Source organism: Klebsiella variicola (assembly GCF_000828055.2).
GTDB lineage: Bacteria > Pseudomonadota > Gammaproteobacteria > Enterobacterales > Enterobacteriaceae > Klebsiella > Klebsiella variicola.
The window spans coordinates 340,466-398,136 of the sequence record NZ_CP010523.2; the positions used below are offsets into that span (position 1 = coordinate 340,466).

General features: G+C 58.0%; 48 protein-coding genes and 1 pseudogene (1 of these 49 cut by a window edge). 32 read left to right on the forward strand and 17 right to left on the reverse strand.

Annotated features, from left to right (window positions below):
• The first annotated feature begins 99 nt into the window (after nt 1-99).
• The 3 genes from gntR to gntU all read left to right on the forward strand — a co-directional run bounded on the left by gntR (nt 100) and on the right by gntU (nt 3,146).
• On the forward strand, nt 100-1,095 hold the full coding sequence (gene gntR / locus SP68_RS01540; protein WP_002920777.1) for a gluconate operon transcriptional repressor GntR: 996 nt from the start codon (nt 100-102) through the stop codon (nt 1,093-1,095).
• Nucleotides 1,096-1,275: 180 nt separating this feature from the next.
• The gene (gene gntK, locus SP68_RS01545) at nt 1,276-1,806 is read left to right on the forward strand and encodes a gluconokinase (protein ID WP_012540395.1); all 531 of its coding nucleotides are present in this window, start codon (nt 1,276-1,278) and stop codon (nt 1,804-1,806) included.
• Nucleotides 1,806-3,146, forward strand: coding sequence for a gluconate transporter (gene gntU / locus SP68_RS01550; RefSeq protein WP_008806984.1), 1,341 nt, complete (start codon nt 1,806-1,808; stop codon nt 3,144-3,146). The genes gntK and gntU overlap by 1 nt, the downstream gene beginning before the upstream one ends.
• Here gntU and SP68_RS28785 read toward each other — a convergent pair.
• Nucleotides 3,143-3,505: pseudogene (locus SP68_RS28785) on the reverse strand (hypothetical protein). The gene gntU and the pseudogene SP68_RS28785 overlap by 4 nt on opposite strands.
• A gap of 103 nt (nt 3,506-3,608) precedes the next feature.
• Here SP68_RS28785 and asd point away from each other — a divergent pair.
• The 8 genes from asd (at nt 3,609) to SP68_RS01590 (ending at nt 15,247) form a co-directional block, all read left to right on the forward strand.
• A complete protein-coding gene (gene asd / locus SP68_RS01555) occupies nt 3,609-4,715 on the forward strand; it encodes an aspartate-semialdehyde dehydrogenase (protein WP_012967126.1) in 1,107 nt (368 codons plus the stop codon).
• A gap of 238 nt (nt 4,716-4,953) precedes the next feature.
• Entirely contained in the window at nt 4,954-7,140 is a 2,187-nt protein-coding gene (gene glgB / locus SP68_RS01560) for a 1,4-alpha-glucan branching enzyme (RefSeq protein ID WP_008806987.1), read from the forward strand.
• Entirely contained in the window at nt 7,137-9,113 is a 1,977-nt protein-coding gene (gene glgX, locus SP68_RS01565; RefSeq protein WP_040968928.1) for a glycogen debranching protein GlgX, read from the forward strand. Before glgB ends, glgX begins: the two co-directional genes overlap by 4 nt.
• An 80-nt stretch (nt 9,114-9,193) precedes the next feature.
• On the forward strand, nt 9,194-10,489 hold the full coding sequence (glgC, locus tag SP68_RS01570) for a glucose-1-phosphate adenylyltransferase (RefSeq protein WP_008806989.1): 1,296 nt from the start codon (nt 9,194-9,196) through the stop codon (nt 10,487-10,489).
• On the forward strand, nt 10,489-11,922 hold the full coding sequence (gene glgA / locus SP68_RS01575) for a glycogen synthase GlgA (RefSeq protein WP_004202133.1): 1,434 nt from the start codon (nt 10,489-10,491) through the stop codon (nt 11,920-11,922). Before glgC ends, glgA begins: the two co-directional genes overlap by 1 nt.
• A 17-nt stretch (nt 11,923-11,939) precedes the next feature.
• Nucleotides 11,940-14,387, forward strand: a complete 2,448-nt coding sequence (gene glgP, locus SP68_RS01580) for a glycogen phosphorylase (RefSeq protein ID WP_008806990.1) — start codon at nt 11,940-11,942, stop codon at nt 14,385-14,387.
• Nucleotides 14,388-14,600: 213 nt separating this feature from the next.
• Nucleotides 14,601-14,948: a type II toxin-antitoxin system RelE/ParE family toxin gene (locus SP68_RS01585; RefSeq protein ID WP_008806991.1), complete on the forward strand. Its 348-nt coding sequence runs from the start codon at nt 14,601-14,603 to the stop codon at nt 14,946-14,948.
• A complete protein-coding gene (locus SP68_RS01590; protein ID WP_008806992.1) occupies nt 14,948-15,247 on the forward strand; it encodes a helix-turn-helix domain-containing protein in 300 nt (99 codons plus the stop codon). Before SP68_RS01585 ends, SP68_RS01590 begins: the two co-directional genes overlap by 1 nt.
• 62 nt (nt 15,248-15,309) lie before the next feature.
• Here SP68_RS01590 and glpD read toward each other — a convergent pair whose 3' ends face one another.
• Nucleotides 15,310-16,818, reverse strand: a complete 1,509-nt coding sequence (gene glpD, locus SP68_RS01595) for a glycerol-3-phosphate dehydrogenase (RefSeq protein ID WP_032740278.1) — start codon at nt 16,816-16,818, stop codon at nt 15,310-15,312.
• 204 nt (nt 16,819-17,022) lie between these two features.
• Here glpD and glpE point away from each other — a divergent pair, with 204 nt between their 5' ends.
• Genes glpE through SP68_RS01610 form a run of 3 tightly spaced genes read left to right on the forward strand, consistent with a single transcriptional unit; the run spans nt 17,023 to nt 19,041 of the window.
• Nucleotides 17,023-17,352: a thiosulfate sulfurtransferase GlpE gene (glpE, locus tag SP68_RS01600; RefSeq protein WP_004202138.1), complete on the forward strand. Its 330-nt coding sequence runs from the start codon at nt 17,023-17,025 to the stop codon at nt 17,350-17,352.
• A gap of 50 nt (nt 17,353-17,402) precedes the next feature.
• The gene (gene glpG / locus SP68_RS01605) at nt 17,403-18,233 is read left to right on the forward strand and encodes a rhomboid family intramembrane serine protease GlpG (RefSeq protein ID WP_008806994.1); all 831 of its coding nucleotides are present in this window, start codon (nt 17,403-17,405) and stop codon (nt 18,231-18,233) included.
• Nucleotides 18,234-18,282: 49 nt separating this feature from the next.
• Entirely contained in the window at nt 18,283-19,041 is a 759-nt protein-coding gene (locus tag SP68_RS01610) for a DeoR/GlpR family transcriptional regulator (protein ID WP_008806995.1), read from the forward strand.
• Between the two features lie 15 nt (nt 19,042-19,056).
• On the opposite strand, the gene malT is transcribed toward SP68_RS01610, so the two are convergent.
• Nucleotides 19,057-21,762, reverse strand: a complete 2,706-nt coding sequence (malT, locus tag SP68_RS01615) for an HTH-type transcriptional regulator MalT (protein ID WP_008806996.1) — start codon at nt 21,760-21,762, stop codon at nt 19,057-19,059.
• A 131-nt stretch (nt 21,763-21,893) separates the two neighbouring features.
• Here malT and SP68_RS28060 point away from each other — a divergent pair, with 131 nt between their 5' ends.
• The 3 genes from SP68_RS28060 to malQ all read left to right on the forward strand — a co-directional run bounded on the left by SP68_RS28060 (nt 21,894) and on the right by malQ (nt 26,884).
• The gene (locus SP68_RS28060; protein ID WP_012540400.1) at nt 21,894-22,043 is read left to right on the forward strand and encodes a hypothetical protein; all 150 of its coding nucleotides are present in this window, start codon (nt 21,894-21,896) and stop codon (nt 22,041-22,043) included.
• A 343-nt stretch (nt 22,044-22,386) separates the two neighbouring features.
• Nucleotides 22,387-24,777, forward strand: coding sequence for a maltodextrin phosphorylase (malP, locus tag SP68_RS01620; protein WP_016161908.1), 2,391 nt, complete (start codon nt 22,387-22,389; stop codon nt 24,775-24,777).
• A 10-nt stretch (nt 24,778-24,787) separates the two neighbouring features.
• Complete coding sequence (malQ, locus tag SP68_RS01625) at nt 24,788-26,884, forward strand: 4-alpha-glucanotransferase (protein ID WP_008806998.1); 2,097 nt, start codon at nt 24,788-24,790, stop codon at nt 26,882-26,884.
• 98 nt (nt 26,885-26,982) lie between these two features.
• Here the strand turns inward: malQ and gntT are convergent, their stop codons facing one another.
• The 3 genes from gntT to gntX form a co-directional block, all read right to left on the reverse strand.
• The gene (gene gntT, locus SP68_RS01630) at nt 26,983-28,299 is read right to left on the reverse strand and encodes a gluconate transporter (RefSeq protein WP_008806999.1); all 1,317 of its coding nucleotides are present in this window, start codon (nt 28,297-28,299) and stop codon (nt 26,983-26,985) included.
• Between the two features lie 336 nt (nt 28,300-28,635).
• Entirely contained in the window at nt 28,636-29,211 is a 576-nt protein-coding gene (nfuA, locus tag SP68_RS01635; protein ID WP_002920540.1) for a Fe-S biogenesis protein NfuA, read from the reverse strand.
• A gap of 58 nt (nt 29,212-29,269) precedes the next feature.
• On the reverse strand, nt 29,270-29,944 hold the full coding sequence (gene gntX, locus SP68_RS01640) for a DNA utilization protein GntX (protein WP_012967132.1): 675 nt from the start codon (nt 29,942-29,944) through the stop codon (nt 29,270-29,272).
• A gap of 39 nt (nt 29,945-29,983) precedes the next feature.
• Here gntX and bioH point away from each other — a divergent pair, with 39 nt between their 5' ends.
• Nucleotides 29,984-30,757 carry a pimeloyl-ACP methyl ester esterase BioH gene (gene bioH, locus SP68_RS01645; protein WP_032733884.1) on the forward strand — a complete coding sequence of 258 codons (774 nt, stop codon included), beginning with the start codon at nt 29,984-29,986 and terminating at the stop codon, nt 30,755-30,757.
• A gap of 120 nt (nt 30,758-30,877) precedes the next feature.
• Complete coding sequence (locus tag SP68_RS01650; protein ID WP_002920510.1) at nt 30,878-31,147, forward strand: YdgH/BhsA/McbA-like domain containing protein; 270 nt, start codon at nt 30,878-30,880, stop codon at nt 31,145-31,147.
• 86 nt (nt 31,148-31,233) lie between these two features.
• On the opposite strand, the gene feoC is transcribed toward SP68_RS01650, so the two are convergent.
• The 5 genes from feoC to greB form a co-directional block, all read right to left on the reverse strand.
• Nucleotides 31,234-31,473, reverse strand: coding sequence for a [Fe-S]-dependent transcriptional repressor FeoC (gene feoC / locus SP68_RS01655; protein ID WP_004202151.1), 240 nt, complete (start codon nt 31,471-31,473; stop codon nt 31,234-31,236).
• A 9-nt stretch (nt 31,474-31,482) separates the two neighbouring features.
• Nucleotides 31,483-33,801, reverse strand: a complete 2,319-nt coding sequence (gene feoB / locus SP68_RS01660) for a Fe(2+) transporter permease subunit FeoB (protein WP_040968927.1) — start codon at nt 33,799-33,801, stop codon at nt 31,483-31,485.
• 28 nt (nt 33,802-33,829) lie between these two features.
• On the reverse strand, nt 33,830-34,057 hold the full coding sequence (gene feoA, locus SP68_RS01665) for a ferrous iron transporter A (protein ID WP_002920506.1): 228 nt from the start codon (nt 34,055-34,057) through the stop codon (nt 33,830-33,832).
• A 419-nt stretch (nt 34,058-34,476) separates the two neighbouring features.
• The gene (locus SP68_RS01670; RefSeq protein WP_040968926.1) at nt 34,477-36,807 is read right to left on the reverse strand and encodes a Tex family protein; all 2,331 of its coding nucleotides are present in this window, start codon (nt 36,805-36,807) and stop codon (nt 34,477-34,479) included.
• Between the two features lie 100 nt (nt 36,808-36,907).
• On the reverse strand, nt 36,908-37,381 hold the full coding sequence (greB, locus tag SP68_RS01675) for a transcription elongation factor GreB (RefSeq protein ID WP_008807004.1): 474 nt from the start codon (nt 37,379-37,381) through the stop codon (nt 36,908-36,910).
• A gap of 227 nt (nt 37,382-37,608) precedes the next feature.
• Between greB and ompR the strand changes: the two genes are divergently transcribed.
• Entirely contained in the window at nt 37,609-38,328 is a 720-nt protein-coding gene (gene ompR, locus SP68_RS01680) for an osmolarity response regulator transcription factor OmpR (protein ID WP_001157751.1), read from the forward strand.
• Nucleotides 38,325-39,680 carry a two-component system sensor histidine kinase EnvZ gene (gene envZ / locus SP68_RS01685; protein WP_008807005.1) on the forward strand — a complete coding sequence of 452 codons (1,356 nt, stop codon included), beginning with the start codon at nt 38,325-38,327 and terminating at the stop codon, nt 39,678-39,680. Before ompR ends, envZ begins: the two co-directional genes overlap by 4 nt.
• 77 nt (nt 39,681-39,757) lie before the next feature.
• Here envZ and pckA read toward each other — a convergent pair whose 3' ends face one another.
• From pckA to SP68_RS01710, 5 genes are all read right to left on the reverse strand, one after another.
• Nucleotides 39,758-41,380: a phosphoenolpyruvate carboxykinase (ATP) gene (pckA, locus tag SP68_RS01690; protein ID WP_016161903.1), complete on the reverse strand. Its 1,623-nt coding sequence runs from the start codon at nt 41,378-41,380 to the stop codon at nt 39,758-39,760.
• Nucleotides 41,381-41,739: 359 nt separating this feature from the next.
• Nucleotides 41,740-42,624 carry an Hsp33 family molecular chaperone HslO gene (hslO, locus tag SP68_RS01695; protein WP_008807007.1) on the reverse strand — a complete coding sequence of 295 codons (885 nt, stop codon included), beginning with the start codon at nt 42,622-42,624 and terminating at the stop codon, nt 41,740-41,742.
• An 18-nt stretch (nt 42,625-42,642) separates the two neighbouring features.
• A complete protein-coding gene (gene hslR, locus SP68_RS01700; RefSeq protein WP_008807008.1) occupies nt 42,643-43,044 on the reverse strand; it encodes a ribosome-associated heat shock protein Hsp15 in 402 nt (133 codons plus the stop codon).
• Nucleotides 43,041-43,724, reverse strand: a complete 684-nt coding sequence (gene yrfG, locus SP68_RS01705) for a GMP/IMP nucleotidase (RefSeq protein ID WP_004181456.1) — start codon at nt 43,722-43,724, stop codon at nt 43,041-43,043. The genes hslR and yrfG overlap by 4 nt, the downstream gene beginning before the upstream one ends.
• 60 nt (nt 43,725-43,784) lie before the next feature.
• Nucleotides 43,785-45,914 (reverse strand): intracellular growth attenuator family protein, encoded by a 2,130-nt coding sequence (locus SP68_RS01710; protein ID WP_016161902.1) that lies wholly within the window; start codon nt 45,912-45,914, stop codon nt 43,785-43,787.
• Nucleotides 45,915-46,233: 319 nt separating this feature from the next.
• Between SP68_RS01710 and nudE the strand changes: the two genes are divergently transcribed.
• Nucleotides 46,234-46,794 (forward strand): ADP compounds hydrolase NudE, encoded by a 561-nt coding sequence (gene nudE / locus SP68_RS01715; protein ID WP_012967138.1) that lies wholly within the window; start codon nt 46,234-46,236, stop codon nt 46,792-46,794.
• Nucleotides 46,795-46,847: 53 nt separating this feature from the next.
• Here the strand turns inward: nudE and mrcA are convergent, their stop codons facing one another.
• Nucleotides 46,848-49,406, reverse strand: a complete 2,559-nt coding sequence (mrcA, locus tag SP68_RS01720) for a peptidoglycan glycosyltransferase/peptidoglycan DD-transpeptidase MrcA (protein ID WP_008807011.1) — start codon at nt 49,404-49,406, stop codon at nt 46,848-46,850.
• Between the two features lie 118 nt (nt 49,407-49,524).
• Between mrcA and SP68_RS01725 the strand changes: the two genes are divergently transcribed.
• The 10 genes from SP68_RS01725 to rpe form a co-directional block, all read left to right on the forward strand.
• Nucleotides 49,525-50,325 (forward strand): type IV pilus biogenesis protein PilM, encoded by an 801-nt coding sequence (locus SP68_RS01725; protein WP_012967139.1) that lies wholly within the window; start codon nt 49,525-49,527, stop codon nt 50,323-50,325.
• Entirely contained in the window at nt 50,309-50,842 is a 534-nt protein-coding gene (locus SP68_RS01730; protein WP_040968925.1) for a PilN domain-containing protein, read from the forward strand. The genes SP68_RS01725 and SP68_RS01730 overlap by 17 nt, the downstream gene beginning before the upstream one ends.
• Complete coding sequence (locus SP68_RS01735) at nt 50,832-51,260, forward strand: HofO family protein (protein ID WP_040968924.1); 429 nt, start codon at nt 50,832-50,834, stop codon at nt 51,258-51,260. The genes SP68_RS01730 and SP68_RS01735 overlap by 11 nt, the downstream gene beginning before the upstream one ends.
• Nucleotides 51,250-51,630, forward strand: coding sequence for a HofP DNA utilization family protein (locus SP68_RS01740; protein ID WP_040968923.1), 381 nt, complete (start codon nt 51,250-51,252; stop codon nt 51,628-51,630). Before SP68_RS01735 ends, SP68_RS01740 begins: the two co-directional genes overlap by 11 nt.
• On the forward strand, nt 51,566-52,807 hold the full coding sequence (hofQ, locus tag SP68_RS01745; RefSeq protein ID WP_040968922.1) for a DNA uptake porin HofQ: 1,242 nt from the start codon (nt 51,566-51,568) through the stop codon (nt 52,805-52,807). The genes SP68_RS01740 and hofQ overlap by 65 nt, the downstream gene beginning before the upstream one ends.
• A 270-nt stretch (nt 52,808-53,077) precedes the next feature.
• Nucleotides 53,078-53,599 carry a shikimate kinase AroK gene (gene aroK / locus SP68_RS01750; RefSeq protein ID WP_002920267.1) on the forward strand — a complete coding sequence of 174 codons (522 nt, stop codon included), beginning with the start codon at nt 53,078-53,080 and terminating at the stop codon, nt 53,597-53,599.
• A gap of 55 nt (nt 53,600-53,654) precedes the next feature.
• Entirely contained in the window at nt 53,655-54,749 is a 1,095-nt protein-coding gene (gene aroB / locus SP68_RS01755; protein WP_008807017.1) for a 3-dehydroquinate synthase, read from the forward strand.
• An 84-nt stretch (nt 54,750-54,833) separates the two neighbouring features.
• Nucleotides 54,834-56,123: a cell division protein DamX gene (gene damX, locus SP68_RS01760; protein ID WP_012967143.1), complete on the forward strand. Its 1,290-nt coding sequence runs from the start codon at nt 54,834-54,836 to the stop codon at nt 56,121-56,123.
• 78 nt (nt 56,124-56,201) lie between these two features.
• Nucleotides 56,202-57,029, forward strand: a complete 828-nt coding sequence (dam, locus tag SP68_RS01765) for an adenine-specific DNA-methyltransferase (protein ID WP_008807019.1) — start codon at nt 56,202-56,204, stop codon at nt 57,027-57,029.
• Nucleotides 57,030-57,046: 17 nt separating this feature from the next.
• Nucleotides 57,047-57,671 carry the 5' portion of a ribulose-phosphate 3-epimerase gene (rpe, locus tag SP68_RS01770; RefSeq protein ID WP_004202179.1) on the forward strand. 53 nt of this gene lie beyond the right edge of the window, so only the first 625 of its 678 coding nucleotides appear in the window; the start codon lies at nt 57,047-57,049; its stop codon lies off the right edge, out of view.

Below are 57,671 nucleotides of genomic sequence, written 5' to 3' on the forward strand. Positions count from 1 at the left end.
GGTTAAATAAATTGCGCAACCTTCTCCAACATCGGCGAAGGTTGCGCTTTGTCCGTGATAAACTGAGAAAATGTTTCCCCGTTGATCACAGTCAGGACGATGAAAAAGAAAAGACCCGTACTTCAGGATGTAGCCGATCTTGTCGGCGTGACCAAAATGACGGTCAGTCGCTATTTACGCAACCCGGAGCAGGTCTCCGAAGCGCTGCGTGGCAAGATTGCCGTTGCCCTCGATGAACTGGGTTATATTCCCAATCGCGCCCCTGACATTCTCTCCAACGCGACCAGCCGCGCCATCGGCGTGCTGCTGCCGTCGTTAACTAACCAGGTCTTCTCGGAAGTGCTGCGCGGTATCGAAAGCGTCACCGACGCTTTCGGCTATCAAACCATGCTGGCGCACTACGGCTATAAGCCGGAAATGGAAGAGAAACGCCTCGAATCGATGCTCTCCTGGAACATTGACGGCCTGATCCTCACCGAACGAACTCATACGCCTCGCACCCTGAAGATGATTGAAGTCGCCGGCATTCCGGTGGTGGAGCTGATGGACAGCCGGTCGCCGTGCCTCGATATCGCCGTCGGGTTTGATAACTTTGAAGCCGCCCGGCAGATGACCGCAGCGATTATCGCCCGCGGCCACCGCCACGTCGCCTATCTGGGGGCGCGTCTCGATGAACGAACTATCATCAAACAGAAGGGGTATGAGCAGGCGATGCTCGACGCCGGGATGACGCCCTATAGCGTGATGGTGGAGCAGTCTTCGTCCTACTCGTCGGGTATTGAGCTGATGCGTCAGGCGCGCCGCGAATATCCGCAGCTTGACGGTATCTTCTGTACCAACGATGACCTTGCGGTCGGCGCGGCGTTTGAATGCCAGCGTCTGGGGCTGAAGATCCCCGATGATATGGCGATCGCCGGGTTCCACGGCCATGATATCGGCCAGGTGATGGAGCCGCGTCTCGCCAGCGTCCTGACCCCGCGCGAGCGGATGGGACGCATCGGCGCCGAACGGCTGCTGGCGCGCATTCGTGGTGAAGCGATTACCCCTAAGATGTTAGATTTAGGTTTCACATTGTCACCGGGCGGATCAATTTAAACTGACAAGTTTGAAGTAGATCACACATATTCACATCTGGCACGAATGGATATTGCTTCTCCACAGGTCCGGCATGACAATGTTACCGATAACAGTTACCCGTAACAATTAACCGATACGCCGCCTTCGCGCTGGATGAGTCAGCCATGGCGCGGCGTACCTGTCCGGTGGGAGGATGCTTTGAGCACGACTAATCATGATCACCACGTCTATGTTCTGATGGGCGTTTCCGGCAGCGGGAAATCCGCTGTCGCCAGCGAAGTGGCGCATCAACTGCATGCCGCGTTTCTCGACGGCGACTTTTTGCATCCGCGCAGCAACATCACCAAGATGGCCTCCGGTGAGCCGCTGAACGATGATGACCGCACGCCGTGGCTGCAGGCGCTGAATGACGCCGCGTTTGCTATGCAGCGTACCAACAAGGTGTCGCTGATCGTCTGCTCGGCGCTGAAGAAGAGCTATCGCGACATTCTGCGCAAGGGCAACCCGAACCTCTCCTTCATCTATCTGAAAGGCGATTTCGACGTGATCGAAAACCGTCTGAAGGCACGCAAAGGACACTTCTTCAAAACCCAAATGTTGGTGACGCAGTTTGAAACGCTGCAGGAACCAGGCGCCGACGAGAGCGATGTGCTTATCGTCGATATCGACCAGCCGCTGGAAGGCGTGGTGGCCAGCACCATCGAGGTGATCAACAAAGGCAGTCACTAGTGAGTACTTTAACGCTTGTTTTAACAGCAGTCGGCTCGGTATTGCTGCTGCTGTTTTTAGTCATGAAAGCGCGGATGCACGCCTTCGTGGCTTTGATGGTGGTTTCTATTGGTGCAGGTCTTTTCTCCGGCATGCCGCTGGATAAAATCGCGGCGACGATGGAGAAAGGGATGGGCGGTACGCTGGGCTTCCTGGCGATCGTCGTCGCGCTCGGCGCGATGTTCGGTAAGATCCTGCATGAAACGGGGGCGGTCGATCAGATTGCCGTCAAGATGCTCAAATCCTTCGGCCACAACCGCGCGCACTATGCGATTGGTCTTGCCGGTCTTATCTGCGCGCTGCCGCTGTTCTTCGAAGTGGCCATTGTCCTGCTGATCAGCGTCGCTTTCTCGATGGCGCGCCATACCGGCACTAACCTCGTGAAGCTGGTGATCCCGCTGTTTGCCGGGGTGGCCGCCGCCGCCGCGTTCCTGCTTCCCGGGCCGGCGCCGATGCTGCTGGCGTCGCAAATGCACGCCGACTTTGGCTGGATGATCCTGATTGGCCTGTGCGCCGCGATCCCGGGGATGATTATCGCCGGTCCGTTGTGGGGTAACTTCATTAGCCGCTACGTTGAGCTGCATATTCCTGACGATATCAGCGAACCGCATCTCGGCGAAGGAAAAATGCCCTCCTTCGGCTTTAGCCTGTCGCTGATCCTGCTGCCGCTGGTGCTGGTGGGTCTAAAAACCATCGCCGCGCGCTTTGTGCCGGTGGGTTCCACTGCCTACGAATGGTTCGAGTTTATCGGCCATCCGTTCACCGCGATCCTGGTTGCCTGCCTGGTCGCGATCTACGGCCTGGCGATGCGCCAGGGGATGGCGAAAGACCGCGTGATGGAGATCTGTGGCCACGCGCTGCAGCCGGCGGGGATTATCCTGCTGGTGATCGGCGCCGGCGGCGTCTTCAAGCAGGTGCTGGTTGACTCCGGCGTCGGCCCGGCGCTCGGCGAAGCGCTGACAGGCCTGGGTCTGCCGATTGCGATTACCTGCTTCGTGTTGGCGGCTGCCGTCCGTATCATTCAGGGCTCTGCCACCGTTGCTTGTCTGACGGCGGTTGGCCTGGTGATGCCGGTCATTGAGCAACTGAACTACAGCGGCGCGCAGATGGCAGCGTTGTCTATCTGTATCGCCGGCGGCTCGATTGTGGTGAGCCACGTGAACGATGCCGGCTTCTGGCTGTTCGGTAAATTTACCGGTGCGACGGAAGCCCAGACGCTGAAAACCTGGACCATGATGGAAACCATCCTGGGTACCACCGGGGCGATTGTCGGTATGATCGCTTTCCAGCTGCTGAGCTAAGCCCGCTCACCTCCCGCTCGCGGGGTATAAAAAGCCAGGGTAACGCTGCTTACCCTGGCTTCTTTGTAATAAGCCGCCCTTTTTCCCCCTTTTCCTTGCCTGCTATTCGCCCTTATTAGCGCTACGACGATACTCGTATCCCTCGTCAGCCCTTGCTGTGCCTGGGTTTGATGCGTTTATTTGGCAAGCGGTAAATCACCTGATTTCGCGCTCAATCCATAATCAGGATCAATAAAATAGCAACGGAAAATATTCCATTGCGCAGGGGATTTCCCCGATAATCGTTGCGTTTTTGACGACGACCAGCGACGGTGGACAATGTGCAGGATAAGTTGCTTTTCTGATTGTTCAGCAATCATTGATTAATTTCACTTGCGACTTTAGCTGCATTTTGTAAGGTGAGGGATAATCCAGTTGGAAACTGGCCAGGCACAAACAGCACACACCTCGCAGGAATACGTTATGAAAAATGTTGGTTTTATCGGCTGGCGCGGAATGGTCGGCTCTGTTCTCATGCAACGCATGGTTGAAGAGCGCGATTTCGACGCCATTCGCCCGGTGTTCTTCTCTACCTCCCAGCTGGGACAGCCAGCGCCGTCATTCGGCGGTAGCACCGGTGGCACGCTTCAGGATGCGTTCGATCTGGACGCGCTGAAGGCACTGGACATTATTGTCACGTGCCAGGGCGGCGATTACACCAACGAGATTTACCCGAAGCTGCGCGAAAGCGGCTGGCAGGGTTACTGGATTGACGCCGCCTCTTCGCTGCGCATGAAGGACGATGCGATCATTATCCTCGACCCGGTTAACCAGGACGTGATCACCGCCGGCCTGAATAATGGCGTCAAAACCTTTGTCGGCGGCAACTGTACCGTTAGCCTGATGCTGATGTCCCTCGGCGGCCTGTTTGCCCAGGATCTGGTGGAGTGGGTCAGCGTGGCAACGTACCAGGCGGCTTCCGGCGGCGGCGCGCGTCATATGCGCGAGCTGCTGAGCCAGATGGGTCAGCTGCACAACCATGTTGCGGCAGAGCTGGCGGATCCGGCTTCCGCCATTCTGGATATCGAGCGCAAAGTGACGTCGCTGACCCGCAGCGGCGAGCTGCCGGTGGATAACTTCGGCGTACCGCTGGCGGGCAGCCTGATCCCGTGGATCGACAAACAGCTGGATAACGGCCAGAGCCGCGAAGAGTGGAAAGGCCAGGCGGAGACCAACAAGATCCTCGCCACCTCGTCCGTTATCCCGGTAGACGGCCTGTGCGTCCGCGTTGGCGCGCTGCGCTGCCACAGCCAGGCGTTCACCATCAAGCTGAAGAAAGATGTGTCTATCCCGACCGTTGAGGAGCTGCTGGCCGCGCACAACCCGTGGGCCAAAGTGGTACCGAACGATCGTGAGATTACCATGCGCGAGCTGACCCCAGCCGCGGTGACGGGCACCCTGACCACCCCGGTCGGGCGCCTGCGTAAACTGAATATGGGGCCGGAGTATCTGTCGGCCTTTACCGTTGGCGACCAGCTGTTGTGGGGCGCTGCGGAGCCGCTGCGCCGGATGCTTCGCCAGCTGGCGTAAGCGCAGGATGAACATAAAGGGGGTCTTCAAGCCCCCTTTTTTTTTGCGTAATACAAGGAGTAAACGCGGATGTTAGATTTTTCCCCACGGAGGTAACTCAGCCTTGGCTATGCTTTAAGTAAGGAATTCCTTACCTGAAGGTGGGACGGAGCAGGAGGATGCTGAGAGCACTGCGCCGTTCAGGTCAAAAAAAGTCGCCAGTTACAGGAATGAGCGACACTTACAACAGGATGAAAGCATGTCTAATCATATTGATAGAGACGTGATTAATGCGCTAATCGCCGGTCATTTCGCGGATCCCTTTTCCGTGCTCGGCATGCACCGAACTGACGCCGGGCTGGAAGTGCGCGCATTATTACCCGATGCCACCGACGTGTGGGTTATTGAACCGAAAACCGGACGCAAAGTCGGCAAGCTCGAATGCCTCGACTCGCGTGGTTTCTTCAGCGGCGTCCTGCCACGTCGCAAAAACGCCTTTCGCTATCAGCTGGCCGTCACCTGGCACGGGCAGCAGAATCTGATTGATGACCCTTATCGCTTTGGTCCGCTGTTGCAGGATCTTGATGTCTGGCTGCTGTCCGAAGGGACCCACCTGCGCCCTTACGAAACGCTGGGCGCGCACGCTGCCACCATGGACGGCGTCACCGGTACCCGTTTCTCGGTGTGGGCGCCGAATGCCCGCCGCGTGTCGGTGGTGGGGCAGTTTAACTACTGGGATGGCAGACGCCACCCGATGCGATTCCGCAAAGAGTCCGGGATCTGGGAGCTGTTCGTTCCCGGCGCGCATAATGGCCAGCTGTATAAATTCGAACTGATTGACGCCCACGGCCATCTGCGGGTCAAAGCCGACCCTTACGCCTTTGAGTCGCAAATGCGTCCGGAAAGCGCCTCGCTTATCTGCGACCTGCCGCCCAAAGTGGAACAGCCGGCGGACCGCAAAGCGGCGAACCAGTTTGATGCCCCGATCTCTATCTATGAAGTGCATCTCGGCTCCTGGCGCCGTCATACCGATAATAATTTCTGGCTGAGCTACCGCGAGCTGGCCGACCAGCTGGTGCCCTACGCGAAATGGATGGGCTTCACCCATCTCGAACTGCTGCCGGTTAACGAGCACCCGTTCGACGGCAGCTGGGGCTATCAACCCACCGGGCTCTATGCGCCGACCCGCCGTTTCGGCACCCGCGACGATTTCCGTTACTTTATCAACGCCGCGCACGCCGCCGGGCTGAACGTCATTCTTGACTGGGTGCCCGGCCACTTCCCGGCGGATGATTTTGCCCTTGCCTCGTTTGACGGTACTTCGCTGTATGAGCACAGCGATCCACGCGAGGGATATCACCAGGACTGGAATACCCTGATCTACAACTATGGTCGCCGCGAAGTCAGCAACTTCCTCGTCGGTAACGCGCTGTACTGGATCGAGCGCTTCGGTATTGATGCCCTGCGGGTCGACGCGGTGGCCTCAATGATCTATCGCGATTACAGCCGCAAGGCAGGTGAGTGGATCCCCAACGAATACGGCGGCCGGGAAAATCTGGAAGCTATTGAGTTTCTGCGCAGCACCAACCGCATCCTCGGCGAACAGACGCCGGGCGCGGTGACGATGGCGGAAGAGTCCACCGATTTTGCCGGGGTGACCCGTCCGCCAGCCGGCGGCGGCCTCGGTTTCTGGTTCAAATGGAACCTCGGCTGGATGCACGACACCCTGGATTACATGAAGCTCGATCCGGTGCATCGCCGCTACCATCATGACAAAATGACCTTCGGCATGCTCTACAACTACACCGAAAATTTTGTGCTGCCGCTCTCCCACGATGAAGTGGTGCACGGCAAAAAATCGATTCTCGACCGCATGCCGGGGGATGCTTGGCAGAAGTTTGCCAACCTGCGCGCCTACTACGGCTGGCTGTTCGCCTTCCCGGGTAAAAAACTGCTGTTTATGGGCAATGAGTTCGCTCAAGGCCGCGAGTGGAACCACGACGGCAGCCTCGACTGGCATCTGCTGGAGGGCGGCGACAACTGGCACCACGGCGTCCAGCGACTGGTGCGCGACCTGAACCATACCTACCGTCACCATAAAGCGCTGCACGAGCTGGATTTCGACCCCTACGGTTTCGAATGGCTGGTGGTCGATGACCATGAGCGTTCGGTGTTTGTCTTTGTGCGCCGCGACCGGGCCGGGAATGAGATTATCGTCGCCAGCAACTTCACGCCGGTGCCGCGCCATGACTACCGCTTCGGCATTAACCAGCCGGGACGCTGGCGCGAGGCGTTGAATACCGACTCCATGCACTATCACGGCAGCAACCAGGGTAACGGCGGTGTGGTGGAGAGCGACGCGATCGCCAGCCATGGCCGCGAACATTCGCTATCGTTGACCCTGCCTCCGCTGGCGACGATCTGGCTGGTCCGGGAGGCGCAATGACCTCACTTGCGGCAGGCAAACCTGCGCCGTTGGGCGCCAGCTATGACGGCAAGGGCGTGAATTTCGCCCTCTTCTCCGCCCATGCCGAGCGGGTGGAGCTGTGCGTATTCGACGAGCAGGGTAACGAGCAACGCGTCGATCTCCCGGCGCGCAGCGGCGACATCTGGCACGGCTGGCTGGACGCTGCCGGGCCGGGCCTGCGCTACGGCTATCGGGTGCATGGTCCCTGGGACCCGGCGCAGGGGCACCGCTTTAACCCGGCGAAGCTGCTGCTCGATCCCTGCGCGTATCGGGTCGAGGGCGATCTGCCGGATGACGAACGCCTGCATGGTGGAATGTGGGAGCCGGATCATCGCGACAGCGCCGCAATCGCGCCAAAATCGCAAGTGGTGGATCTGCATTACGACTGGCGGGGCGATAAGCCGCCGCGTACCCCGTGGGGGGAAACGGTGATTTATGAAGCGCACGTGAAAGGACTCACCCTGCTGCACCCGCAGCTGCCGGAAGCCATTCGCGGAACTTATAAGGCGCTGGGCCACCCGGTGATGATCGCTTACTTCAAATCGCTGGGCATCAGCGCCCTCGAGCTGTTGCCGGTAGCGCAGTTCGCCAGCGAGCCGCGACTGCAGCGGATGGGCTTGAGCAACTACTGGGGCTACAACCCGCTGGCATGGTTCGCGCTGGATCCGCGCTATGCCAGCGATCCCGCGCGTGCCCTCGATGAGTTTCGTGATGCGGTTAAGGCGCTTCATGCCGCCGGCATCGAGGTGATTCTGGATATCGTGCTCAACCATAGCGCGGAAATTGATCTCGAAGGGCCCACCGTCTCCCTGCGCGGAATCGACAACCGTAGCTATTATTGGGTAAGGGAGGATGGCGATTATCACAACTGGACCGGCTGCGGTAATACGCTCAATCTCAGCCACCCCGGGGTGGTGGAATGGGCGCGCCAGTGTTTGCGCTTCTGGGTGGATGAGTGCCATGTCGACGGCTTTCGCTTCGACCTCGCCTCAGTGATGGGGCGGACGCCGGAATTCCGCCAGGATGCGCCGCTGTTCGAGGCTATCCGCCGCGACAGCGTGCTGTCGCAGGTGAAACTGATTGCGGAACCCTGGGATATCGGCCCGGGCGGCTATCAGGTGGCTAATTTCCCACCGCTGTTCGCCGAATGGAATGACCATTTTCGCGATATTTCCCGTCGTTTCTGGCTGCAGCAAAACGTCTCCCTCGGTGACTTTGCGCAACGCTTCGCGGCCTCCAGCGATCTCTTTGCTCGCGATGGCAAACGGCCATCGGCGACGGTGAACCTGGTGACGGCCCACGATGGCTTCACGCTCCGCGACTGCGTCTGTTTCAATCAGAAACACAATGAGGCAAACGGGGAGGAGAATCGCGATGGGACTAACAATAACTACAGCAACAATCATGGTATAGAGGGATTAGACGCCAATCTTGCGGTGATTGAACGGCGGCGCGCCAGCGTGCATGCGCTATTGACGACGCTGCTGCTGGCTCAGGGGACGCCAATGCTGCTGGCGGGCGATGAGCAGGGCCACAGCCAGCACGGCAACAATAATGCCTACTGCCAGGATAACGCGTTGACCTGGCTGGACTGGCGTCAGGCGAACCCGGGATTAACCGCGTTTACCGCGGCGCTGATCCACCTGCGCCGTCGCATTCCAGCGCTCACCCGCAACCGCTGGTGGCAGGAGGGCGATGGCAATGTCCGCTGGCTTAATTGCAACGCCCAGCCGCTGACTGCCGGGGAGTGGCAGCAGGGCGCAGCGTGTATGCAGATCCAGTTGTCTGATCGCTGGCTGCTCACGCTGAACGCCACCGCAGAGGTGGTCGATATGGTTTTACCTGAGGGGGAATGGCGCGCCGTTCCTCCCTTCGCCGGAGAGGATAATCCGGTCATCATGGCTGTCTGGCATGGGCCCGCGCACGGAGTGTGCGTATTTCAAAGGTCGTAATCCCTGAAGCTTCCGGTTGAACTCGTGGCGGCGGCGCGGCGGGATGAGAAGGAAAGCTGGGGTGTAAAAAGGAGTTAATCATGGTTAGGCTTGAAAAAAACGATCCGCTGATGCTGGCGCGTCAATTACCCATCAAATCCGTGGCGTTGATCCTCGCGGGCGGGCGTGGCACCCGGCTCAAGGATCTCACCATTAAGCGTGCGAAACCTGCCGTTCACTTCGGCGGCAAGTTCCGTATTATCGATTTCGCATTATCTAACTGCATTAACTCAGGGATCCGCCGTATCGGCGTCATCACCCAGTATCAGTCGCACACGCTGGTGCAGCACATCCAGCGCGGCTGGTCGTTCTTCAGCGAAGAGATGAATGAGTTTGTCGATCTGCTGCCAGCCCAGCAGCGCGTGCACGGCGAAAACTGGTATCGCGGCACGGCGGACGCAGTGACGCAGAACCTGGACATCATCCGCCGCTACAAAGCGGAGTACGTGGTGATCCTCGCGGGCGATCATATTTATAAGCAGGATTACTCGCGCATGCTGATCGACCATGTCGAAAAAGGGGCGCGTTGCACCGTGGCCTGCATGCCGGTGCCCATTGAAGAGGCATCCGCCTTCGGCGTCATGGCGGTCGATGAAAACGAAAAAATCATTGAGTTCGTCGAGAAACCCGCTAACCCGCCGGCGATGCCAACCGACCCGACCAAATCACTGGCCAGTATGGGCATTTATATCTTTGACGCCGCCTATCTTTATGAGCTGCTGGAAGAAGACGATCGCAACGAAAACTCCAGCCACGATTTCGGCAAAGATATCATTCCGAAGATCACCGAAGCTGGCATGGCTTATGCACATCCTTTCCCGCTCTCCTGCGTGCAGTCTGACCCGAACGCTGAGCCGTACTGGCGCGATGTGGGAACGCTGGAGGCCTACTGGAAGGCCAACCTCGATCTGGCATCAGTCACGCCGGAACTGGATATGTACGACCAGAACTGGCCGATCCGCACCCATATGGAATCGCTGCCGCCGGCGAAGTTCGTCCAGGACCGCTCCGGTAGCCACGGCATGACCCTGAACTCGCTGGTTTCCGGCGGCTGCATTATCTCCGGGTCGGTGGTGGTGCAGTCGGTGCTGTTCCCGCGCGTGCGGGTGAACTCATTCTGTAACATTGATTCGGCAGTCTTGTTGCCAGATGTCTGGGTGGGGCGCTCATGCCGCCTGCGTCGCTGCGTGATTGACCGCGCCTGCGTCATCCCGGAAGGTATGGTGATTGGTGAGAACGCGGAAGAGGATGCACGCCGCTTCTATCGCTCAGAGGAAGGTATCGTGCTGGTGACCCGCGACATGCTGCGGAAATTGGGGCACAAACAGGAGCGCTAATGCAGGTCTTACATGTATGTTCTGAGATGTTCCCGCTGTTAAAGACGGGCGGTCTGGCGGACGTCATCGGCGCACTGCCGGCGGCGCAAATTGCGGAGGGTATCGACACCCGCGTGCTGTTGCCGGCGTTTCCCGATATCCGCCGCGGCGTGGTGGATGCCCAGGTGGTAACCCGCCGCGATACCTTCGCCGGGCGGATCACGCTGCTGTACGGCCACTTTAACGGCGTGGGGATCTACCTGATAGATGCCCCGCATCTCTATGACCGGCCGGGGAGCCCATACCACGATACCAACCAGCACGCTTATACCGACAACGTCCTGCGCTTTGCGCTGCTGGGCTGGGTGGGAAGCGAAATGGCTAGCGGACTGGATCCGTTCTGGCGCCCGGATGTGGTGCATGCCCATGACTGGCACGCCGGCCTGACGCCGGCCTACCTGGCGGCGCGCGGACGCCCGGCTAAATCGGTCTTTACCGTGCACAACCTGGCCTACCAGGGGATGTTTTACTCCTGGCATATGAATGATATCGAGCTGCCGTGGTCGTTTTACAACATGCATGGCCTCGAGTTTAACGGTCAGATCTCGTTTCTGAAGGCCGGTCTTTACTACGCCGACCATATTACGGCGGTAAGCCCGACCTACGCGCGCGAGATCACCGAACCGCAATACGCCTACGGCATGGAAGGGCTGCTGCGCCAGCGCCATCATGAAGGACGGCTGTCGGGGATCCTCAACGGCGTTGACGACGGTATCTGGAGTCCGCAAAACGATCTGCTGCTGCCGATGCGCTACGATCGCGACACGCTGGAGGAGAAGGCGGAGAACAAGCGTCAGCTGCAGATTGCGATGGGCCTGAAGGTCGATGACAAAGCGCCGCTGTTTGCCGTGGTCAGCCGCCTGACCAGCCAGAAAGGGCTGGATCTGGTGCTCGAAGCGCTGCCGGGTCTGCTTGAGCAGGGCGGCCAGCTGGCGCTGCTGGGCGCCGGCGATCCGGTGCTGCAGGAAGGTTTCCTCGCCGCCGCCGCCGAACATCCGGGCAAAGTGGGGGTGCAGATTGGCTACCATGAGGCCTTCTCCCATCGCATTATGGGCGGCGCCGACGTCATTCTGGTGCCGAGCCGCTTTGAACCGTGCGGCTTAACTCAGCTGTATGGTCTGAAGTACGGCACGCTGCCGCTGGTGCGCCGCACCGGGGGGCTGGCGGACACGGTCTCTGACAGTTCGCTGGAGAACCTTGCCGATGGTCTGGCGACAGGGTTTGTCTTTGAGGACAGCAATGCGCTGTCATTGCTGCGCGCTATCCGTCGCGCCTTTGTTCTCTGGTCGCGCCCGTCGCTCTGGCGCTATGTGCAGCGTCAGGCGATGAATATGGATTTTAGCTGGCAGGTTGCCGCGAACTCCTATCGCGAACTTTATCAACGCTTGATGTAACCACTGGAGTCATTGTTATGAATGTACCCTTTAGCTATGCATCACCGACGCTGAGCGTTGAGGCGTTAAAGCACTCTATTGCCTATAAGCTGATGTTTATCATCGGTAAAGATCCGGCCATCGCCAACAAGCATGAATGGCTTAACGCCACGCTGTTTGCCGTTCGCGATCGCATGGTGGAGCGCTGGCTGCGCTCCAACCGCGCGCAGCTTTCGCAGGAAGTGCGCCAGGTTTACTATCTGTCGATGGAGTTCCTGATTGGCCGTACCCTCTCTAACGCGCTGCTGTCGCTAGGCATTTATGACGATGTGAGCAGCGCACTGGCGGAGATGGGGCTCGATCTGGAAGAGCTGATCGATGAAGAGAATGACCCCGGTCTTGGCAACGGCGGTCTGGGCCGTCTGGCGGCCTGCTTCCTGGATTCCCTGGCGGCGCTGGGTCTGCCGGGACGCGGTTACGGGATCCGCTACGACTACGGGATGTTTAAACAGAATATCGTCGATGGCCGACAAAAAGAGTCCCCTGACTACTGGCTGGAGTACGGTAACCCGTGGGAGTTTGAGCGCCACAACACCCGCTACAAAGTGCGTTTCGGCGGCCGCATTCAGCAGGAAGGAAAGAAAACCCGCTGGATTGAGACGGAAGAGATTATTGCGGAAGCCTACGACCAGATCATCCCCGGCTTTGACACCGATGCCACCAACACGCTGCGTCTGTGGAGCGCGCAGGCCAGTAGCGAAATTAACCTTGGTAAATTCAACCAGGGCGACTACTTCGCTGCGGTAGAGGATAAAAACCACTCCGAAAACGTCTCCCGCGTGCTCTATCCGGATGACTCGACCTACTCCGGACGCGAGCTGCGTCTGCGCCAGGAGTATTTCCTCGTGTCGGCGACGGTACAGGATATTTTGAGCCGCCATTACATGTTGCATAAGACCTTTGACAACCTGGCGGACAAGATTGCCATTCACCTCAATGACACCCACCCGGTGCTGTCAATACCGGAGCTGATGCGCCTGCTTATCGACGAACATAAATTCAGCTGGGACGAGGCGTTCGAGGTGACCTGTCAGGTCTTCTCCTATACCAACCATACGCTGATGAGCGAGGCGCTTGAGACCTGGCCGGTGGATATGCTGGGCAAAATTCTGCCGCGCCATCTGCAGATTATCTTCGAGATTAACGATTACTTCCTCAAGACCCTGCAGGAGCAGTATCCCAATGATACCGCGCTGCTCAGCCGAACCTCGATTATCGACGAGTCCAACGGCCGTCGCGTGCGGATGGCCTGGCTGGCGGTGGTGGTCAGCCACAAGGTCAACGGCGTGTCGGAGCTGCATTCGCGGCTGATGGTGGAGTCGCTGTTTGCCGAATTCGCTAAAATCTTCCCGATGCGCTTTACCAACGTCACCAACGGCGTCACGCCGCGCCGCTGGCTGGCGCTGGCCAACCCGCCGTTGTCGAAAGTGTTGGATGAGCATATCGGCCGCACCTGGCGGACCGATCTGAGCCAGCTTGACGAGCTGAAGCAGCATATCGACTATCCGACGGTCAATCAGGCGGTGCGTCAGGCTAAACTGGAAAACAAACAGCGGCTGGCCAGCTATATTGCGCAGCAGCTTAATGTGGTGGTGAATCCGAAGGCGTTGTTTGATGTGCAGATCAAACGCATCCATGAGTACAAACGCCAGCTGATGAATGTGCTGCACGTCATTACCCGCTATAACCGGATCAAAGCCGATCCGCAGGCGGAGTGGGTGCCGCGAGTGAACATTTTCGCCGGTAAGGCGGCCTCGGCTTACTACATGGCCAAGCATATTATTCACCTGATCAACGATGTGGCCGCGGTGATCAATAACGATCCGCAGATTGGCGACAAGCTGAAGGTGGTCTTTATCCCCAACTACAGCGTCAGCCTGGCGCAGCTGATTATTCCGGCGGCAGACCTGTCGGAACAGATCTCCCTCGCAGGCACTGAAGCTTCCGGCACCAGCAATATGAAGTTTGCCCTTAACGGAGCGCTGACTATCGGCACCCTCGACGGGGCGAACGTGGAGATGCAGGAGCACGTGGGCGAAGAGAATATCTTTATCTTCGGCAACACCGCGGAAGAGGTGGAGGAGCTACGTCGCAGCGGCTATAAACCACGCGAATACTACGAGCAGGATGAAGAGCTTCACCAGGCGCTGACGCAGATCGGTACCGGCGTGTTCAGCCCGGCGGAACCGGGGCGCTACCGCGACCTGCTGGATTCGCTGATTAACTTTGGCGACCACTACCAGGTGCTGGCGGACTATCGCAGCTATGTGGACTGTCAGGATCGCGTCGACGAGCTGTATCAACATCCGGAAGAGTGGGCCTATAAAGCGATGCTGAATATTGCCAACATGGGCTACTTCTCCTCTGACCGGACGATCCAGGAGTACGCGAAATATATCTGGCATATCGACCCGGTAAGGCTGTAAGCCAGTCAATGCAACTCAACGGGGCCATTTGGCCCCGTTTCTGTCTGTGCGGAGAACGTTTTATTCGGAAAAGTGCCGGGAGGATTCAGGCTATTGCGGGAATATACTATTGACGTGAATTCGCCAGCAGTACGATAAATGCTCAATAAGTTTACGTTCATAGCCTAATGGCTATAATATGGATGATAGCCTTTAGGCTATGAGGGATCGCCTATGTGGGATGTAGAAACGACGGATACGTTTGATGCCTGGTTCGAATTACAAAGTAGAGCTTTAAAAGAGGATATGTTGGCCACGATGCTCATCTTGTCTGAGTTTGGTCCGCAGCTTGGGCGCCCGTATGTTGATACGGTGAAAGATTCAACGTTTCAGAATATGAAAGAACTCCGGGTTCAGCATCATGGGCTCCCCATCCGCGCCTTTTTTGCTTTTGATCCTCTGCGGAAAGCTATCGTTTTATGTGCGGGCAATAAGGATGGCATGAATGAGAAACGTTTTTACAAAGAGATGATTACTCTGGCTGACAGAGAATTCAGCCAACACCTGACTAAGGAGCGATAATGGCCACGCTAAAAGAACTCATGGCGAAACAGAGTCCTGAAAGCCAGCAGCGTATTGCAGCGAAAGCGGCAGAGATACGCCAGTCTGTCGCTTTAAACTTGCTTCGAGAAGAGTTGCAAATGTCGCAAACAGAGATGGCTGCGGCTATGGGGGTAAAGCAGCCAACGATCGCTAAAATGGAACAGGCTGATAACGATCCGCGGCTTTCGACCCTAAAACGCTACATTGCGGCATTGGGGGGAGAACTCAGTATAAATGTCACGTTGCCGACTGGAAAAAAAGTCTCGTTTAATTTGTGAACAGGTATCCGGGCCAAGCGCAAGCCATAGCCCGGGTATTTCTCTCCTGGCGCCGCGCGATGTCAGGACGCTAACGACAGTTCAGACTTTCCCGCATGCTGCGCCAGCCATTCGCTGATGCGCGCTTGCTGCTCGGCATTCAGCCACATGCCCTGTTTGGTACGACGCCAGATGGCGTCATCCAGGCTGCGCACCCATTCGTGCTCAACCAGATATTTCAGCTCGGCTTCATAAAACTCATGGCCGAAATCTTCCCCCAGATCGCTCAGGGCGCTGGCTTCCTTCAGGATCCACTCGCTGTTGCTCCCGTAGGTGCGGGCATAATGGCGGGCCAGTGATTCGCTGATGAACGGGAAGCGACGGCGTAGTTTTGCTGCATAGTCGTCGCGGTCGCCGCCGATATCGCCGCCGGGGAGCACCGCGGTTTTGGTCCATGCCGGGCCGATCCCTTTGTAATAGGGAGTCAGTTTTTCCAGCGCATGCTCGGCCAGTTTGCGATAGGTGGTCAGCTTCCCGCCGAAGACGGAGAGCAGCGGCGCCTGGCCGTTCTCATCGTGAATATCCAGCGTGTAGTCGCGGGTGATCGCCTGCGGCGAATCCGACTCGTCATCACACAGCGGACGGACGCCGGAGTAGGTCCAGACGATATCGTCCCGGCTGAGAGTCTTTTTAAAGTGCGCGTTATAGACGTTCAGCAGGTAATTAATCTCTTTATCATCAATGGTCACCGCTTTCGGATCGCCCTTATACTCGACGTCCGTCGTGCCGATGATGGAGAACTCATCCATCCACGGGATAACAAACACAATACGTTTATCTTCGTTTTGCAGAATGTAGGCCTGCTTCTGAGTATGCACTCGCGGCACCACGATGTGGCTGCCCTTGATCAGGCGGATACCGTAAGGCGAGCGCAGATGCATCCCTTCGTCGAAGAACTGTTTGACCCATGGACCGGTGGCATTGACCAGACCGCGCGCCTTCCAGGTAAACTTCTCGCCGCTATCGATATCTTCCGCTTCCACCACCCACAGGCCGTTCTCTCGTTTTGCCGAGATGGCGCGAGTGCGGGTCCGCACTTCGCCGCCTTTGCGGACAACCATCTGCGCGTTGGCCAGCACCAGGCGGGCATCGTCGACCCAGCAGTCGGAATATTCGAAACCGCGCACAATTTCCGGCTTAAGTACCGATTCTGCGCCAAAACGCAAGCCGGTGGAGCCCGGCAGGCTGGTGCGTTTGCCCAGATGATCGTACATAAACAAGCCGATACGGATCATCCATGCCGGACGCAGATGCGGACGATGCGGGAGACGAAAGCGCATCGGGAAGGCGATATGCGGAGCCATTTTTAACAGCACTTCACGCTCGGCCAGCGCTTCGCTGACCAGGCGGAACTCATAGTGTTCGAGGTAGCGTAGCCCGCCGTGGATAAGTTTGGAACTGGCGCTGGAGGTAGCGCAGGCGAGATCGCGCGCTTCCAGCATCAGTACGGATAAACCCCGCCCGGCGGCATCTGCCGCGATACCGGCACCGTTGATGCCTCCGCCTATCACAATCAGATCTTTGGTTTCCACGTTCTTACCCTCTCACACTTTCGTTTAAGCTCACAAATGCTCGATATCGCTCACTATAGCAAACAAACGCGCTTTTGGTAACATCAAAAAAACATTTTGGAGTGATGGGTGTAACATATTGGCGTTTCTTTACCGCCTGACGGTACACTACAGGGTAAAATTGGGCCGGCCATCGCCCGTCATGACGAGAAAGAGAAGAGAATCATGGAACAGTTTGAATGTATCAACGTTGAAGAAGCGCACCAGAAGCTGCATCAGCAGACGGCGGTGCTGGTGGATATCCGCGATCCGCAAAGCTATGCGATGGGCCATACGCCGGGCGCGTTTCATCTGACCAACGATACGCTGGGCGCGTTTATGCGTGACCACGACTTTGACACGGCGGTGATGGTGATGTGCTATCACGGCAACAGCAGCAAGGGCGCCGCGCAGTATCTGCTGCAGCAGGGGTTTGATAAGGTCTACAGCGTTGATGGCGGGTTCGACGCCTGGCATCGCCATTTCCCGGCGGAAGTGGCGCACGGGACGTTTTAACGGCTGGCAGGTATACTATCCCCCTTTGTGTGGAATAAGCGATTCGCTGCATGTTAATGATTACCTCTTTTGCCAATCCACGGGTGGCCCAGGCGTTTGTCGATTATATGGCGACGCAGGGGATTATCCTGACCATTCAGCAGCACGCCCAGAGCGACGTCTGGCTGGCTGATGAGAGTCAGGCCGGGCGTGTCAGGGCTGAGCTGGCCCGCTTCCTTGAGAACCCGGCGGACCCGCGTTATCTGGCGGCGAGCTGGCAGTCCGGACAGACCAATAGCGGGTTGCGCTATCAGCGCTTTCCTTTCTTTGCCACGCTGCGGCATAACGCCGGCCCGTTCACCTGGGCGATTCTGCTCATCTGCATCGCGGTGTTTATCCTGCAAAATCTGTTGGGCGATCAGCCGGTGATGATTTGGCTGGCCTGGCCCTACGATCCTTCGCTGCAGTTCGAAGCCTGGCGCTATTTCAGCCATGCTTTCATGCATTTCTCGCTGATGCATATTCTCTTCAACCTGCTATGGTGGTGGTATCTCGGCGGCGCGGTGGAAAAACGCATCGGCAGCGGCAAACTGGTGGTGATCACCGTTATCAGCGCCCTGTTGAGCGGCTTCGTGCAGCATCAGTTTAGCGGCCCGTGGTTTGGCGGCTTATCGGGCGTGGTCTATGCGCTGATGGGCTACGTCTGGCTGCGGGGCGAGCGCGATCCGCAGAGCGGTATTTATCTGCAGCGCGGGTTGATACTCTTTTCTTTAGTGTGGTTAATTGCTGGCTGGTTTGACGTTTTCGGCATGGCGATCGCTAACGGCGCGCATGTGGCTGGTCTGGCGACCGGCCTGGCGATGGCGTTTGTTGATACCTTGCATGGGCGAAAACGCGCATAAAGACTTACCGACAGGGGTCGGGTAGGCGATATTTTTCCAGGGATATTTCATGAAACAAACACAACGTCATGACGCGATTATCGAGCTGGTAAAAAAACAGGGTTACGTCAGCACGGAAGAGCTGGTTGAGCAGTTCGCGGTCAGCCCGCAGACCATCCGCCGCGACCTGAATGATTTAGCCGAACAGAAAATGATCCTCCGCCATCACGGCGGCGCGGCGCTGCCCTCCAGCTCGGTGAACACCTCCTGGCACGATCGCAAAGCGACCCAGACGGCGGAAAAAGAGCGTATCGCCCGGCGGGTAGCCAGCGAGATCCCCGACGGGGCGACGCTGTTTATTGATATCGGCACCACGCCGGAAGCGGTGGCGCACGCCCTGCTCGATCACCACGATTTGCGCATTGTCACCAATAACCTGAACGTGGCCAACACGCTGATGGTTAAAGAGGACTTCCGCATTATTCTCGCCGGTGGTGAACTGCGTAGTCGCGACGGCGGGATCATTGGGGAAGCGACCCTGGATTTTATCTCGCAGTTCCGTCTCGACTTCGGCATTCTTGGCATCAGCGGCGTCGACAGCGATGGCTCGCTGCTGGAGTTTGATTATCATGAAGTGCGCACCAAGCGCGCGATCATTGAGAATTCACGCCACGTGATGCTGGTGGTGGATCATACCAAGTTTGGCCGCAATGCGATGGTCAATATGGGTAGTATCAGTATGGTCGATGCGGTCTATACCGACGTGCTGCCGCCGGCGGGCGTGCTGAAGGTCATCACCGATAACAACCTCCAGCTGGAGCTGTGCTAAACGGCAACGGCGTCGTCAGACGCCGTATCCCATCATTTTGAGTAACTGCTGAGCATGCTGCACCGCGTCTTGCCGGTGGGCGACGCCCAGTTTCTGATACAGGTTGCGAATGTGGGTCTTGATGGTGGTAGCCGCCACGTCAAGCTCGCCGGCAATCTGCTCGTTGCTGTAACCGGAATAGATTAAGCCAAGCACCTGCCATTCGCGCTGGGTCAGCGGGCTGGTGCGGATAAGCTCCGGCACCTCCGGGTGATTCAGCAGCCGCTCGACGAACCCTTCGTCAAAGTGGGCGAATTTGTGGCGATGATGCTGGTTGATGTCGCGCAGAATACGCTGGGCGCGGTGTTGCTCCAGCTCCGGCAGAGTGTTCAGCTGGATCAGCTGGCGCAGCTGCTGAGCCATCGCCTCGCCTTCAATCACAAAGTGGTTGATAAAGCCGGTGCGGTTGGCGAGCGTCAGGGCTTCGAGCAAGGCTTTCTGCGCTTCGCTCTTGCGTCCCGCCTGCCAGTACAGTTGATTGAGCAGCAGCAGGTTGCGGTTGAGATCGCTCATCAAACGCAGCGAACGCGCATTTTCGTTCAGCTCTTCCAGCACCATTTCCGCCGGTTCGAAATCGCCCAGCAGGATCTGCGCCCGGGCAATGTTGCGCCACTGGCTCTGCAGGAAGTGGTTGTTGGCGAATTCCGGCTTCGGCGTCTGGCGCAGCCAGTTGGCCGCCGCGGTTTTATCGCCGGTCATCTGCCAGTAGATCACCCGCACCTTATCGGCGTTGGAGACCCAGTCGCTGTGATAGTGACCGTTACCGAGCAGGTTTTCCAGCCGGTTCAGGTGGCTACGGGCATTATCGAGATCGCCGCGCGCCAGCGAGCACTGGACCATCAGCGCCAGACACTGCAGCTGCTGCTGCGGCTGATAAGTTGAGAGAACGTCCATTCCCTGGCGGGCGCAGGCTTCAGCTTCGTCGAGGCGCGCCCATGCCCACAGCAGCTGAGAACGGATGCGCAGCAGGAACTCATGCATCGGCAACTGCTCAAGGTGCTGTTCACGCACCAGCTGGAAGGCTTTCTCCTGGCTCTCCCAGGCAGCCTGCAGGAAGCCCTGGGCAAAGAGAATTTCACTTTGCTGGATAATGCTCCACAGCGCGTAATGCCACACGTCGTGACGGCGGGCCATCTGTTCGGTCTGCTGCATCACGGCGAGGGATTTGGTCAGTTTCCCCTTGCAATGGAGGACTTCGCCATGCACCGAGGTGGCGACGATGCGGCTGTAATAGTTGGCCAGCGGCAGCTCTTCCAGGGCAACCATCGACAGACGTTCCGCTTCGTCCTGGTCGCCGTCGTTAATCGCTACCTGTGCGCGCAGCGCGTTGAAATCGCCATGCATCGCGGTGTCCATTTCCACACTCATCTCCTGCTCGGCGCGCGCCAGCAGGGTGTTGACTTCGCTGTAACGATGCTGGCTCTGCATCAGCCAGGCCTGCAGCAGGATCAGGCGCGGATTTTCCAGCAGATTTGACCAGGGCAGCGCCGACAGCGACTGCTCCAGCAGCCCTAGTTCGCTATGGTTAAACATGCCCCAGGCGTGGTTGAGTAAGATATCGCGCAGCATTTTGGCATCGCCAGCGGCCAGCGCATGATGAATGGCCTCGCTGGGGAACCCTTGCGCCATCCAGCTTTCCGCCGCAGCGCGGTGGATCTCCGGCAGTTCAACCGCCAGCTCCCACTGACAACGCTGGCGCAGGAAGCTGCCAAACAGCGGGTGATAGCGGAACCATTCACCGGAATCATCCATCCGCTGCAGGAATAGCCCCTGGCGTTCGATCTCCTCCAGCTGCATCTGGCCATTCTCTTCGCCGGTGACGCGCACGATTAACGCGTCGTTCATCGAGCGCAGCAGAGAACTCTTCAGCAAAAAGTTACGCGTGCGGGCGTCGACGTTATCCAGTACTTCATCCACCAGATAATCCGACAGATGGCTGGCGTTAATCCCGGCGAGGCGGCGGGCGGAGTGTTGGGCGGAAGAGTTATTCTGGCGGGCGGAGAGGGCGATGAGCTGCAGCGCGGTGGCCCACCCGGCGACATCGTCGCACAGCCGGCTGCTGTCGTCGGCTTCGATTGGCGACGTCAGACGGCAGTCGAAAAATTGTTTCGCTTCCTGGTGGGTAAAGGCCAGCTGCTGGCTGCCAATCTCCAGAAGCTGATCGCGGACGCGCAGGTTGGCAATGCCCAACTGCGGCAGGTTACGCGACAGCACCACCAGGGTCATATTCTCCGGCTGATGGCGCAGGAAAAAGCGCATCGCGTCATGGATCACCGGATTATTGATCAGGTGATAATCATCAATGACGAGGTACAGCGGGCGCTGCCAGTCGGCGAGTTCAATAAACAGCTGCGCAAAAAGAGAGGAGAGACTGGCGTACTGGCGCTTTTGCACCATCGCTTCACTGGCCGCGCAGTGGTTGCCGGTAGCCTGCTGGATCGCCGCGATCAGATAGCTGGCAAAACGCTCCTGCTGATTGTCGCCTTCGTCCAGCGAAAACCACCCGAGATCGTTTTTACCCGCGGCCCACTGAGAAATGAGCGTTGTTTTACCGTACCCGGCAGGGCTGGTGATCAGCACGAGACGATAATTGTTCGCGCCGGAAAGTTTCGCCAGTAAACGCTCACGAACCACAGTGTGTTCAAGGCGGACCGGACGACTTAATTTGGACGGAATCAACATAGTTCTACATTTCGCTGTGCAAGAGAGAGGTTGCGATTTTTTTTGCGCTTCGTAATTAATATCTAATAAGGTCGGTGATTATGAAATTTATTGCAAGTTATGTCCGAACTTTATGCTCTTGAATTTGCTCTATGTCACAAATTTTGACATTGGTTGAGAATGGGGAAAAATCGCAGGCAGAACTCGCCGCCAGCGGTTTTCAGGCGGCGGCTGGCGGAGCGGGGAGAGATTTATTTTATGTGAAGAGTAGTTGTTTGTTTTTATTAAATTATTGTCAGTGATTTCTTAGAAGTAATCTTTTTTGCGGATCAATGTGATGAAATGTGCTTATTTCTCCAGAGCTCTCTATTTATTTTTTTAATAACCTGGCGAGAGGCGGAAAGATTTTTAGCGCGTATTGGCCTGTAACAAATTTTTTCCCTGCGGACGTAACCTCTCGATTGTCATATCGCGGTGATTTTTACAGCATATTTTTGCCTTCTCACCCACACTATAGTGTCCAGGATCACACTTTTCGCTCATCCCCGCCACTCCTCCCTGTCTAATCCCCGTCGGGATGAGGACGATGAATCGGGAGGTCGGCACACTAGCGCCATCGTTTTAGTAAAGGACCCGGATCTCATTATGTCACAGACTTCATTTAACAAAGCTCAGTTTCAGGCTGCACTGACGCGTCAGTGGCAGCATTTTGGTTTACAGTCCGCTTCCGAGATGACACAGCGTCAATGGTGGCGCGCGGTCAGCGGAGCGCTGGCGGAACTTCTGGCGGCGCAGCCGGTAGCGAAACCGGCGCAAGGACAGCGTCACGTTAACTACATCTCGATGGAGTTTCTGATTGGTCGCCTGACCGGCAACAACCTGCTCAACCTGGGCTGGTACGAGGGCGTCAGCGACGCACTGAAAGGCTACGACGTCAACCTCACCGATCTGCTGGAAGAAGAGACAGACCCGGCGCTGGGTAACGGCGGCCTGGGACGTCTGGCAGCCTGCTTCCTCGACTCCATGGCGACGGTGGGGCAGTCGGCGACCGGTTACGGCCTCAACTATCAGTATGGTCTGTTCCGCCAGTCCTTTGACGATGGCCAGCAGATGGAAGCCCCGGACGACTGGGGGCGTAACAGCTACCCGTGGTTCCGCCATAACGAGGCGCTGGATGTCCAGGTCGGCATCGGCGGGAAAGTCAGCAAAAACGGCGAATGGCAGCCGGCGTTCGTCATTACCGGCGAAGCCTGGGACCTGCCGGTGCTTGGCTATCGCAACAACGTCGCCCAGCCACTGCGTCTGTGGCAGGCCAAACACGCTCATCCGTTCAACCTGACCAAATTCAACGATGGCGATTTCCTGCGCGCCGAGCAGCAGGGCATCGACGCGGAAAAACTGACCAAGGTGCTGTACCCGAACGACAACCATCAGGCCGGTAAAAAACTGCGCCTGATGCAGCAGTACTTCCAGTGCGCCTGCTCAGTGGCCGATATCCTGCGCCGTCATCATCTGGCAGGCCGCAAGCTGGCCGAGCTGGCGGATTACGAAGTGATCCAGCTGAACGATACGCACCCGACCATCGCCATCCCGGAGCTGCTGCGCGTGCTGATCGACGAGCACCAGCTGAGCTGGGACGACGCCTGGGCGATCACCAGCAAAACCTTTGCTTACACCAACCACACCCTGATGCCGGAAGCGCTGGAGTGCTGGGATGAGAAGCTGGTGAAAGCGCTGCTGCCGCGCCATATGCAGATCATTAAAGAGATCAACGACCGCTTTAAACAGCTGGTGGACAAAACCTGGCCGGGCGATAAGCAGGTCTGGGCGAAGCTGGCGGTGGTGCATGACAAGCAGGTGCGGATGGCCAACATGTGCGTGGTGGGCGGCTTTGCTGTCAACGGCGTGGCGGCGCTGCACTCGGACCTGGTGGTAAAAGATTTGTTCCCGGAATATAACCAGCTGTGGCCGAACAAATTCCATAACGTGACCAACGGCATCACGCCTCGCCGCTGGATCAAGCAGTGCAACCCGGCGCTGGCCTCGCTGCTGGATGAGACGCTGAAAAAAGAGTGGGCCAATGACCTCGACCAGCTGATCAACCTGGAAAAATATGCTGACGATGCGGCGTTTCGTCAGACTTATCGCGATATCAAGCAGGCCAACAAAGTTCATCTGGCTGAGTTTGTGAAGCAGCGTACCGGGATTGAGATCAACCCGCAGGCGATTTTCGATATTCAGATCAAACGCCTGCACGAGTACAAGCGTCAGCACCTTAACCTGCTGCATATTCTTGCGCTGTACAAAGAGATCCGCGAAAACCCGCAGGCGGACCGCGTGCCGCGCGTCTTCCTGTTCGGCGCGAAAGCAGCGCCGGGCTACTATCTGGCGAAAAACATTATTTTTGCCATCAATAAGGTAGCGGAAGCGATCAACAATGACCCGAAAGTCGGCGATAAGCTGAAGGTGGTCTTCCTGCCGGACTATTGTGTATCGGCAGCGGAAAAACTGATCCCGGCGGCGGATATCTCCGAGCAGATCTCCACCGCGGGTAAAGAAGCCTCTGGCACCGGCAACATGAAGCTGGCGTTGAACGGCGCGCTGACCGTCGGGACGCTGGATGGCGCTAACGTGGAAATCGCTGAGCAGGTGGGCGAGGAAAACATCTTTATCTTCGGCCACACGGTTGAAGAGGTGAAAGCCCTGAAAGCGAAAGGCTACGATCCGCTGAAATGGCGTAAAAAAGACAAGCTGCTCGATGCGGTGCTTAAAGAGCTGGAGAACGGCACCTACAGCAACGGCGACAAGCATGCCTTCGATCAGATGCTGCACAGCCTGCTGCAGGGCGGCGATCCGTACCTGGTGCTGGCCGATTTCGAAGCCTACGTAGCGGCGCAAAAACGGGTAGATGAGCTGTATCGAGACGAGGAGGCCTGGACCCGCGCGGCTATCCTCAACACCGCGCGCTGCGGCATGTTCAGCTCCGACCGCTCGATCCGCGATTATCAGCAACGTATCTGGCAGGCGAAACGCTAAAGGAAGGCCTATGGAGAGTAAACGCCTCGATAATGCCGCGCTGGCGGCGGGCATCAGCCCCAGCTATATCAATGCGCACGGCAAGCCGCAGTCTATCGCGGCTGTCACCAAACAGCGCCTGCTGGATGCGATGCATCGCTCTACCGCCGCCACGAAAGTGGCGGTTAACCCGCTGCCGAACGTGAAAATTTTCACCCACGGCAAAAAAATGTCGCTGCCGGTGGCAGGACGCGGTGAGTATCAGTGGATCCTGACCACTGAGGACGGTAAGCAGTATCAAGGGAAAACCCGCGGCGGCGAGACGCTGCCGCTGCCGGCTAAACTGCCGGAGGGGTACCACTCCCTGACGCTCACCCAGGAGGGAGAGCGTTGGCACTGCCGGACCATTGTCGCGCCGGCGCGCTGCTACGAACCGCAGCCGCTGAAAGAGGGGAAAAAGCTGTGGGGCACCTGCGTGCAGCTTTATACCCTGCGCTCGGAGAAAAACTGGGGGATCGGCGATTTTGGCGATCTGCGGGCCATGTTGCCGGAAATCGCCCGCCGCGGCGGGTCGTTTATTGGCCTTAACCCGATACATGCTCTCTATCCGGCGAACCCGGAGAGCGCCAGTCCGTATAGCCCGTCTTCACGTCGCTGGCTAAACGTCATCTACATCGACGTTAATGCGGTTGAAGATTTCCAGCGTAGCGAAGAGGCGCAGGCGTGGTGGCAGTCCGCAGCGACCCAGCAGGCCTTGCAGGCGGCGCGGCAAACGGATGATGTCGACTATACCGCGGTCACCACGCTGAAAATGACCGCGCTGCGTATGGCGTGGAAACGATTCTCTCGTCGTGAAGATGAGCAGATGACAGCGTTCCGCGAGTTTGTTCTGCGCGAAGGGGAAAGCCTCTACTGGCAGGCCGCTTTCGATGCGCTTCACGCCTGGCAGGTACAACAGGACCCGCTGCGCTGGGGCTGGCCGGCCTGGCCGAAGGCCTTTCAGGATATCGACAGCCCGGAGGTGAAAGCCTTCTGCATTGAGCATGAGGACGACGTCAGTTTCTATCTCTGGCTGCAGTGGCTGGCCTGGAGCCAGTTTGCCGCCTGCTGGGAAACCAGCCAGCGCGACGGGATGCCGATTGGCCTCTACCGCGATCTGGCGGTGGGCGTCGCCGAAGGCGGGTCGGAGACCTGGTGCGACCGTGAGCTGTACTGCCTGAAAGCGTCCGTGGGCGCGCCGCCGGATATTCTGGGCCCGCTGGGCCAGAATTGGGGCCTGCCGCCGATGGATCCGCATATTATTGCCGCTCGCGCCTATGAGCCGTTTATTGATCTGCTGCGCGCCAATATGCAGAACTGCGGCGCGCTGCGCATCGATCACGTGATGTCGGTGCTGCGTTTGTGGTGGATCCCCTATGGTGAAACCGCCGACCATGGCGCTTACGTTCAGTATCCCGTCGACGATCTGCTGTCGCTCCTGGCCCTGGAAAGCCAGCGTCATCGCTGCATGGTGATCGGTGAAGATCTGGGCACGGTACCGGTGGAGATTGTCAGCAAGTTACGCAACAGCGGCGTCTATTCTTATAAGGTGCTCTATTTTGAGAGTGATGCAGAGAAAACGTTCCGCGCGCCGGCGCTGTACCCGGAGCAATCAATGGCTGTGGCGACGACGCACGACCTGCCCACCCTCCGCGGCTACTGGGAAAGCGGCGATCTGACGCTAGGTAAAGCGCTGGGGCTCTATCCTGATGAGGTGGTGCTGCGCGGGCTGTACCAGGACCGCGAGCTGGCGAAGCAAGGGCTGCTGGATGCGTTGCATAAGTACGGCTGTCTGCCCAAACGTGCCGGGCATAAGGCCTCGCTGATGAGCATGACCGGGATCCTCAACCGGGGGATGCAGCGTTACATTGCCGACAGTAACAGTGCGCTACTGGGCCTGCAGCCGGAAGACTGGCTGGAGATGGCGTCGCCGGTTAACATTCCGGGCACCAGCACTGAGTACCCGAACTGGCGCCGGAAGCTGTCCGTCACCCTGGAGCAGATGTTTGCCGATGAACAGGTCAATAAGCTGATTAAGGATCTGGATAAACGGCGCAAGGCGGCGAGCAAGAAAGCCGCCGCCAGATGACTTCCCGCCGCGTCGTTTGCTGCGCGGCGATGAGCATGTCCGATAAAAAAGGCCGGTCCGCATTATGCGGACCGGCCTTTTTCTGTGCGGGAGTCTCCTTACACCACCATCCCCAGCAGCAGACAGCCTACCAGGCCGCATACTGAGATAATGGTTTCCAGCACCGACCAGGACCTGATGGTCTCGCCGATGGTCAGGTTAAAGTACTCTTTGAACAGCCAGAAACCCGGATCGTTGACGTGAGAGAAGATAACGCTGCCGGAGCCAACGGCGATAACCATCAGTTCCGGGCTGACGCCGGTGGTGGCGATCAGCGGCGCGGCAATCCCGCCTGCGGTGATGGCGGCAACGGTCGCCGAACCCAGCGCGATACGCAGCACTGCGGCGATTGACCACGCCATAAACAGCGGAGACATGTTCGATTCGTGCATGATAGAGGCGATGTATTTATCCATGCCGCTATCCACCAGCACCTGTTTGAAGGCGCCGCCGCCGCCGATGATCAACAGCATCATGGCGATGATTTTAATAGAAGAAGTCAGGGTATCGTTGATCTGCTCCATGGAGCGGCCGCGGTTCAAACCGAAGGTGAACAGGGCGATCAGTACCGCAATCAGGGTGGCCATCACCGGGTCGCCGAAGAACTCAGCAATCGGCAGGAAGGCGTGGCCCTTCGGCAGGATCATCTCGGCCACGGCGCGCATCGCCATCAGGATCACCGGTACCAGCGAGGTCCAGACGCTGACGCCAAAGCCAGGCATCTCTTCTTCTGTGAACACTTTCGGGTTATGCAGGCCTTCCGGGATCGGCTTATCAATGCCTTTCAGGAAGCGCGCAAACACCGGCCCTGCCAGGATAACCGTCGGGATAGCCAGAATGGTGCCGTAGAGCAGCGTTTTGCCCATATCGGCATGGAAGATGGTGGCAATCGCGGTCGGACCCGGATGCGGCGGCAGGAAGCCGTGGGTGACAGAGAGCGCGGCGGCCATCGGGACACCGACGTACAGCAGCGGGATGCGGGCCGAGGCGGCGATGGTAAATACCAGCGGCAGCATCAGCACGAAGCCTACTTCATAGAACAGCGCGAAGCCGACGGTGAAGCCGGTCAGGACCACGGCCCACTGAATATGCTTCTTACCGAACTTATTGATAAGGGTAGTGGCGATACGCTGGGCGCCGCCGCAGTCTGCCAGCAGTTTACCGAGCATAGCCCCGAAGCCCATGATCAGCGCGAGGCTGCCAAGGGTGCCGCCAACGCCGTTCTTGATAGAGACGATCACTTTATCCAGCGGCATACCCTGCATTAATCCGACGGCGAGCGCCACCAGAACCAGCGCAATGAAGCCGTTCATTTTGAAACGGATCATTAACAGCAATAACAGGGCAACCCCGATAGCAACGATGATTAATGGCATGATTTACCTGGCCTTAATTTGTTATGGGTAACGTCAAAGATTCAACCTGTAAGACATCTGCCCCATGTGGGAGCAAAATAGTCTGGCACCGTAAATACTTGCATTATCCTTACCCAGAGAAAGGATAGCTGGCTATTTTTTTGCCGGTGGTGCCTGAAGGGGATGATACGGGTAACATGTGAGGGTTGAGAATCACCTGACGGGGGAAAATGTTAAATATGAGACTTAAGTCATACTCTTTCCCCGGTTTTTGCCGGTCATTTAGCGGGAGATGTTGCGCGGTAACACAGAAAGGGCCAGGGAGGACCGGCGGCAGGGTGCCGCCGGAGGAAGGGCTTAGTAGTAGGAGTGCTCGCCGCGCTGATGCTCGGTCAAATCGCGAACCCCTTTCAGCTCCGGAAACTCGTTCAGCAGTTGCTTTTCAATGCCTTCTTTCAGGGTCACGTCAACCATCGAACAGCCGTTGCATCCGCCGCCGAACTGCAGAATAGCCAGACCGTCGTCGGTGATCTCCATCAGCGACACGCGGCCGCCGTGGCCCGCCAGCTGCGGGTTAATCTGCGACTGCAGCAGGTACTCGACGCGCTCCATCAGCGGGGCATCGTCAGAGACTTTGCGCATCTTGGCGTTCGGCGCTTTCAGCGTCAGCTGCGAGCCAAGCTGGTCGGTGACGAAATCAATTTCAGCGTCTTCCAGATAGGGCGCGCTGAGCTCATCGACATAGGCGGTCAGCTGTTCAAATTTCAGCGCCGTGTCGGTGTCTTCCACCGCATCCGGTGGGCAGTAAGATACGCCGCACTCAGCGTTTGGGGTGCCGGGATTAATCACAAATACGCGAATTTGCGTCCCTTCTTCCTGATTTGCCAGCAGTTTGGCAAAGTGCGCTTGTGCAGCATCGGAAATACGGATCATAGCGTTGGCCTAATAGTTGACTATTTTACTGGGTTATAATACGCCCATCAGCGGGGGTCTACAAGGTACGGCACAAACACCATACCTGAACCGTCGCGGCGCCGTTTCGCAAAAGCAGGCGGGATATCTCGGCGACGGTGCTGCCGGTCGTGACGACATCATCCACGATAGCGATATGGAGTCCCTCCACGGCAAATTCAAGCTGAAAGGCATTTTTCAGGTTCTGCCTGCGCTGGCGGGCATTGAGCGAATGTTGGACGGCGCCGGCTCGCTGGCGCGTCAGGCCTTCCCGATGCCAGACGCAACCTCGCCAGCGGGCTAACGGTCGGCACAGTTCGTCACACTGATTATAACCCCGGCGCCAGCGGCGGCGATGCCACAGCGGTACGCCGACCATACCGTCCACCGGCGGCAAATCGTGCCGCTGCAGAAGACGCAGCAGCAGCAGGCGCGCGAGGGCGGGCCCCAGCTCCGGACGATGGTGAAACTTCAACTGCTGGACCAGACCGCTCAGCGGCGGGCGATAGTCATTGACTGCCACCAGCCAATGCCAGGGAGGTGGTTTTTGCAGGCAGCGGCCGCAGGGGTGATGGGATGTCGCCGCCGGCAGGCCACACTGGGGGCAGAGCGGGGGGCAGGCGAGCAGGGCGCGGCTGCAGCGGGAGCAGATCCCCCAGCAGGCGACCGCCAGCGGCATTTGGCATAGCCAGCATAAGCTGTGTGCTGTTAGCATATTTGGCCTTCTGTCCAGTAAAAAAGAGAACGGTAACGGATGAACGACATCTGGTGGCAAACAATCGGCGAAGGGGATTGTCATCTTGTGCTGCTGCACGGCTGGGGACTGAACGCTCAGGTATGGGATTGCATCACGCCGCAGCTGGCTTCGCATTTTACCCTGCACCTGGTGGATCTGCCTGGCTATGGCCGCAGCGGCGGGTATGGGGCGATGTCGCTCGAGGCGATGGCGCAGCGGGTGCTGGAGCAGGCTCCTCCTCAGGCGGTGTGGCTGGGCTGGAGCCTGGGCGGGCTGGTGGCAAGCCAGGTGGCGATGATGCACCCGGAACGCGTGCAGGCGCTGGTGACGGTTGCCTCTTCCCCCTGTTTCGCGGCTTGTGACGACTGGCCCGGCATCAAGCCCGAGGTGCTGGCCGGGTTTCAGCAGCAGCTGAGCGACGATTTCCAGCGCACCGTCGAGCGATTCCTCGCTCTGCAAACCATGGGCACAGAGAGCGCGCGTCAGGATGCGCGGGCGTTAAAGCAGGCGGTGCTCTCGCTGCCGATGCCTTCCGCCGAGGCGCTGAACGGCGGACTGGAGATCCTCAGAACCGTCGATCTGCGCCAGGCGCTGGTTGGGTTGCCGATACCGTTTCTGCGGCTGTATGGCCGGCTGGACGGACTGGTGCCGCGCAAGATTGTCCCGCTGCTGGATGAGCTGTGGCCGGAAAGCGAGTCAATCCTCTTCGATAAGGCGGCGCATGCGCCGTTTGTTTCCCATCCCGCGGCCTTCTGCGAGCCGCTGCTGGCGTTGAAAACGCGGCTGGGGTAATTTTTTTTGCCGCGCCATGGTAAATGGGCCATTCCTAGCAATACTTAGGTTGTTACGGTGGTTGATTATTTCATTCCGCCACCGTGACCTACAATAACAACCTTATGGAGAGTAGAGGCTATGAAACTTGTTACAGGAATGGTTGCATCTCTGGTGATTGGCACCCTGTCTTTTGGCGCATTTGCCGCGAAAGAGATCCAAAAAGAAGACGTGGCGAAGATGAATTTGACCAAGGTCGGCAGCATCACGACCTCCAGGACGACGTCACCGATGGACGCCCGACGCGATCTGTCTAAAAAAGCCGATGAGCTGGGTGGGAAATACTTTGTGGTGATTGCCGGGCAGAAAAACGAAAAAACCGTACACGCTAACGCTGACGTTTATAAATAATCCAGTCATAAAAAACGGGCCTGTTGGCCCGTTTTTCACTGCTGACTTACTCGTTTTACCCGCTGCACGACCAGGCCTGACTCCTTTCATCGCAGCGCCCACCACTCCTGCTGGCACGCCGCTTTCCCTTCAGGACAGCTTTTACAGCTGCCTGAGAGACAGCCCTCGCTCGTTTCGCTGATCCGTACCACCTTACCCATGGCTTCCATCCGTTCCAGCATCGCGTCAATCAGCGGCTGAGGCGTCCGCAGGCGGGCGCTGAGCTGTTTCGCCTCCATACGACCCTGCAGGGCCAGCATATCGCGGACTTCCATTAACGACGCCACAGACCCTCCTTAGTGGCAATCACCAGCCGGGCTGGAACAGCAGGAGGCCGGCGTTTTTCGGGTGGCCAGCAGCGAGACGTCCACCCGGCTGCGCGCCCGGCGCAGCAGGCCGAAGAGCACCACGTTGAACAACACCACTGCCAGGATACACGCCAGGCTGTAGCGCGGATGGTCGCTAAAGCTGACGGTCTGGTAATAGAGCGTCGAGAGCGAATAGGCGATATTCAGCCCCCACAGGATGGAGAAGGTCATCCAGCCGCGGCTCGATTCGCGGGCGATGGCGCCCATCACCGAGATGCAGGGGATATAGAGCAGAACGAAGATCAGGTAGCTGTATGCCGCCGCCGCGCTGCCAAATTTACTGCCCATCACGCCCATGGCGCCGGTGGCCATCTCGCCATCGCCTTTGCTGGCTTCGATGGGGTTGGCCAGGACGCTGAGGCTGAAGGTGTCTTTCAGTCCCTGCCATGTTTCGTCGACGGCGGCGAGCAGTTCTTCGCCGAGGCTGAAGGTCTGCGGATTGAATTCCTCATTCTGGATATCTTCGGCGGTATAGAGGGTGTTCAGCGTACCGACCACCACCTCCTTCGCCATCGCGCCGGTAAACAGGCCGACGGTGGCCTGCCAGTTATCTTCATGCACGCCGATCGGTTTAAACACCGGCGTAATGACCCGGCTCACCGAGGCCAGCGCGGAGTCGTTGATGTTGTCGACGACCTTACCGCTCAGCGAGAAGCTGTTCAGCGCGCTGAGGAAGATGCTGACAATGACGATCACCTTCCCGGCGCGCAGCACAAAGCCTTTCAGGCGCTGCCAGGTCTGGATAATCAGGCTCTTGATGTGCGGGACGTGGTACACCGGCAGCTCCATCACGAACGGCGAGGCTTCGCCACGCATAATGGTGTGCTTCAGCATCAGGCCGGTGAGAATGGCCATCACAATGCCCAGCACGTAGAGCGAGAAGACCGCCAGCGCACCGTTCTGACCAAAGAACGCGGCCGCGAAGACGGCGAAGATCGCCAGCCGCGCGCCGCAGGACATAAACGGCGCCATCATAATGGTCATCAGACGCTCGCGCGGTGCGTCAAGGGTGCGGGCGCCCATCACCGACGGCACGTTGCAGCCGAAACCGACAATCAACGGGACAAAGGATTTCCCCGGCAGGCCGAGGGCTTGCATCAGGCGGTCCATGACAAAGGCGGCGCGAGCCATGTAGCCGGAGTCCTCGAGGAAGGAGAGGAACAGATACATCATGCCGATCTGCGGCACCAGCGGCAGCACGGTGTTGATACCGCCGCCGATCCCCTGGGCGAGGAACACGGTCAGCCAGTCCGGGAAGTGCAGGGTGTAGCCCAGCCATTGAATACCGTGAATAAAGACCGCGACCGAGCCGGCATCAAAAATCGGCTGCAGCGCGCCGCCGATGTTGATCGCCAGCAGGAACATCAGGTACATGACAAAGAGAAAAATCGGTAACCCGAGGAAGCGGTTAAGGATCACTTTGTCCATTGCCGCGGTGAAGCGGCTTGGCTCGGCGGTCAGGGTGTTGCTGACGGCGTCGCAAACGGCGGCGATGGTCTGATAGCGCGCGTCTGCGATATGCAACGCCGGGTCGTCGATCTCGTCGCTGAGATTCGCCAGAGCAATATCCAGTTTATCGGCGGCGTCGCCGGCATAGGCCCGGCTGTAGATATCGCCCTCCAGCATCTGCAGACCCAGCCAGCGCCGCTGCCGGGTCGGGATCTGCGCTGACATTTGCTGCGCCAGCAGGTCAGCTTCGCGCAGCAGCGGCTGCGGATAGTGAACCAGCTCAATATCGCTGTTCGCCTGATGACGGTCGAGGGCAATCTTCAGCGCTTCGATTCCGCGTCCGCGGGTTGAGACCAGCGGAATGACCGGGCAGCCGAGACGGGCGGCGAGGGCGTCGATATCGATACGCACCTGCTGCTTTTCGGCGATATCCAGCATGTTCAGCGCGACGACGCAGGGGATCCCCAGCTCGAGCAGCTGCAGCGTCAGATAGAGGTTTCGCTCAAGGTTGGAGGCATCAACCACGTTAATCAGCATGTCGGCGTCGCCGCTCAGGATGTAGTGGCAGGCAATCTGCTCGTCCAGCGAGGTCTGCGAAGAGATGGTGGTCAGGGAGTAGGTCCCCGGGAGGTCGACCAGCGTGACCTGATGGTCAGTGGTGGCGAAAACGCCTTCTTTACGCTCAACGGTGACCCCGGCCCAGTTGCCTACGCGCTGGCGGGCACCGGTCAGCTGATTAAATAAGGTGGTCTTGCCAGAATTAGGATTACCAATTAAACCAACGGTTAATTTTTTCATATTTCAGACTCTTGTGCCGGGCCAGCCGTTATTGTGCAACCGCTTCCAGTTCGATTAAGGCGAGATCTTTTTTGCGTAATACCAGACTGACGCGTCGGGTTTCAATATGAACAGGATCGCCGAGTGGCGCTACGCGAACCACATGAAATGAGGAACCGGGCAGCATGCCGAGGGAGAGTAATTTCTGACGGTATGCTGGGCTAATATCGCGGGAGAATCCGGTAATTTTCCACGCACTATCAGGTGTGAATTGCATAGGGCCTACTTGTCTATCGCTAACCGAAGAAGAATTTTCCGGACGCCTGGAGGCAGCTGCGCCGGGGACCGTAGCCAACGAAAAAGGAAAAAACGTTCTGAAAGTGATGATAATGAGAATGGTTTTTATCATCAATACATATGATGCGCTTCGCGCTATTTTTATAGCGAAAATCACCTTTTTATTGATATGCCGCAAAATCCAGTCGGTGATCAAATAGCGCAAAATATTATTTCGGCGATCTAATGTTTAATTAAGGTTTCTTAAGTTAACGAAATGAAAATAATAATTTCGCGACCTTTCCTTAACGGAATTAATGCAGGTTATCAGAAATGACTGAACCCGTTTTGCGCGTAATGGCGGCCGTATCGCCAGGGGATGAAAAATGAAAACTGCCCCTGAAAAGGGGCAGGGAGAGATTAGCGTTTTTTACCCATCGCCGCAGCGAGGGCATCCATCATTGCGCTGTTACCGGCAGGCTGTGCCTCGCGACCGCGGGGTTTGGCGGCCTTCGCGGCCGGGCGGTTACCCTGGGGGCGATCCTGACCGCCGCCGCGGCGGGCGTTGCTGTCGCCTGGCTGCTCGTCGAGACGCATGGTCAGAGCGATACGTTTACGCGGCAGATCGACTTCCATGACTTTGACCTTCACGATGTCGCCCGCTTTCACCACGGTGTGCGGATCTTCAACAAACCGGTCAGAAAGCGACGAAATGTGTACCAGTCCATCCTGGTGGACGCCGATATCGACAAACGCGCCGAAATTGGTGACGTTGGTGACGGCGCCTTCCAGGATCATCCCCGGCAGTAGATCGTTCATGGTCTCTACGCCGTCGGCGAACTTCGCCGTCTTAAACTCCGGACGCGGATCGCGGCCTGGTTTTTCCAGCTCTTTGATAATGTCGGTGACGGTCGGAACGCCGAACTTCTCATCGGTGAAATCCGCAGCCTTCAGATGACGCAGTTCGCTGCTGTTGCCCATCAGATCTTTCAGCGCCTGCTGGGTGGCCGCCAGAATGCGCTCGACCACCGGATAGGCTTCCGGGTGCACGGTGGAGGCATCCAGCGGGTTGTCGCCGTGGTTGATACGCAGGAAGCCGGCGCACTGTTCAAAGGCTTTCGGCCCCAGACGGCTGACCTTCAGCAACTGCTGGCGATTCTGGAACTGGCCGTTCTCGTCGCGCCAGGCAACGATGTTCTGCGCCATCATGCGGGTCAGGCCGGCGACGCGGGTCAGCAGCGGAACGGAGGCGGTGTTCAGGTCAACGCCGACGGCGTTCACGCAGTCTTCCACCACCGCGTCCAGCTTACGCGCCAGCTGGGTCTGGCTGACATCGTGCTGATACTGGCCGACGCCAATCGATTTCGGGTCGATTTTCACCAGCTCGGCCAGGGGATCCTGCAGACGGCGGGCGATGGAGACCGCGCCGCGCAGCGACACGTCGAGGTCCGGGAACTCCTGGGCCGCCAGCTCGGAGGCGGAGTAAACGGAAGCCCCGGCTTCGCTGACGATCACCTTCTGGGCGGTGACTTTCGGGAACTGCTTCTGCACGTCGAGGAAGAAACGCTCGGTTTCACGCGAGGCGGTACCATTGCCGATGGCCACCAGCTCAACATTGTACTTTTCACACAGCGCGGCGACGACGACGGCCGCTTTGGCGGCCTGGCCGGTATGGGGATAGATGGTATCGGTGGCGACCAGTTTACCGGTGGCGTCGACGACGGCCACTTTCACCCCGGTGCGCAGGCCCGGATCGAGTCCCATGGTGGCGCGCAGCCCGGCGGGCGCGGCCATCAGGAGGTCGTGCAGGTTACGGGCGAAGACGTTGATGGCTTCGTCCTCCGCGCGCTCGCGCACGGTGCCCATCAGCTCGGTTTCGAGGTGCATCAGCACTTTGATACGCCAGGTCCAGCTGACGACACCTTTACGCCAGCTGTCCGCCGGGGCGTTATTCAGGCGCAGGCCAAGGTGGTCGATAATAATTTGCTCGCCGTGGCTCTCTTTCGGCGGCTCGTCAAACTGCGGATCGGCGTTTAAAGAGAGCTGCAGCACGCCTTCGTTGCGACCGCGGAACATCGCCAGCGCGCGATGCGACGGCACGGTGGCGATCGGTTCATGGTGATCGAAGTAGTCGCGGAATTTGGCGCCTTCCTCTTCTTTGCCGCTGACGACGGTGGAGACCAGGTGGGCGTTTTTCCACAGATAGTCGCGGACCTTCGCCAGCAGCGCGGCGTCTTCGGCAAACCGCTCCATCAGAATATAGCGCGCGCCGTCCAGGGCCGCTTTGCTGTCGGCGATGCCGTTGTCAGCGTTAATATATTTTGCGGCTTCCGCTTCCGGATCGTGGGCCGGTTCGTTCCACAGCAGGTCAGCCAGCGGCTCCAGCCCGGCTTCGATGGCGATCTGCCCGCGGGTACGGCGCTTCGGCTTGTACGGCAGGTAGAGGTCTTCCAGTTCGGTTTTGCTGAGCGTGGTGGTGATGGCTTTTTCCAGCGCGTCGGTCAGTTTGCCCTGTTCAGCGATGGATTTGAGGATCGCCTGACGACGGTCTTCCAGTTCGCGCAGATAGCCAAGGCGAGTTTCCAGATTACGCAGCTGCGTGTCATCCAGACCGCCGGTGACTTCTTTACGATAACGTGCAATAAACGGCACGGTGTTCCCTTCATCAAGCAGGCGAACGGCAGCTTCTACCTGTTCGGCTCTGGCCTGAAGTTCACCCGCAATAATGCGGCAGAGCGAATCATTCATCATGGCTTTTAATTCATCTTTAGGGTCAAAAATCAGGGACTAGTTATACGGACTGACGGCTGAAAATGCCAGTCGCGCCCGGTGTCTCTCGGAAAGTTCTTGTCTATTTTACGTATTCGATCTCGTTGACATACCAGCTGGCTTCGCCCGCCGGCGTGTTAACGATAGCCAGATCGCCGACCTCTTTTTTCAATAAGGCGCGCGCCATTGGCGAGTCGATGGAGATGTAGTCTTTGCGGCCAAAAATCTCATCGTAGCCGACGATGCGAAAGCGTTTGGTGTCACCCTCGTCGTTTTCGATCTCTACCCAGGCGCCGAAGAAGACTTTGCCTTCCTGCTGTGGGGAATAATCGACGATCTTTAACTGTTCCAGACATTTGGTCAGATAGCGGACCCGGCGATCGATCTCCCGCAGGCGCTTTTTGTTGTACTGGTAGTCCGCGTTCTCGCTGCGGTCGCCAAGGCTGGCGGCCCAGGTCACCTTTTTGGTCACTTCCGGGCGCTCCTGGCGCCACAGGTAGTCCATTTCCTGCTTCAGTTTTTCATATCCCTCGCGGGTGATCAGCGGCGTTTTCATCGTGAGTTCAACCTTCTGACAGTCTGTCGTTGCGCACAATTTGTAGCGCGTAATAATACCGACAGGATAAATACTGTGTCTTATGATTAAATGTATACTTAACCTGCTGTTAAATATGCTTTGTAACAATTTAGCCTGGAATATATACCAGATTTAGCTGGTGAGCGCGCCGGGCTTTTTTGAGAATACGCACTGACTATTGCAGTGAACCTTTGGGAGTACAAACAATGCAAGAGAATTATAAGATTCTGGTTGTGGATGACGACATGCGCCTGCGTGCGCTGCTCGAACGTTATCTGACCGAGCAGGGCTTCCAGGTTCGTAGCGTGGCGAACGCCGAACAGATGGATCGTCTGTTAACCCGTGAATCCTTCCACCTGATGGTGCTGGATCTGATGCTGCCTGGGGAAGATGGTCTCTCGATTTGCCGTCGTCTGCGCAGTCAGAGCAACCCGATGCCGATCATTATGGTGACGGCGAAAGGTGAAGAGGTTGACCGGATCGTTGGCCTGGAAATCGGGGCTGACGACTACATTCCGAAGCCGTTTAACCCGCGTGAACTGCTGGCCCGTATTCGGGCGGTGCTGCGTCGTCAGGCGAATGAACTGCCGGGCGCGCCATCGCAGGAAGAGGCGGTTATCGCCTTTGGTAAATTCAAACTGAACCTGGGCACCCGCGAGATGTTCCGTGAAGACGAGCCGATGCCGTTGACCAGCGGCGAATTTGCGGTCCTGAAGGCGCTGGTGAGTCATCCTCGCGAACCGCTGTCGCGCGATAAGCTGATGAACCTCGCCCGCGGGCGCGAATATTCTGCGATGGAGCGCTCCATCGACGTTCAGATCTCCCGCCTGCGCCGCATGGTGGAAGAGGATCCGGCGCATCCGCGCTATATCCAGACCGTCTGGGGTCTGGGCTACGTCTTCGTCCCGGACGGCTCTAAGGCATGAAACGCGTGCGCTTTTCGCCGCGCAGCTCCTTTGCTCGCACGCTGCTCCTGATCGTCACCTTGCTGTTCGTCAGCCTGGTGACGACCTATCTGGTGGTACTGAATTTCGCGATCCTGCCGAGTCTCCAGCAGTTTAATAAAGTATTGGCCTACGAAGTCCGTATGCTGATGACCGACAAACTGCAGTTGGAGGATGGCACCCAGCTGGTGGTGCCCCCGGCGTTTCGTCGTGAAATTTATCGTGAGCTGGGGATTTCGCTCTATTCTAATGAAGCGGCGGAAGACGCAGGGCTGCGCTGGGCGCAGCATTATGAATTCTTAAGCCAGCAGATGGCGCATCAGCTCGGCGGCCCCACTGAGGTGCGGGTGGAGGTCAATAAAAGCTCCCCCGTGGTGTGGCTGAAGACCTGGCTGTCGCCCAATATCTGGGTGCGGGTACCGCTGACCGAGATCCATCAGGGCGACTTCTCGCCGCTGTTCCGCTATACCCTGGCGATCATGCTGTTGGCGATAGGCGGCGCCTGGCTGTTTATCCGTATTCAGAACCGTCCGCTGGTAGATCTCGAACACGCGGCGCTGCAGGTCGGGCGCGGTATTATCCCGCCGCCGCTGCGAGAGTACGGCGCCTCTGAGGTGCGTTCGGTGACCCGCGCCTTTAACCATATGGCCGCGGGCGTGAAGCAGCTGGCTGACGACCGTACGTTGCTGATGGCCGGGGTCAGCCACGATTTACGTACTCCGCTGACGCGCATTCGTCTGGCCACCGAGATGATGGGCGAGCAGGACGGGTATCTCGCGGAGTCGATTAACAAAGATATCGAAGAGTGCAACGCCATCATCGAGCAGTTTATCGATTATCTGCGCACCGGGCAGGAGATGCCGATGGAGCTGGCGGACCTCAATGCGGTGCTGGGGGAAGTGATCGCCGCAGAGAGCGGCTATGAACGTGAGATCGCCACTGCCCTGCAGGCCGGTGAAATCCCGGTACGCATGCATCCCCTGTCTATCAAGCGTGCGCTGGCGAATATGGTGGTGAATGCGGCCCGCTACGGCAATGGCTGGATCAAGGTCAGCAGCGGCAGCGAAGCGAGTCGGGCCTGGTTCCAGGTGGAAGATGACGGGCCGGGGATCAAACCTGAGCAGCGCGAACATCTGTTCCAGCCGTTTGTACGCGGCGATAGCGCCCGCAGTACCAGCGGCACCGGGCTGGGGCTGGCGATTGTTCAGCGTATTATCGACAATCACAACGGCCGGCTGGAGATTGGCTCCAGCGAACGCGGCGGATTACTGATCCGCGCCTGGCTGCCGGTGCACCGGATGCTGGCGCCGATGAAACCCACCAAAGAGAGCTGAGTGCGGCCGAGGTTGGCTAATCAGGACGTTGCACAACAAAAAGCCGGGCAAGCCCGGCTTTTTCACCTCTACGCCCGTTAGCGCTGCGGCCCTGCCGCCACCAGCGCGGCGCCCGCTGGCGTATCGGTATACTTCTCAAAGTTCTCGATAAACAGCTTCGCCAGCTGATCGGCTTTTTCCTGCCACTGCTCCGGGGAACCATAGGTGCTGCGCGGATCGAGGATCTGGGTATCCACACCCGGGAGCGCCGTTGGGATCTGCAGGTTAAACATCGGCAGGGTAAAGGTCTCCGCGTTGTCCAGCGAGCCATTGAGGATGGCGTCGATGATGGCGCGGGTATCTTTAATCGAGATACGCTTGCCGGTGCCGTTCCAGCCGGTATTGACCAGATAAGCCTGCGCGCCGGCCGCCTGCATACGTTTAACCAGCACTTCGGCGTACTGTGTCGGATGCAGCGACAGGAAGGCGGCGCCAAAGCAGGCGGAGAAGGTTGGCGTGGGCTCGGTCACGCCGCGTTCGGTGCCGGCCAGTTTGGCGGTAAACCCGGACAGGAAATGGTACTGGGTCTGATCGGCGGTCAGGCGGGAGACCGGCGGCAGGACGCCGAACGCATCGGCCGTCAGGAAGATCACTTTGGTGGCGTGACCCGCTTTGGAAACCGGTTTAACAATGTTGTCGATATGGTCGATGGGGTAGGAGACGCGGGTGTTTTCAGTCTTCGAACCGTCATCGAAATCGATCGTGCCATCGGCGCGCACCACCACGTTTTCCAGCAGAGCATTGCGGCGAATGGCGTGATAGATATCCGGCTCGGCCGCTTCAGAGAGCTTGATGGTCTTGGCGTAGCAGCCCCCTTCGAAGTTAAACACGCCGTCGTCATCCCAGCCATGTTCATCATCGCCAATCAGGCGGCGTTTTGGATCGGTGGAGAGGGTGGTTTTGCCGGTGCCTGAGAGGCCGAAGAAAATAGCGACATCGCCTTTTTCGCCGACGTTGGCTGAGCAGTGCATGGAGGCGATGCCCTTCAGGGGCAGCAGGTAGTTCATGATCGAGAACATCCCTTTCTTCATTTCGCCACCATACCAGGTGCCGCCGATCAGCTGGATGCGCTCGGTGAGGTTGAAGGCGATGAAGTTTTCCGAGTTCAGACCTTGCTCTTTCCACTGCGGGTTGGTGCACTTCGCGCCGTTCATCACGATGAAGTCGGGCTCGAAGTCCGCCAGCTCTTCATCGCTCGGGCGGATGAACATGTTTTTAACGAAGTGCGCCTGCCAGGCCACTTCGGTAATAAAGCGCACGCTGAGACGGGTATCGGCGTTGGCGCCGCAGAAGGCGTCGACGATAAACAGCCGTTTACCGGACAACTGCTGGGTCACCAGCCCTTTCAGATGCTGCCAGGTTTCCTGTGAAAGCGGCTTGTTGTCGTTTTTACCTTTGCCTTTATCGGACCACCAGACGGTATCGCGGGTGGTGTCGTCGCGAACGAGATACTTATCTTTCGGAGAACGGCCGGTAAAAATGCCCGTGTCGACGGCGATAGCACCCAGACTGGTTAATACGCCACGTTCGTAACCTTCCAGGCTGGGGTCGAGCTCTTCCTGAAACAACATATCGTAGCTGGGGTTGTGGACGATATCCTGAACGTCATTGATACCATAAGCCTTGAGATCCTGCGGGGTTAAACCATGATTAACGCGCATGTCACTGCTCCTTAGCCAAGATGTACTGCTGTAAATTGTAGGGTTTCTTACCGGGTATTGACCGCGACCAGGCTCATAGATTTACGTATCTCGACATTCCTCAGAATGACGAAAAAAACGGTGACTCCTGTCACGAAGTGAAGTGGATTATCTCAGGAAATGGGCGGATGTTGGGGGTAGATGTTTATTAATGGTTAAAAAGTAATTAAAAAAACTACTGAATTGTGAATGTAATCGCTTTCCTGGAATAAAATTACGTAACTCTTTCAGGGAAAATCGATTCAACTCGTGAATAAATAAAAGTCAGGCACAAGGCGACGAACAACATCGCCACCCTGTACCTGTGGAAGACGCGGGGATTAATGGACCTGTGGGTCGGCCGGAGAGGCGTTATTACGGATCTCGGCAATATCCATGGCATTGAAGATATAGTGGTTACCGCAGTAGTCGCAGTGCATATCAATCTCGCCTTCATCGGCGAGGATGCTATCTATCTCTTCATCCGGCAGGGTCTTCAGCGCGCCAGCGCAGCGTTCACGAGAACACGTACATTTGAACTCGACGCTCTGCGGCTCGTAGACCGTGACCTCTTCCTCATGGTACAGGCGCCACAGCACATCGTTCGCCGGCAGGGTGAACAGCTCTTCCGCCTTGATGGTCTCGGTGAGCGTCGCCAGGTGCTCGAAGTCGGTCGTCTGGGTATCCTGCGCCGGCATCACCTGCAGCAGCATCCCACCGGCCATCGGCTGACCTTCATGTTCCCCGGTGCGAATGATGAGGCGCGTCGGCAACTGCTCTGAACGCTGGAAGTAATCTTCCAGGCAGGCGGCCAGCGTATCGCCTTCCAGACCGACCACACCCTGATAACGTTCACCCTCTTTCGGGGAGATGGTAATGACCAGATAGCCGTTGCCGACCATCGTTTTCAGATCCGCATCGTCCGCAATATCGCCCTGCACGCGCGCGACGCCACGCAACTGCTGCTGGTTATTGCCGTTGATCACCGCCAGCTGTAAAGGGCCATCGCCCTGCAGCTGAACGGTAATATCACCAGCAAACTTCAGCGTCGCGGTCAGCAGGCTGGTGGCGACCAGCAGCTCCGCCAGCACCGTTTTCACCGGCTGTGGATAGGTGTGATTCGCCAGAATCTGTTCCAGGGTTTCCGACACCGTCACCAGCTCGCCGCGTACGGCATAGTTTTCAAACAGATAACGATGTAATTGATCGTGTTGAGTCATAATCATCTCTCTTTCTGGCGCGAGTTACTCACTCTCGCCGTGTTTAAATCTCATCAGGTCGCGGCGCTCTTTCTTGTCCGGACGTCTGTCAGGGTGCGGCATGGTCAGGGCGTTCATTTTGCGCGCCAGGGCCACTTTTTCACGCTTCTCGATACTTTCCGCCGTCTCTTCATACAGGGCGACGGCTTCACTTGCCGGGCGGCGCTGTTCGGTAATACCGACAATCCGTACCGTACGCTCGTCATTGCCCTGGCGCAGCGTCAGCATGGCGTCCAGCTCGACAATTTTCCCGGGTTTGCTGCGTTGTCCGTTGTAATGCACCTTGCCGCCTTCAATCATCTCCCGCGCCAGCGCGCGGGTCTTGTAAAAGCGGGCGGCCCAAAGCCATTTGTCCAGTCTGACGGTTTCGCTGGGCTTCTCTTTCATCGCCTCTCCTTCGGGGTAAGCGAAGGGATCAGTCGCCGGTAATCATTCAGCCCCGGATGGCGCAGATACTGCTTTTCCGCCAGCCCGGAGTCGGGATTGGTAATGCCCAGGCAGTAACGAATGCCAAATTCCCTCGCGGCATCCAGAATCGCCTCGCTGTCGTCGACAAACAGCGTTTTATGGGCCTCAAGGCCAGTCTCCTCCGCCACGGCGCGCCACAGGCGCTGATCCTCTTTCGGATAACCAAATGTGTGGGTGGAAAGTAATAAATCAAGGTGCGCATCCAGGCCGGTGTGTTTGAGCTTCACCGCCAGATTGTGGGGATGGGCATTGGTCAACAGAATGCGTCGCTTACCGCAGGCCTTGAGCGCATCAAGGAACGGCACCGTATCCTCGCGCAGCGTGGCGCGCGGACCCTGTTCGCTGGTCATCGCACAAATATCCAAACCCAGGCGCTCGCTCCAGTAATCCAGACAGTACCAGTTTAGCGTATGCTGCACGGCGTGATACTCCTGGCGCATGGCGTCTTTCGCCTCCTGCAGATTGAGGCCGCGGGCGGCTCCCCAGGTTTCAGGCACCAGCGTTTGCCAGAAATAGTTGTCGAAAGCGAGGTCCAGGAGCGTGCCGTCCATATCCAGCAGAACGGTATCGACCTCCTGCCAGGCGATATCAAAATGCATGATGACTCTCCAGCGAGCAGAAAATGGGCGACAGGGTATCATACCCTGTCGCCGGGAAAATTAATCTTGCGGGTCAGACGCGGGGAGCAGTACCGGGTTCAGGCAGCTTTCGTAATATTTCTGAATCTCTTCCATACGCTGGCGATGGCGTTGATAACGACGCAGCGCCTGTACGCCGTGGTAAGCCATGCATCCCAGCATCGACAACAGCAGCAGCGTAATGCCCAGATAGCGCCACAGTCCGCTGCGGTCGGGGATGCGGTGCAGATTGATATGCTGGGTGCCGTTGGCGTCGGTAAACAGATTGGTGACGATCCCTTCGGCGTGGAAAGGGGTATGCATGAGCATACCGGCCAGTCGCCGCAGCTCGCTCCACTGCTCATGTGCCGGATAATCATACAGGCTCACCGCCGGCCACGGCTGATTGACCAGCACGCTGCCTTCATCGCTGGCGATCAAGAAACCGCCGGGCGCCGGGCTGTTTAGCGCCTGCGCGGCTCGCGAAGTTTCACGCATTACAAAGGGGGCGGTGGAAGTGGTCACCAGATTCTCCAGCGACTCCGCGCTGACCGGGCGCAGCAGCACGTTCACGCCGTCCAGTTTTCCGGCGGTGGCGCGCTTGGTCAGCGCCTCCCAGTTACGGGTATTTCCGAGGTTGACCAGCGCATTCTTCAGGCGCAGGCAGTCATCCTTTGCCGAGCAGAGATCGTTGGTTTTCAGGACGATATCGCCGAAATCATCCAGCAGCACCATGCCTGATTTCTGAATCGCGGAGCGCAGCGCCGGGCTGACGCGGGAGTCATCGTCGGTTTCCGGGTGCAGCTGGCGCTGGACGGACTGCATCAGGGCGGTCGCTTTGCTGACAATATCAGACTCCGGCAGCGGCAGAGGAGGGGCGTCGTTCCATACAATCTGTGAACAATCGAAAGGCAGGAACGGCGAATCCTCTTTGGCCGACCAGCTACCCGGCGTACGGATATTACACATCCCGGTGCCTGTCAGGCGCAGCGTATCGCCAATGCGCACATGGGCTTTTGCCAGCTGGTCGACGGTTGTCGCTTCAATCGTCTGGGCGCCCTTCAACCACGACAGGGTGAACTTAAACGGCATATTTAGCGGTACGCTGACCCACAGCATGATCACCACTACCAGCGCGCCGGCGGCGATAATCGCGCTGCGCAGCCAGTACTGTAGTGGGAAGTTTTTCACTTCATCATGGAGCGACAGGTAGCGTCCCTGGCGGGCCACGTGACGGTTGAGATAGATATCAATATCGGTCTGCTGTCCCAGGTCCTGGGCGATCCATGGCTGCCAGTGGCGCGGATAGATGAGATCGATAATACCCAGCGAGATGTTATTGATATGTTCCTGATCGTTTTCGCCAAACAGACCCCAGCGTTTGGGAACGCCCCGCAGGCAGTGAATTTCGCGCAACGCGGCGCGGCGCGGCGGGGCATAGATCCCCCCCACGCCAGCGGCGAGAAGCAGTACCCCCGCGGCCACCAGCCAGGGGGTAAAAACGGCTGGCCCAATCAGGCTGAAATAAAAGAACAGAAAGGAGGCGACAATCAGGATCGCTTCGCGCAGCCCATCCGGCCGGTTGAGGGCGTGTTCTTCCCGACTTTCCCGACGGATCTGCCGTAGCTCTACCTGTTCGCTCTCTTCGCCGCGAATGGAGGCCTGGGTGGCCGATGCGCGTTCCAGGGCGTAGCTTTGCGCCTCCTGACGATAGTCGCTCAGGCTATGTCCGTTAAGGGTGATAACCAGCGGCAGGCTGTCGGTTGGGATCAGCTCAACGCTGTTTTCGTCGTTGATATGCTGTTCCCAGAACGGCGGCAGATGGACTTCCACCGAATCGAGAAAGTAGCGCCATTTATTCGGCGCGTCGGTAGTGATCCCGTAGCGAGTGATGGCTCGCGTCACCGCGTAGACCGTATCACTCTGTTCATTCAGCGCCAAAGCGACGGGCGCGGTCGTTGCGCCGGACGCCGGGACCTGCAGGGTGCGACTGAGCTCCGCAAGATACTTTTCGATAGCCTGACGCTCATCGGCAGGAAGCGGCCGCGTAGTGGCGTCGCTAAAGGCGTGCAGTAGAGGAAGGCGTCGGCGTCTGGCGTGAGCGCGGTACCACCATCCGATGAGCAATACGCAGATTAGCAGAGCTGTAAGGAAAATCAGAAAGGTGCCCATGCCCATCCCATCATAGTTATTTTTTCTTACGATATCGTCGGTGAACGTGAAGACTAACGTCAAGCTGCAGTGTTAGTGGCGCACCTGGTTACAGGGTAATGAATATGTCTTGCAGCAACGCATAAGCTTACCAAAAACGTTAATGCGCAGAAATCGGTAAATTCTCAAACAGAATTCAAGCTATTGACTTTTTTATCTTTATTACTTTCCCCTTTGCCGGTAAAAGGTTACAACTCTGTAAATAAGTAGCGATTTGGATTGCCGAAAGCGTGTTGCGTATCGCACAATGACTGCTTAATCACAGCATAGACCGATGACAATGAGCAAATCATTACAAAAACCCACCATTCTCAATGTTGAAACTGTCGCCCGTTCGCGCCTCTTTAATGTCGAAAGCGTCGATCTGGAATTCAGCAACGGTGTGCGTCGCGTTTATGAACGTATGCGGCCATCCACCCGTGAAGCGGTGATGATTGTGCCGATTGTTGATGATCACATTATTTTGATTCGCGAGTATGCCGTCGGCACGGAATCCTACGAGCTGGGTTTCTCCAAAGGGCTGATTGACCCGGGTGAAACCGTGGATGAAGCAGCGAATCGCGAGCTGAAAGAAGAGGTTGGCTTTGGCGCCAATAAGCTGACGTTTCTGAAGAAGCTCAGTATGGCCCCCTCTTACTTCTCCAGCAAAATGAATATCCTGGTGGCGGAAGACCTCTATCCTGAGTCACTGCCGGGCGATGAACCTGAGCCGCTGCCGCAGGTGCGCTGGCCGCTGGCGCAGCTGATGTCGCTGCTGGATGAAGAAGATTTTAACGAAGCCCGTAACGTCAGCGCGCTGTTTTTAGTGCGCGAGTGGCTGCTGGCTCAGGGCCGGCTCTGAGAGAAAGCGCGCCGTTAGCAGCAATAAAAAAGCGCCCGCAGGCGCTTTTTTTGTCAGAACAGTTCGTGGGTTTCACCACCGCCGTCAGTCAGGGTGGTGCCCACCTCATGGACCGCCTGCTGCGTGGGCTGGGTTCCTTCAATGAAGTATTCCGCGCGGCTGTTGCCCCCGTTAGCCAACTGACCAGTGCTGCGGTCGATATTCACCGTGACGATCCCCGGCGGCGGGGTTAACGGCTCTTCCGGCACCCCCTCCAGCACGCTCTTCATAAAGCTGTCCCAGGCCGGCTGGGCACTTTTAGCACCCCCCTCATAGCCGGAGATCTGATCTTTAATCGCCCCGGAGGCGGTGGTGCGGCCAAGATCGCGACGATGATCGTCAAAGCCGATCCATACCGAAGTCACTACACCTGGGCCGTAGCCTGAGAACCAGGCATCCTTCGAGCTGTTGGTGGTCCCGGTTTTCCCGCCGATGTCATGCCGCTGCAGATCGCGTCCGGCACGCCAGCCGGTTCCCATCCAGCCCGGTTCGCCAAAGATGTTGCTGTTCAGTGCGCTTTTTATCAGGAACGACAGCGGCGTGTTAATCACATGCGGCGCGTATTCCTGGGCGCCGCTCTGTGCAACCAGCGACTGGTTGGCCTGCTCCAGCTGCGGCTGTGGCGGCACGTTGCCGTTCTGCGGTTCCGTCGAGGTGGCGACATCTTCCACATCTTTATTTTCCAGCACGTTGGATTTTGGCGTATCACCGTAAATGACCGGTAAATCACACTGCGGGCAGGCGATTTTCGGACGTTCTTCGAAGAGAACGCCGCCCTGATCATTCTCAATCTTACTGATAAAGAACGGGTTGACCAGGAAGCCGCCGTTGGCCATCACCGAATATCCGCGGGCAACCTGCAGGGGCGTAAAGGAGGCGGAGCCCAGGGCCAGCGATTCTGTGTGGACAATGTTTTGCGCCGGGAAGCCAAAGCGCTGCAGATACTCGGCGGCATAGTCAACGCCCATGGCGCGCATAGCGCGCACCATCACCACGTTTTTCGACTGTCCAAGCCCCTGGCGTAAACGAATCGGACCGGCATACTGCGGCGGCGAGTTCTTCGGCCGCCAGTCGGATCCTGCGCCTGCGTCCCAGCGCGAGATCGGCACATCGTTGAGCATACTGGCCAGCGTTAAGCCTTTATCCATCGCGGCGGTATAGAGGAACGGCTTAATGTTGGAGCCGACCTGACGCAGCGCCTGAGTGGCGCGGTTGAACTTGCTCTGGTTAAAGTCAAACCCGCCGACGAGAGCAATAATCGCGCCGTTTTGCGGATTAATGGAGACCAGCGCTGAGTTGACGTCCGGGACCTGTGACAGCCACCAGCCGTCAGCCACTTTACGAACCCAGATCTGCTGCCCGGCCTGCAGGACGTCGTTGACTTTACGCGGGGTCGCCCCCTGCTGCGTATCCGAGATAAAGCGCCGGGCCCAGCGCACGCCGTCCATCGTCAGAGAAACCGAGTCGCCGTTAGCCAACAGCGCGACGGCCTCCTGGGCATTCGCGGAAGTGACCACCGCCGGGAAAAGCGGGCCGTAGCCAGACTGACGCTTCAGCGAGTCGATGATTTTCTTCGTCTCCCACGGCGTTTCACCGACTTTCCACAGCACGCTGGCCGGGCCGCGGTAGCCGTGACGCATATCGTAATCCAGCACGTTATTGCGTACCGCCTGCTGGGCTGCCTGCTGATTCTTGCGAGTAATGGTGGTGTAAACCCGGTAGCCATCTTCATAGGCCTGCTCGCCGTAGCGATTCACCATCTCCTGGCGCACCATTTCGCTCAGGTAAGGGGCGGAGAAAGCGATTTTCGGCGCGTGATAGCTTGCGTCGATCGCTTCGCTGCGCGCCTCATCATATTGCGCCTGGGTGATGTACCCCTCGCTCAACATACGCGACAGCACCACGTTGCGACGGGCGGTCGCGCGATCCATGGAATAGAGCGGGTTAAAGGTAGAAGGCGCTTTCGGCAGACCGGCAATCACCGCCATCTCACTCAGGGTCAACTGGTCGATAGGTTTGCCAAAATAGACCTGCGCCGCGGCGCCGACGCCATAGGCGCGGTAGCCGAGGTAGATCTTGTTCAGATACAGCTCAAGGATTTCATCTTTGTTCAGCAACTGCTCGATGCGGATAGCCAGAAAGGCCTCTTTAATCTTACGCATCAACGTCTTCTCGGGGCTGAGGAAGAAGTTACGTGCTAACTGCTGGGTGATGGTGCTGGCGCCCTGGGAGGCATGGCCTGAAAACATCGCCACGCTGGCGGCGCGGAAAATACCCACCGGATCGACGCCGTGGTGCTCATAGAAACGGCTGTCTTCAGTGGCGATAAACGCTTTCACCAGCTCGGGGGGAATTTGCTGCAGCGTCACAGGGATACGGCGTTTTTCGCCATATTGCGCAATAAGCTCACCGTCGGCGCTATAGACCTGCATCGGGATCTGCAAACGCACATCCTTCAGGGTTGCGACGTCGGGGAGTTGCGGCTCTATGTATTTGTAGAGGCCAAAAATCGAGCCTGCTCCCAGCAGTACGCAACAGACTGCAAGGATCAATAGATACTTTACGAACTTCACCGGTGTTTTCCCATTTAGTTTTATTTGGGCAGTTTATAAACAAACGCGCGGTAGTATAAAGGCAAGCCAGGTGCATTGATATAGCCGGACAGTTTTGCCGGATAAGGAGATCGTAAGCATGGCTTTCAGAAACTGGCGGATCGGAATGCATATCCAGCAGGATAGCATCGCCATTGTCGCGCTATTGCATGAACGCTCACACTGGGCGCTGCGCCGCTGGTGGCGTATTCCGCTGCCGCCAGGCCTGGTACGGCAGGGGATGGTGGTGGACGTCAGCGCCCTTGGCGCACAGCTTAGCGCCTGGCGGCGGGAGCTACCGGTGCAGCATCAGGTCAGTATCGCTTTCCCCGCCGTTCGCACGCTGCAAAAGCGCCTGCCGTATCCCCAGTTCGCCCTGCGGGATCGTGAACAGGCGACGTGGATAGCCAGCGCGATGACCCAGCAACTGGCGATGCCCGCCGCCTCCTTAAGCATTGATTATGCTCCCACCTCGCGGGATGACGGTTGGCAGGTCACGGCGGCGCAGCGGCTGGACATCAATGTCCTGCGGGCGCTGGCAGGACGGCTACGACTGCGGGTAGCGGCCATCGTGCCGGATGCCAGCGCGCTCGGCGCGTTTGTCCCCTTGCTGAACCCGCAGTCGCAGGGCCTCGCGTGGCGGGATGAAAATCACTGGCTATGGGCGACGCAGGAGGCCTGGGGTTGTGTCACCTGCGATGAGGTGAAGTCGTTAAGCCAGCTGGCGGAGCAGCTTCAGGTTCCTTTGCGTCTGTGCGCTGACGCTGGCGACGAGGCCAGCAACTTAGATGTCTGGCAGGTCATTCACCGCCGGCAGCCTCCTCTGCCGGTCGATGGCGATCGCTACGCTATCGCCCTTGGGCTGGCGCTGGGGAGTGAACACCATGACGCATGCCGTTAATCTTCTCCCCTGGCGCGACCTGCGGCGGCGCCAGCGCCTGCGCTTCATCCTGCTGATTGCTACCGGCATTATGCTGCTGGGATTGATGATCCTGCAGGTATGTCGCACGGTCCGTCTGCAGCATCTCGCCCTGGCGACACTCCACGTGACGGCCGACGCGCAGTTGCTCGCCTCGCTTAAACAGCGCGAGCTTCCAATGCGCGAGGCGTGGCAGCAGCACCAGCGTCATCGTCAACAGCAACGGCGTAGAGCGGCGATCGCCGCCTGGCAACCCAGGCTGCTGGCGCTGGCGGCAGATCTGCCCGCGCAGGCGTGGCTGACGCGGCTGGATTACCAGGGCGCGGTTCTGACCGTGAACGGCCTGGCCCTCAACCTTCAGGCGCTGGCCGGACTGGAGCGCATTCTGACCAATGTGGCGGGATTCGCGCCGGCAAAAGCGGGCGGAACGCAGCGCGACGCCGAGGGACGCTGGCAGTTCAGCTTTACCCTCGCAGAAGAGCGTGCCGATGTGGATTAGCAGCCGGCGCAGCCAGGCGGTGCTGCTGGCCCTGCTCGCGATGGGGGGGCTGGGCTTCGGCGTTACGCTCTGGTGCGCTGCCGGGCCGCCGCTGGCGGCTGTGTCCCGCGACCCCGTCCTGCAAACGCAGTGGCGCCGGGTGATGGCATTGCGCATGCCTGCCGGTGAAATCCCAGTGGAGGGCATCGACAAGCAGCCGTTTTCGCCGATAGCCATTCCGCTTGCCGGGGTGAAGCTTATCGCCTGGCGACCTCAGGGTAGCGGGGGCGAGATGGAGCTGACCCTGCCCTGGCAGACGCTGCCCGCGTTTTTTTCCTGGCTGGCGCGCTGCGGGATGAACCCGCGATCGTTCTCGCTGGAGCGTGAGGCGCAGATGCTCCGCCTGCGTTTGCAACTGGAGGCGGAAGATGGGACGTAAACGCTGGGCTTTACTGTGGCTGCCGCTGTCGCTGCTGGCGGCCGAGCGCGATCCTTTTCAGCCGGTAGAGGATCCCTGCCGCACGGCGCAACTATCACAATGGCGCTATGGCGGCGCGGCCGGGGATGGCGCAGGCTGGACGGGGTTTCTGCAGGACGGGAGCGGCAAATGGCGGCGGGTGCGCATGGATGATCAATTGCCCACGGGCTGGCGGGTGAGCCGGCTGACGACCGGCGAGCTGGAGATCGTCACGCCTGCGGGGTGTGAACCGCCAGCGTGGCGCTGGCAACGTGAAGGGAAACAATATGATGCGATGGATAAGCCTACTGCTTCTGCTGCTGCCGCTGGCGGCGGGCGCCGCCCGAAATGAAAAGACAATTTCGCTGGTGGTTGATGACGCGCCGGTGGCTCATGTGCTGCAAGCGCTGGCCGAAATGAACCACAAGAACCTTGTTGTGGCGCCGGACGTTAGCGGTACGCTCTCCCTGCATCTGCAAACGGTCCCCTGGACCCAGGCGCTGCGGGCGGTGGCGGATAGCGCAGGCCTCTCTTTGCAACAGCAGGGGACGGTCATCTACGCGCATACCCAGGCCTGGCAAAAGGCGAATCAGGCGCAGCGTGAAGCGGAACAGGAGAAACGCCTGCAGAACCTGCCCCTGCAGGCCGAGAACGTGACCCTGCACTATGCCGATGCCGAGGAGCTGGCTAAAACGGGCGGTAAGTTGCTTAGCGCCAGGGGGCACCTGATGGCGGACAAACGGACCAACCGTCTGCTGATCCGCGATGATGCCCGGCATCTGCCGGCGTTGAAAGCCTGGGCGCAGGAGATGGATTTGCCCGTCGGACAGGTGGAGCTGGCCGCTCATATCGTGTCGATGAGCGAAACCAGCCTTCGCGAGCTGGGGGTGAAGTGGCGGCTGGCGGAGGCCGGAGGCTCGCCGGGATCAGGACAAATTACCACCCTGAGCAGCGATATGTCGGTGAACGATGCCAGCACCCGTGCGGGGTTTAACATCGGCAAGATTAACGGTCGCTTACTCGAACTGGAACTTTCCGCGCTGGAGCGCAAGCAGCAGGTCGATATTATCGCCAGCCCTCGTTTGCTGGCCTCGCATATGCAGCCCGCCAGCATCAAGCAGGGGAGCGAGATCCCCTATCAGGTTTCCAGCGGTGAAAGCGGCGCCACGTCGGTGGAGTTTAAAGAGGCCGTGCTGGGCATGGAGGTGACGCCGACGGTGCTGCAGCAGGGGAGAGTGCGGCTGAAGCTGCGGATCAGCGAAAATACGCCGGGTCAGGTGCTGAAGCAGGAAAATGGCGAGGCGCTGGCCATTGATAAACAAGAGATAGAGACCCAGGTGGAAGTTCGCAGCGGCGAGACGTTAGCGTTGGGCGGCATCTTTTCGCAGAAAAACAAAACCGCCCGCGACAGCGTCCCGCTGCTTGGCGATATCCCGGTGCTGGGGCGTCTGTTTCGTCGCGACGGGAAAGATAATGAACGCCGTGAACTGGTTGTCTTTATTACGCCACGGATTCTGGCGGTACGTTAAGCAGGTTTTTCATGCTAAACACGTTTCAGGTGTTTGACGTGAGGACGGATTTAGCATACAAGGGGTACCGATTTGAGAGTCGGGTACGACATCAATCCTCCCTTTATTGTCCGGCGATTTTATTCAGTTGCCAAACCAGCCGGAGTATTGAGATAATTTTTAGTCTGACTCTCGCTCTATTGCATATGAGGTTTCAGTTCATGCCCTGCGGCGCTGGGTGTCTGCGAAGCGGGTTTATCATTAACGAATAGTCTTAGTAGTACCGAAAAAATGGCAGAGAAACGCAATATCTTTCTGGTTGGGCCTATGGGTGCCGGCAAAAGCACTATTGGGCGCCAGTTAGCCCAACAGCTCAACATGGAATTTTACGATTCCGATCAAGAAATTGAGAAACGCACTGGCGCTGATGTGGGCTGGGTCTTCGATGTTGAAGGCGAAGAAGGCTTCCGCGACCGTGAAGAAAAAATTATCAATGAGTTGACGGAAAAACAGGGGATTGTGCTGGCGACTGGCGGCGGCTCTGTAAAATCCCGTGAAACGCGTAACCGTCTCTCCGCCCGCGGCGTGGTGGTCTACCTGGAAACGACAATCGAGAAGCAGTTGGCCCGTACGCAGCGCGATAAAAAGCGTCCTTTGCTACAAGTCGATGCGCCGCCTCGTGAAGTGCTGGAAGCGCTGGCTGACGAGCGTAACCCGCTGTATGAAGAGATCGCCGATGTGACTATCCGCACAGACGATCAGAGTGCGAAAGTCGTCGCGAACCAGATTATTCATATGCTGGAAAGCAATTGATTCTGGCTTAATAAAAGTGCGTCAGAGTAAAAGTCACTGAGGTGGACGTCGCGTTATGGAGAGGCTTACTGTTACCCTCGGGGAACGTAGTTACCCGATTACCATCGCGGCTGGTTTGTTTAACGATCCAGCTTCCTTCCTGCCACTCAAGTCGGGCGACCAGGCTATGCTGGTCACCAACGAAACGCTGGCGCCGCTTTATCTGGATACCGTCCGCTCTGTGCTGGAGCAGGCAGGGGTCAACGTTGACAGCGTGATCCTGCCCGATGGCGAGCAGTATAAAAGCCTGGCGGTGATGGATACTGTTTTTACCGCGCTGTTGCAAAAACCGCATGGCCGCGACACCACGCTGGTGGCGCTTGGCGGTGGCGTAATCGGTGATTTAACCGGTTTCGCCGCGGCAAGCTATCAGCGCGGGGTGCGTTTTATCCAGGTCCCTACCACTCTGCTGTCACAGGTCGATTCGTCGGTCGGCGGCAAAACCGCAGTGAACCATCCTCTCGGCAAAAATATGATTGGCGCCTTCTGGCAGCCGGTTTCGGTGGTGGTTGATCTTAACTGTCTGAAGACCCTCCCGGCGCGTGAACTCGCTTCCGGACTGGCTGAGGTCATCAAGTACGGTGTGATCCTCGACGGCGAATTCTTCAGCTGGCTGGAAAACAACATTGATGCGCTGCTGGCGCTGGATGAAAAAGCGATGGCGTACTGTATTCGCCGTTGCTGTGAGCTGAAAGCGGAAGTTGTGGCTGCCGACGAGCGTGAAACCGGGTTACGTGCTTTACTCAATCTTGGACATACCTTCGGCCATGCTATCGAGGCGGAAATGGGCTACGGTAACTGGCTGCACGGCGAAGCGGTGGCGGCAGGTATGGTGATGGCGGCGCATACGTCCGAACGGCTGGGGCAGTTCCGCGCGCAGGATACACAGCGCATTATCGATCTGCTCAAGCGTGCAGGCTTACCGGTACGCGGCCCGCAGGAGATGAGTGCGCAGGCGTATTTGCCCCATATGATGCGCGATAAAAAAGTACTGGCGGGCGACATGCGGCTGGTGCTCCCGCTCGCAATAGGAAGCAGCGAGCTGCGCGGCGGAGTGCCGCACGATGTGGTTCTTGGCGCGATTGCTGATACTCAGCAGGCGCAACAATAAGAAGGTCTGGCCGCGTTCGCGCGGCGTTATCATTTCGGGTGATGTGCAATAATCGTGAGCATAAGCCTTTTAGTGGGGTGTTAAATGGATGATTTCAAACCAGAAGACGATATGAAAGCCGATCGCAACGATCGTCGTGCTGGTCGTTCCCGTCAGTCTTCCGAGCGTGATGCCGATCCGCAGATCAATTTTGACGACGTCGATCTTGATGCCGATGAAGGCCGTCCGACGCGCGCCGGTAAGGCCCGTCGCGAGCGTGAAGAGGAAGAGTTCGAAGAAGAACTGGATGCGGAAGACGAGGAACTGCTCGAAGAGCAGCCTGTAGAGCGTCGTCCGCGCAAGCGTAAAAAAGCGCCGGCCAAACCTGCCTCCCGTCAGTACATCATGATGGGCGTGGGGATTCTGGTGCTGCTGCTGTTAATCGTGGGTATTGGTTCTGCGCTGAAATCGCCATCCTCGTCCAGCCAGCAGACCGCTTCCGGCGAGAAGAGCATTAATCTGTCTGACGATCAGTCCACCAGCACGCCTGCTGCCGGTCAGGATCAGACTGCTGCTGCCAACACCACCCCACAGCAGGACGTAACGGTTCCGCCTATTGCCGCGAACCCGACGCAGGGCCAGGCAGTATCAGAGCCGCAGGGCCAGCAGCGTATTGAAGTTCAGGGCGATCTGAACAATGCGCTGACCCAGCAGCAGGGCCAGCTGGACGGCGCCGTGGCTAACTCGACGCTGCCAACTGAACCGGCAACCGTCGCGCCGATCCGTAATGGCGCCAATAGCACTGCGGCGCCGCGCCAGGCGACCGAGCGTCAGACGGCTGCAACGCCGCGTCCGGCAGAGCGTAAGCACACCGTTATCGAAGCGAAGCCGCAGACGAAGCCTCAGGCCGTGGCAAAAGCGCCGGTAGAAACGAAGCCGGTTCAGCCGAAGCATGTTGAAAGCGCGGCGACTACCGCCCCGGCGAAAACCACCGTAACCGAAAGCAAACCGGTGGCAACAGCGCAGAGCAAACCGGTAGCAACAGCGTCCACCACCACTGCCGCGCCAGCCGCAACGGCAGCGCCAGCCGCGAAGAGCGGTAAAACAGCAGGTGACGTGAGCTCAATGAAATCTGCGCCGTCGGGTAACTATACCCTGCAGCTCAGCAGCTCCTCTAACTACGACAACCTGAACAACTGGGCGAAGAAAGAGAAGCTGGATAGATATGTTGTCTATGAAACGTCGCGTAACGGCCAACCGTGGTACGTGCTGGTGAGCGGTATCTATGCTTCGAAAGAAGAAGCGAAACGCGCTGTCACCTCGCTGCCGGCGGACGTGCAGGCGAAAAATCCATGGGCAAAACCACTGCATCAGGTACAGGCTGACCTGAAATAATGCCGTGGGGTAGTCTTAAGCGCAGGATGCTGTCGGAGCTTTCTCCACAGCCGGAGAACGTGTAATTAGTTAGGCAGCATGAAAAAGAATCGCGCTTTTCTGAAGTGGGCAGGGGGGAAGTACCCCCTGCTTGACGATATTAAAAAGCATTTGCCGGAAGGCGAGTGCTTAATCGAGCCCTTTGTGGGCGCCGGGTCGGTATTTCTCAATACCGACTTTTCTCGTTATATCCTCGCGGATATCAACAGTGACTTAATTGGCCTGTACAACATCGTTAAATTGCGTACCGACGAATACGTCGCCGCTGCGCGTGAGATGTTTGTCCCGGAAAACAACGTCGCTGAGCGCTACTACCAGTATCGTGATGAATTCAACCAAAGCCAGGATCCGCTGCGTCGCGCGGTGCTGTTCCTGTATCTGAATCGCCACGGCTACAACGGCCTGTGTCGCTACAATCTGCGCGGCGAGTTTAATGTGCCGTTTGGCCGCTATAAAAAGCCCTATTTCCCCGAGGCAGAGCTCTATCATTTCGCCGAGAAAGCACAAAACGCCGAGTTTTACTGCGAATCGTATGAAGAGTGCATGCAACGTGCAGATAGCCGCGCGGTGGTATATTGCGATCCACCCTATGCGCCGCTGACGGCGACGGCGAACTTTACCGCCTACCACACCAACAGCTTCAATCTGGAACAACAGGTACTGCTGGCGCAAAAGGCGGAATCGCTGATGAAAAAGCGGATCCCGGTGCTGATTTCCAACCACCGCACACCGTTGACGCAGGAATGGTATAAAAACGCGGCAGAAACACATATTGTGAAGGTTCGGCGCAGCATCAGCAGCAACGGTGGTACGCGTAAAAAGGTGGATGAGCTGTTAGCGCTCTACCGTCCGCCTAAGACCAAATAAATTTCAAGGAGATGCGGATGAAGCAGTATTTGATTGCCCCTTCGATTCTGTCAGCTGATTTTGCCCGTCTGGGTGAGGATACCGCGAAGGCGCTGGCGGCGGGTGCGGATGTCGTGCACTTCGACGTCATGGACAACCACTACGTGCCGAATCTGACGATTGGCCCGATGGTGCTGAAGTCGCTGCGCAATTACGGTATTACCGCGCCAATCGACGTCCACCTGATGGTAAAGCCGGTCGACCGCATCATTCCTGATTTTGCCGAAGCCGGCGCCAGCATCATCACCTTCCATCCTGAAGCCTCCGAACACGTCGATCGCAGCCTGCAGCTGATTAAAGAGCACGGCTGTAAAGCGGGCCTGGTGTTTAACCCGGCGACGCCCCTGAGCTACCTCGATTACGTGATGGATAAGCTGGACGTGATCCTGCTGATGTCGGTTAACCCGGGCTTTGGCGGCCAGTCCTTTATTCCCCAGACGCTGGATAAACTGCGTGAAGTACGCCAGCGCATCGATGCTTCTGGCTACGATATTCGCCTGGAAGTGGATGGCGGCGTGAAAGCCAGCAATATTGGCGAAATCGCCGCGGCGGGTGCGGATATGTTTGTTGCCGGTTCGGCGATCTTCGGTCAGCCGGACTACA

Excerpts from the sequence above, each read along its gene's own strand:
- pckA (WP_016161903.1), bottom strand. The coding sequence starts at position 41,380 with ATGCGCGTTAATCATGGTTTAACCCCGCAGGATCTCAAGGCTTATGGT.
- SP68_RS01670 (WP_040968926.1), bottom strand. The coding sequence starts at position 36,807 with ATGATGAATGATTCGCTCTGCCGCATTATTGCGGGTGAACTTCAGGCC.
- envZ (WP_008807005.1), top strand. The coding sequence starts at position 38,325 with ATGAAACGCGTGCGCTTTTCGCCGCGCAGCTCCTTTGCTCGCACGCTG.
- bioH (WP_032733884.1), top strand. The coding sequence starts at position 29,984 with ATGAACGACATCTGGTGGCAAACAATCGGCGAAGGGGATTGTCATCTT.
- malQ (WP_008806998.1), top strand. The coding sequence starts at position 24,788 with ATGGAGAGTAAACGCCTCGATAATGCCGCGCTGGCGGCGGGCATCAGC.
- glgX (WP_040968928.1), top strand. The coding sequence starts at position 7,137 with ATGACCTCACTTGCGGCAGGCAAACCTGCGCCGTTGGGCGCCAGCTAT.
- glgP (WP_008806990.1), top strand. The coding sequence starts at position 11,940 with ATGAATGTACCCTTTAGCTATGCATCACCGACGCTGAGCGTTGAGGCG.
- greB (WP_008807004.1), bottom strand. The coding sequence starts at position 37,381 with ATGAAAACGCCGCTGATCACCCGCGAGGGATATGAAAAACTGAAGCAG.
- glpE (WP_004202138.1), top strand. The coding sequence starts at position 17,023 with ATGGAACAGTTTGAATGTATCAACGTTGAAGAAGCGCACCAGAAGCTG.
- nfuA (WP_002920540.1), bottom strand. The coding sequence starts at position 29,211 with ATGATCCGTATTTCCGATGCTGCACAAGCGCACTTTGCCAAACTGCTG.
- gntX (WP_012967132.1), bottom strand. The coding sequence starts at position 29,944 with ATGCTAACAGCACACAGCTTATGCTGGCTATGCCAAATGCCGCTGGCG.
- hslR (WP_008807008.1), bottom strand. The coding sequence starts at position 43,044 with ATGAAAGAGAAGCCCAGCGAAACCGTCAGACTGGACAAATGGCTTTGG.
- SP68_RS01585 (WP_008806991.1), top strand. The coding sequence starts at position 14,601 with ATGTGGGATGTAGAAACGACGGATACGTTTGATGCCTGGTTCGAATTA.
- gntR (WP_002920777.1), top strand. The coding sequence starts at position 100 with ATGAAAAAGAAAAGACCCGTACTTCAGGATGTAGCCGATCTTGTCGGC.
- feoB (WP_040968927.1), bottom strand. The coding sequence starts at position 33,801 with ATGAAAAAATTAACCGTTGGTTTAATTGGTAATCCTAATTCTGGCAAG.
- yrfG (WP_004181456.1), bottom strand. The coding sequence starts at position 43,724 with ATGCATTTTGATATCGCCTGGCAGGAGGTCGATACCGTTCTGCTGGAT.
- SP68_RS01650 (WP_002920510.1), top strand. The coding sequence starts at position 30,878 with ATGAAACTTGTTACAGGAATGGTTGCATCTCTGGTGATTGGCACCCTG.
- SP68_RS01740 (WP_040968923.1), top strand. The coding sequence starts at position 51,250 with ATGGGACGTAAACGCTGGGCTTTACTGTGGCTGCCGCTGTCGCTGCTG.
- gntT (WP_008806999.1), bottom strand. The coding sequence starts at position 28,299 with ATGCCATTAATCATCGTTGCTATCGGGGTTGCCCTGTTATTGCTGTTA.
- feoA (WP_002920506.1), bottom strand. The coding sequence starts at position 34,057 with ATGCAATTCACACCTGATAGTGCGTGGAAAATTACCGGATTCTCCCGC.
- ompR (WP_001157751.1), top strand. The coding sequence starts at position 37,609 with ATGCAAGAGAATTATAAGATTCTGGTTGTGGATGACGACATGCGCCTG.
- nudE (WP_012967138.1), top strand. The coding sequence starts at position 46,234 with ATGAGCAAATCATTACAAAAACCCACCATTCTCAATGTTGAAACTGTC.
- SP68_RS01725 (WP_012967139.1), top strand. The coding sequence starts at position 49,525 with ATGGCTTTCAGAAACTGGCGGATCGGAATGCATATCCAGCAGGATAGC.
- SP68_RS01710 (WP_016161902.1), bottom strand. The coding sequence starts at position 45,914 with ATGGGCACCTTTCTGATTTTCCTTACAGCTCTGCTAATCTGCGTATTG.
- aroB (WP_008807017.1), top strand. The coding sequence starts at position 53,655 with ATGGAGAGGCTTACTGTTACCCTCGGGGAACGTAGTTACCCGATTACC.
- glgB (WP_008806987.1), top strand. The coding sequence starts at position 4,954 with ATGTCTAATCATATTGATAGAGACGTGATTAATGCGCTAATCGCCGGT.
- hslO (WP_008807007.1), bottom strand. The coding sequence starts at position 42,624 with ATGATTATGACTCAACACGATCAATTACATCGTTATCTGTTTGAAAAC.
- malT (WP_008806996.1), bottom strand. The coding sequence starts at position 21,762 with ATGTTGATTCCGTCCAAATTAAGTCGTCCGGTCCGCCTTGAACACACT.
- SP68_RS01735 (WP_040968924.1), top strand. The coding sequence starts at position 50,832 with ATGTGGATTAGCAGCCGGCGCAGCCAGGCGGTGCTGCTGGCCCTGCTC.
- SP68_RS28060 (WP_012540400.1), top strand. The coding sequence starts at position 21,894 with ATGTCACAAATTTTGACATTGGTTGAGAATGGGGAAAAATCGCAGGCA.
- hofQ (WP_040968922.1), top strand. The coding sequence starts at position 51,566 with ATGATGCGATGGATAAGCCTACTGCTTCTGCTGCTGCCGCTGGCGGCG.
- damX (WP_012967143.1), top strand. The coding sequence starts at position 54,834 with ATGGATGATTTCAAACCAGAAGACGATATGAAAGCCGATCGCAACGAT.
- SP68_RS01610 (WP_008806995.1), top strand. The coding sequence starts at position 18,283 with ATGAAACAAACACAACGTCATGACGCGATTATCGAGCTGGTAAAAAAA.
- aroK (WP_002920267.1), top strand. The coding sequence starts at position 53,078 with ATGGCAGAGAAACGCAATATCTTTCTGGTTGGGCCTATGGGTGCCGGC.
- asd (WP_012967126.1), top strand. The coding sequence starts at position 3,609 with ATGAAAAATGTTGGTTTTATCGGCTGGCGCGGAATGGTCGGCTCTGTT.
- malP (WP_016161908.1), top strand. The coding sequence starts at position 22,387 with ATGTCACAGACTTCATTTAACAAAGCTCAGTTTCAGGCTGCACTGACG.
- glgC (WP_008806989.1), top strand. The coding sequence starts at position 9,194 with ATGGTTAGGCTTGAAAAAAACGATCCGCTGATGCTGGCGCGTCAATTA.
- SP68_RS01590 (WP_008806992.1), top strand. The coding sequence starts at position 14,948 with ATGGCCACGCTAAAAGAACTCATGGCGAAACAGAGTCCTGAAAGCCAG.
- glgA (WP_004202133.1), top strand. The coding sequence starts at position 10,489 with ATGCAGGTCTTACATGTATGTTCTGAGATGTTCCCGCTGTTAAAGACG.
- SP68_RS01730 (WP_040968925.1), top strand. The coding sequence starts at position 50,309 with ATGACGCATGCCGTTAATCTTCTCCCCTGGCGCGACCTGCGGCGGCGC.
- dam (WP_008807019.1), top strand. The coding sequence starts at position 56,202 with ATGAAAAAGAATCGCGCTTTTCTGAAGTGGGCAGGGGGGAAGTACCCC.
- glpG (WP_008806994.1), top strand. The coding sequence starts at position 17,403 with ATGTTAATGATTACCTCTTTTGCCAATCCACGGGTGGCCCAGGCGTTT.